This is a genomic window from Kribbella sp. NPDC004138 (assembly GCF_053603655.1).
On the sequence record NZ_JBSGFZ010000019.1, the window covers coordinates 1 to 57,671 of the forward strand.

The 57,671-nt window shown below is 70.5% G+C and carries 46 protein-coding genes (1 of these 46 running past the window's edge); 18 read left to right on the forward strand and 28 right to left on the reverse strand.

The annotated features are described in order from the left end of the window. Both ACWEOO_RS25495 and ligD read left to right on the forward strand, forming a co-directional pair. A partial coding sequence (locus ACWEOO_RS25495) for a sensor histidine kinase (RefSeq protein WP_452145140.1) occupies positions 1 to 420 on the forward strand: 420 nt, incomplete at its 5' end. 113 nt (positions 421 to 533) lie between these two features. Continuing rightward, entirely contained in the window at positions 534 to 1,454 is a 921-nt protein-coding gene (ligD, locus tag ACWEOO_RS25500; protein WP_452145141.1) for a non-homologous end-joining DNA ligase, read from the forward strand. A gap of 22 nt (positions 1,455 to 1,476) precedes the next feature. On the opposite strand, the gene ACWEOO_RS25505 is transcribed toward ligD, so the two are convergent. The 6 genes from ACWEOO_RS25505 to ACWEOO_RS25530 all read right to left on the reverse strand — a co-directional run bounded on the left by ACWEOO_RS25505 (position 1,477) and on the right by ACWEOO_RS25530 (position 7,920). Then, positions 1,477 to 1,848, reverse strand: a complete 372-nt coding sequence (locus tag ACWEOO_RS25505; protein ID WP_452145142.1) for a DUF2961 domain-containing protein — start codon at positions 1,846 to 1,848, stop codon at positions 1,477 to 1,479. Beyond that, positions 1,845 to 3,008 (reverse strand): Gfo/Idh/MocA family protein, encoded by a 1,164-nt coding sequence (locus ACWEOO_RS25510; RefSeq protein WP_452145143.1) that lies wholly within the window; start codon positions 3,006 to 3,008, stop codon positions 1,845 to 1,847. Before ACWEOO_RS25510 ends, ACWEOO_RS25505 begins: the two co-directional genes overlap by 4 nt. Next, positions 3,005 to 4,057: a Gfo/Idh/MocA family protein gene (locus tag ACWEOO_RS25515; RefSeq protein WP_452145144.1), complete on the reverse strand. Its 1,053-nt coding sequence runs from the start codon at positions 4,055 to 4,057 to the stop codon at positions 3,005 to 3,007. Before ACWEOO_RS25515 ends, ACWEOO_RS25510 begins: the two co-directional genes overlap by 4 nt. Positions 4,058 to 4,390: 333 nt before the next feature. Next, positions 4,391 to 6,019 (reverse strand): extracellular solute-binding protein, encoded by a 1,629-nt coding sequence (locus ACWEOO_RS25520; RefSeq protein WP_452145145.1) that lies wholly within the window; start codon positions 6,017 to 6,019, stop codon positions 4,391 to 4,393. A gap of 30 nt (positions 6,020 to 6,049) precedes the next feature. After that, the gene (locus ACWEOO_RS25525) at positions 6,050 to 6,958 is read right to left on the reverse strand and encodes a carbohydrate ABC transporter permease (RefSeq protein ID WP_452145146.1); all 909 of its coding nucleotides are present in this window, start codon (positions 6,956 to 6,958) and stop codon (positions 6,050 to 6,052) included. Continuing rightward, positions 6,955 to 7,920, reverse strand: coding sequence for an ABC transporter permease (locus ACWEOO_RS25530; RefSeq protein WP_452145147.1), 966 nt, complete (start codon positions 7,918 to 7,920; stop codon positions 6,955 to 6,957). The genes ACWEOO_RS25525 and ACWEOO_RS25530 overlap by 4 nt, the downstream gene beginning before the upstream one ends. A gap of 186 nt (positions 7,921 to 8,106) precedes the next feature. Here ACWEOO_RS25530 and ACWEOO_RS25535 point away from each other — a divergent pair, with 186 nt between their 5' ends. Further along, positions 8,107 to 9,117, forward strand: coding sequence for a LacI family DNA-binding transcriptional regulator (locus ACWEOO_RS25535; protein ID WP_452145148.1), 1,011 nt, complete (start codon positions 8,107 to 8,109; stop codon positions 9,115 to 9,117). Here ACWEOO_RS25535 and ACWEOO_RS25540 read toward each other — a convergent pair. After that, on the reverse strand, positions 9,074 to 10,261 hold the full coding sequence (locus tag ACWEOO_RS25540) for a PucR family transcriptional regulator (protein WP_452145149.1): 1,188 nt from the start codon (positions 10,259 to 10,261) through the stop codon (positions 9,074 to 9,076). The two genes, ACWEOO_RS25535 and ACWEOO_RS25540, sit on opposite strands and share 44 nt — an antisense overlap. Before the next feature lie 115 nt (positions 10,262 to 10,376). Here ACWEOO_RS25540 and ACWEOO_RS25545 point away from each other — a divergent pair, with 115 nt between their 5' ends. Continuing rightward, positions 10,377 to 11,303, forward strand: coding sequence for a proline dehydrogenase family protein (locus ACWEOO_RS25545; protein ID WP_452145150.1), 927 nt, complete (start codon positions 10,377 to 10,379; stop codon positions 11,301 to 11,303). A gap of 1 nt (position 11,304) precedes the next feature. Here the strand turns inward: ACWEOO_RS25545 and ACWEOO_RS25550 are convergent, their stop codons facing one another. From ACWEOO_RS25550 to ACWEOO_RS25560, 3 genes are read right to left on the reverse strand one after another with little or no spacing between them, the layout of a single operon-like run. Next, on the reverse strand, positions 11,305 to 14,154 hold the full coding sequence (locus ACWEOO_RS25550; protein WP_452145151.1) for a TIM-barrel domain-containing protein: 2,850 nt from the start codon (positions 14,152 to 14,154) through the stop codon (positions 11,305 to 11,307). Next, positions 14,151 to 17,444 carry a TIM-barrel domain-containing protein gene (locus ACWEOO_RS25555; protein WP_452145152.1) on the reverse strand — a complete coding sequence of 1,098 codons (3,294 nt, stop codon included), beginning with the start codon at positions 17,442 to 17,444 and terminating at the stop codon, positions 14,151 to 14,153. The genes ACWEOO_RS25550 and ACWEOO_RS25555 overlap by 4 nt, the downstream gene beginning before the upstream one ends. 49 nt (positions 17,445 to 17,493) lie before the next feature. After that, a complete protein-coding gene (locus ACWEOO_RS25560) occupies positions 17,494 to 18,675 on the reverse strand; it encodes an ROK family protein (RefSeq protein ID WP_452145153.1) in 1,182 nt (393 codons plus the stop codon). Between the two features lie 158 nt (positions 18,676 to 18,833). Between ACWEOO_RS25560 and ACWEOO_RS25565 the strand changes: the two genes are divergently transcribed. The 6 genes from ACWEOO_RS25565 to ACWEOO_RS25590 are packed head-to-tail and all read left to right on the forward strand — an operon-like array spanning position 18,834 to position 26,280. Next, a complete protein-coding gene (locus ACWEOO_RS25565) occupies positions 18,834 to 20,033 on the forward strand; it encodes an ROK family protein (protein ID WP_452145154.1) in 1,200 nt (399 codons plus the stop codon). Further along, complete coding sequence (locus ACWEOO_RS25570) at positions 20,030 to 20,980, forward strand: carbohydrate ABC transporter permease (RefSeq protein WP_452145155.1); 951 nt, start codon at positions 20,030 to 20,032, stop codon at positions 20,978 to 20,980. The genes ACWEOO_RS25565 and ACWEOO_RS25570 overlap by 4 nt, the downstream gene beginning before the upstream one ends. Beyond that, positions 20,973 to 21,776 carry a carbohydrate ABC transporter permease gene (locus tag ACWEOO_RS25575; protein ID WP_452145156.1) on the forward strand — a complete coding sequence of 268 codons (804 nt, stop codon included), beginning with the start codon at positions 20,973 to 20,975 and terminating at the stop codon, positions 21,774 to 21,776. The genes ACWEOO_RS25570 and ACWEOO_RS25575 overlap by 8 nt, the downstream gene beginning before the upstream one ends. A gap of 13 nt (positions 21,777 to 21,789) precedes the next feature. After that, positions 21,790 to 23,049: an ABC transporter substrate-binding protein gene (locus tag ACWEOO_RS25580; RefSeq protein WP_452145157.1), complete on the forward strand. Its 1,260-nt coding sequence runs from the start codon at positions 21,790 to 21,792 to the stop codon at positions 23,047 to 23,049. Beyond that, positions 23,046 to 24,146, forward strand: coding sequence for a glycoside hydrolase family 15 protein (locus ACWEOO_RS25585; RefSeq protein ID WP_452145158.1), 1,101 nt, complete (start codon positions 23,046 to 23,048; stop codon positions 24,144 to 24,146). The genes ACWEOO_RS25580 and ACWEOO_RS25585 overlap by 4 nt, the downstream gene beginning before the upstream one ends. A gap of 1 nt (position 24,147) precedes the next feature. Further along, positions 24,148 to 26,280, forward strand: a complete 2,133-nt coding sequence (locus tag ACWEOO_RS25590) for a glycoside hydrolase family 31 protein (protein WP_452145159.1) — start codon at positions 24,148 to 24,150, stop codon at positions 26,278 to 26,280. Between the two features lie 52 nt (positions 26,281 to 26,332). On the opposite strand, the gene aqpZ is transcribed toward ACWEOO_RS25590, so the two are convergent. Next, the gene (gene aqpZ, locus ACWEOO_RS25595) at positions 26,333 to 27,097 is read right to left on the reverse strand and encodes an aquaporin Z (RefSeq protein WP_452145160.1); all 765 of its coding nucleotides are present in this window, start codon (positions 27,095 to 27,097) and stop codon (positions 26,333 to 26,335) included. 131 nt (positions 27,098 to 27,228) lie between these two features. Here aqpZ and ACWEOO_RS25600 point away from each other — a divergent pair, with 131 nt between their 5' ends. Continuing rightward, positions 27,229 to 28,203 carry an L-threonylcarbamoyladenylate synthase gene (locus tag ACWEOO_RS25600; RefSeq protein ID WP_452145161.1) on the forward strand — a complete coding sequence of 325 codons (975 nt, stop codon included), beginning with the start codon at positions 27,229 to 27,231 and terminating at the stop codon, positions 28,201 to 28,203. Here ACWEOO_RS25600 and ACWEOO_RS25605 read toward each other — a convergent pair whose 3' ends face one another. After that, the gene (locus ACWEOO_RS25605; RefSeq protein WP_452145162.1) at positions 28,204 to 28,872 is read right to left on the reverse strand and encodes a hypothetical protein; all 669 of its coding nucleotides are present in this window, start codon (positions 28,870 to 28,872) and stop codon (positions 28,204 to 28,206) included. It lies immediately after the preceding gene. A gap of 103 nt (positions 28,873 to 28,975) precedes the next feature. Here ACWEOO_RS25605 and ACWEOO_RS25610 point away from each other — a divergent pair, with 103 nt between their 5' ends. Continuing rightward, a complete protein-coding gene (locus ACWEOO_RS25610) occupies positions 28,976 to 29,770 on the forward strand; it encodes an inositol monophosphatase family protein (RefSeq protein WP_452145163.1) in 795 nt (264 codons plus the stop codon). A gap of 19 nt (positions 29,771 to 29,789) precedes the next feature. Here the strand turns inward: ACWEOO_RS25610 and ACWEOO_RS25615 are convergent, their stop codons facing one another. Then, positions 29,790 to 30,410: a hypothetical protein gene (locus ACWEOO_RS25615; RefSeq protein ID WP_452145164.1), complete on the reverse strand. Its 621-nt coding sequence runs from the start codon at positions 30,408 to 30,410 to the stop codon at positions 29,790 to 29,792. 228 nt (positions 30,411 to 30,638) lie between these two features. Between ACWEOO_RS25615 and ACWEOO_RS25620 the strand changes: the two genes are divergently transcribed. Both ACWEOO_RS25620 and ACWEOO_RS25625 read left to right on the forward strand, forming a co-directional pair. After that, positions 30,639 to 31,514, forward strand: coding sequence for a universal stress protein (locus ACWEOO_RS25620; protein WP_452145165.1), 876 nt, complete (start codon positions 30,639 to 30,641; stop codon positions 31,512 to 31,514). Positions 31,515 to 31,551: 37 nt separating this feature from the next. Beyond that, positions 31,552 to 32,064: a pyridoxamine 5'-phosphate oxidase family protein gene (locus ACWEOO_RS25625; protein WP_452145166.1), complete on the forward strand. Its 513-nt coding sequence runs from the start codon at positions 31,552 to 31,554 to the stop codon at positions 32,062 to 32,064. Positions 32,065 to 32,070: 6 nt separating this feature from the next. Here the strand turns inward: ACWEOO_RS25625 and ACWEOO_RS25630 are convergent, their stop codons facing one another. Together ACWEOO_RS25630 and ACWEOO_RS25635 are read right to left on the reverse strand one after the other, a co-directional pair. Then, the gene (locus ACWEOO_RS25630; RefSeq protein ID WP_452145167.1) at positions 32,071 to 32,544 is read right to left on the reverse strand and encodes a GyrI-like domain-containing protein; all 474 of its coding nucleotides are present in this window, start codon (positions 32,542 to 32,544) and stop codon (positions 32,071 to 32,073) included. Between the two features lie 93 nt (positions 32,545 to 32,637). Beyond that, positions 32,638 to 33,858 (reverse strand): low temperature requirement protein A, encoded by a 1,221-nt coding sequence (locus ACWEOO_RS25635; protein WP_359923118.1) that lies wholly within the window; start codon positions 33,856 to 33,858, stop codon positions 32,638 to 32,640. Between the two features lie 136 nt (positions 33,859 to 33,994). Here ACWEOO_RS25635 and ACWEOO_RS25640 point away from each other — a divergent pair, with 136 nt between their 5' ends. Both ACWEOO_RS25640 and ACWEOO_RS25645 read left to right on the forward strand, forming a co-directional pair. Further along, entirely contained in the window at positions 33,995 to 34,495 is a 501-nt protein-coding gene (locus ACWEOO_RS25640) for a nitroreductase family deazaflavin-dependent oxidoreductase (RefSeq protein WP_452145168.1), read from the forward strand. A gap of 10 nt (positions 34,496 to 34,505) precedes the next feature. Continuing rightward, positions 34,506 to 36,239 (forward strand): phosphatidylglycerol lysyltransferase domain-containing protein, encoded by a 1,734-nt coding sequence (locus ACWEOO_RS25645; RefSeq protein ID WP_452145169.1) that lies wholly within the window; start codon positions 34,506 to 34,508, stop codon positions 36,237 to 36,239. On the opposite strand, the gene ACWEOO_RS25650 is transcribed toward ACWEOO_RS25645, so the two are convergent. The 3 genes from ACWEOO_RS25650 to ACWEOO_RS25660 form a co-directional block, all read right to left on the reverse strand. Beyond that, positions 36,230 to 38,539 (reverse strand): heavy metal translocating P-type ATPase, encoded by a 2,310-nt coding sequence (locus ACWEOO_RS25650; protein ID WP_452145170.1) that lies wholly within the window; start codon positions 38,537 to 38,539, stop codon positions 36,230 to 36,232. The genes ACWEOO_RS25645 and ACWEOO_RS25650 overlap by 10 nt on opposite strands. 106 nt (positions 38,540 to 38,645) lie before the next feature. After that, a complete protein-coding gene (locus ACWEOO_RS25655) occupies positions 38,646 to 39,995 on the reverse strand; it encodes a beta-N-acetylglucosaminidase domain-containing protein (RefSeq protein ID WP_452145171.1) in 1,350 nt (449 codons plus the stop codon). A gap of 9 nt (positions 39,996 to 40,004) precedes the next feature. Then, positions 40,005 to 41,024: a DUF5937 family protein gene (locus tag ACWEOO_RS25660; protein ID WP_452145172.1), complete on the reverse strand. Its 1,020-nt coding sequence runs from the start codon at positions 41,022 to 41,024 to the stop codon at positions 40,005 to 40,007. A gap of 56 nt (positions 41,025 to 41,080) precedes the next feature. On the opposite strand from ACWEOO_RS25660, the gene ACWEOO_RS25665 reads away from it, so the two are divergent. Continuing rightward, a complete protein-coding gene (locus tag ACWEOO_RS25665; protein ID WP_363709328.1) occupies positions 41,081 to 42,337 on the forward strand; it encodes an MFS transporter in 1,257 nt (418 codons plus the stop codon). Between the two features lie 3 nt (positions 42,338 to 42,340). On the opposite strand, the gene ACWEOO_RS25670 is transcribed toward ACWEOO_RS25665, so the two are convergent. Continuing rightward, entirely contained in the window at positions 42,341 to 43,690 is a 1,350-nt protein-coding gene (locus ACWEOO_RS25670; RefSeq protein ID WP_452145173.1) for a protein kinase domain-containing protein, read from the reverse strand. Positions 43,691 to 44,231: 541 nt separating this feature from the next. Between ACWEOO_RS25670 and ACWEOO_RS25675 the strand changes: the two genes are divergently transcribed. Further along, on the forward strand, positions 44,232 to 44,609 hold the full coding sequence (locus ACWEOO_RS25675; RefSeq protein ID WP_452145174.1) for an NmrA family NAD(P)-binding protein: 378 nt from the start codon (positions 44,232 to 44,234) through the stop codon (positions 44,607 to 44,609). On the opposite strand, the gene ACWEOO_RS25680 is transcribed toward ACWEOO_RS25675, so the two are convergent. From ACWEOO_RS25680 to ACWEOO_RS25720, 9 genes are all read right to left on the reverse strand, one after another. Further along, positions 44,499 to 46,121: a PucR family transcriptional regulator gene (locus ACWEOO_RS25680; protein ID WP_452145175.1), complete on the reverse strand. Its 1,623-nt coding sequence runs from the start codon at positions 46,119 to 46,121 to the stop codon at positions 44,499 to 44,501. The genes ACWEOO_RS25675 and ACWEOO_RS25680 overlap by 111 nt on opposite strands. A 94-nt stretch (positions 46,122 to 46,215) precedes the next feature. Beyond that, positions 46,216 to 47,322, reverse strand: a complete 1,107-nt coding sequence (gene menC, locus ACWEOO_RS25685; RefSeq protein ID WP_452145176.1) for an o-succinylbenzoate synthase — start codon at positions 47,320 to 47,322, stop codon at positions 46,216 to 46,218. After that, positions 47,319 to 48,194, reverse strand: coding sequence for a GNAT family N-acetyltransferase (locus ACWEOO_RS25690; protein WP_452145177.1), 876 nt, complete (start codon positions 48,192 to 48,194; stop codon positions 47,319 to 47,321). Before ACWEOO_RS25690 ends, menC begins: the two co-directional genes overlap by 4 nt. Further along, on the reverse strand, positions 48,191 to 49,303 hold the full coding sequence (locus tag ACWEOO_RS25695) for a M20 family metallopeptidase (RefSeq protein ID WP_452145178.1): 1,113 nt from the start codon (positions 49,301 to 49,303) through the stop codon (positions 48,191 to 48,193). Before ACWEOO_RS25695 ends, ACWEOO_RS25690 begins: the two co-directional genes overlap by 4 nt. Then, the gene (locus tag ACWEOO_RS25700; protein WP_452145179.1) at positions 49,303 to 52,578 is read right to left on the reverse strand and encodes a serine hydrolase; all 3,276 of its coding nucleotides are present in this window, start codon (positions 52,576 to 52,578) and stop codon (positions 49,303 to 49,305) included. Before ACWEOO_RS25700 ends, ACWEOO_RS25695 begins: the two co-directional genes overlap by 1 nt. Continuing rightward, entirely contained in the window at positions 52,575 to 53,327 is a 753-nt protein-coding gene (locus ACWEOO_RS25705) for an ABC transporter ATP-binding protein (RefSeq protein ID WP_452145180.1), read from the reverse strand. The genes ACWEOO_RS25700 and ACWEOO_RS25705 overlap by 4 nt, the downstream gene beginning before the upstream one ends. Beyond that, on the reverse strand, positions 53,324 to 55,231 hold the full coding sequence (locus tag ACWEOO_RS25710) for a dipeptide/oligopeptide/nickel ABC transporter permease/ATP-binding protein (RefSeq protein WP_452145181.1): 1,908 nt from the start codon (positions 55,229 to 55,231) through the stop codon (positions 53,324 to 53,326). Before ACWEOO_RS25710 ends, ACWEOO_RS25705 begins: the two co-directional genes overlap by 4 nt. After that, positions 55,232 to 56,230, reverse strand: a complete 999-nt coding sequence (locus ACWEOO_RS25715) for an ABC transporter permease (RefSeq protein WP_452145182.1) — start codon at positions 56,228 to 56,230, stop codon at positions 55,232 to 55,234. 4 nt (positions 56,231 to 56,234) lie between these two features. Beyond that, positions 56,235 to 57,671: the 3' portion of an ABC transporter substrate-binding protein gene (locus ACWEOO_RS25720; protein WP_452145183.1), read on the reverse strand. 102 nt of this gene lie beyond the right edge of the window; only the last 1,437 of its 1,539 coding nucleotides appear in the window; the start codon falls outside the window, past its right edge; it ends in the stop codon at positions 56,235 to 56,237.

Sequence of the window (57,671 nt, forward strand, 5' to 3'; positions counted from 1 at the left end):
GTAGGCAACGGCGGCGGCGCCCGCCTTGAGCGTGGGCTGCCAGTCCGCGCTCGTCGGGATCAAGCGGACAGCGAACTGGTGCTCGCGGTCGGAAGCCGCAACGGCTGGGCGTGGATCGCGGTCCGCGACGAGGGCCCGGGGATCGCGGCCGACGACGCCGACCGCGTGTTCGACCGGTTCTACCGCGCCGGCCAGCAGCAGTCGCCCGCGACGGTGCCGTCGACCGGCCAGCGGCGGGCCGGTCTCGGGCTCGCGATCGTCCGCCAGATCGCGGAGTCCCACGGCGGCACCGTCACGCTGCACTCCGAGCTCGGCGTCGGCAGCACCTTCGTCATCTGGCTCCCCGAACGGTCCCTCACCAACACCACCCGCCGCTCCCCCACGCCGCCGGCCGACGACCCGCTCGGCCCCCGCCGCTGAACCTCGGCGCCCCACGCTCGGCCGAACCTACGACGCATGCGAAACCGGGCGCTGGGCACCAGAAGCTGGTGGCGCACCGTGAACGCTCTGTTTCCGGACCGTGGATCCCGCCGATGCTCGCGACGCTGACCGGCGAGCGGTTCTCCGACGCCGAGTGGATCTACGAGCGGAAACTCGACGGCGTCCGGTGCCTCGTCCATCGGACGGGCGGCAGGGTGTCGTTGTACTCGCGGAACCGGCACGAGCTGAACAACAGCTACCCGGAGCTGGTGGACGCTCTCGCGGCGCAGAAGGGCGATTTCGTCCTCGACGGCGAGATCGTCGCGTTCGCGGGCCACGCCACGAGTTTCGCGCGGCTGCAGCGACGGATGCAGGTCGGCAACCCGGACAAGGCTCGCCACAGCACCGTCGCGGTGTACCTCTACCTCTTCGACGTCCTCCGTCACGACGGCCGCGACCTGACCGGGGTCGAGCTCCGGCAGCGCAAGGCCGCGCTTCGGGAGCTTGTTTCGTACACCGACCCGCTCCGCTACACCGCGCATCGCAACCGCGACGGCGTCGCCTACTGGGAACACGCGTGCCGCCAAGGCTGGGAAGGCGTGATCGCCAAACGGGCGGACTCGACGTACACCTCCGGCCGGTCCAAGGACTGGCTGAAGTTCAAGTGCGTCAGCGCGCAGGAGTTCGTGATCGGCGGCTTCACCGATCCCCAGGGCACCCGGTCCGGGTTCGGGGCGCTGCTCGTCGGCTACTACGAGGGCGACGAGCTCCGGTACGCCGGGAAGGTCGGCACCGGCTACGACCGGCGCACGCTCGACGAGCTCGCCCGCAAGCTCCGCACCTTGGAGCAGGACGAGCCGCCCTTTGCCGACGGCAAGCTTCCCCGGCGGCGGGTGCACTGGGTGAAACCCCAGTTGGTCGGCCAGATCGCCTTCTCCGAATGGACCCGCGACGGCATGCTCCGGCACCCCCGGTTCCAGGGCCTCCGCCTCGACAAGTCCGCCCCCGACGTCATCCGCGAGCGTCCGCAATGAGGGCCGACCGCCAGAGCGTCGCCTAGCGGGGGTGGCGGGAGCGGGGTTCGGGCAGTGGCGGGAACGGGTTGTGGGGTGGGAGTTGGTACCAGTACGCCGTGGTGGCGATGTCGTCCTGGCGTTCGAACAGGCCGTGGTCCCAGGCGCCGATCTGCTGGACGGTGACCTTGAGGCGGTCGGTGAAGTGGATCGGGTCCGGCAGGTGCCAGCGGTACAGGCCGTGCATCGGCAGGGCCTCGGTCGAGAACGGCGACGCCTTCGTCCGATCGCGCGCCGAGTGGAACGGGTACCCGCAGTACGGCGCGCTGAAGGTGACGATCTCCGGTTCCGGGTCGGTGCGCAGCGCGTCCTGGAAGGCCCACGCGCCGCCCGCGTAGTCCTCCAGCCGGATCACGGCAGGAACGACTCGGTGACCTGGGGTTTCGGGAGGTTGCCGTGGAGTGCGCGGTAGAACGGGTGGGCCGGGGTGAGGTCGGTCCGGTGGATCGGCCCGCCGGTGATCGACGACGCGTAGAGGGCCGTGACGAACTCCATCGTCGGCCGGGTGCTCGCCAGCGTGGTCTCGTGGGTGCGACCGCTCAGCAGGTCGTCGACCAGCCGGGTGATCTGGGCGTCGTGATTGCTCGGCACGTCTTCGCCGGCCAACGCGGCCCAGGGGTCGGCCGCGGCCCCGGACTCCGCCGTACCGACGAGCAGGCCGTCTGCTTGCCGGACACCGGGATCGAGGCCGAGCGTGGCTGCCTTGGCCGCGTCAGGTGCCGGATGGAACGTCCAGTCCCGGCCGGAGTAGCCGTAGACGTGGTTCACCTCGAGCGTTCCACCGGACGTGTCGATCCGGATCCGGCTCAGCTCCCGGGGCGACAGCAGGCTGTTCACCACGGTCGCGACCGCGCCGCTCTCGAAGGTCACCAAGGCCGTCGAGACGTCCTCGAACTCGACCGGACGCTCCAGCCGGACCGCGGACGCGGTGATCGTCCGCCACGGTCCGAGCAGATGCAGCAGCAGGTCGATCTGGTGGATGCCGTGACCGAGCGTTGGCCCTCCGCCCTCGCCGACCCAGGTGCCGCGCCAGTCCGGATCGAAGTAGCTGCGCGGCCGGAACCACAGCGTCTCGCAGACCGCGACCAACGGACGACCGAGCGCGTCGCGGCCGAGCAGGTCCGCGGCACGGACGGCCCCGGACCCGTGCCGGTGCTGGAACACCACCCAGACCGCTCCCTCGCTCGCTTCCTCGGCCCGCGCGACCTCGTCCAGCTCGGCCAGGCTCAGCACCGGCGGCTTCTCCAGGAGCACCGACCTGCCGGCCGCCAGGACCTCGATCGCGATCTCGGCGTGGCTGCCGGGCGGCGTCGTCACCGAGACCAGGTCGGGATCCTCCGCCGCCAGCAGCTCCGTCACACTCGCGTACGGCGTCGCGCCGTACTTCTCCGCCGCCGCCCGCGCCTTGGCCTCGACGACGTCGGCGACCCCGACCAGATCGGCCCGGCCCGTCTTCGCGTACGCCTCGGCGTGCCGGTGGCTGATGTTGCCGCAGCCGACGATCGCGACCTTCATCGGGCCGCTCCGCGGACGGTCGCGTTCTGCTGCGCCGTCAGGGCCAGCCGCATCGTCTCGAACGTGTGCTCCTGCGGCGCGGCCGTCGTGGTCCGGTCCCGTACGTCGCGCAGCAGGTCCGGGAAGTAGGTCAGCTCGACGTCCGAGCAGTCGATGTAGTGCGTGCCCTTGTTGTCCACCAGGAACAGGTGGTTGCCGCCCGGGCGGCCTTCCAGGTCGACGTACTTGCGCATCTCGATGTAGCCCTCGGTGCCGAGGACCGTCAGCCGGCCGTCGCCCCAGGTCGGCAGGCCGTCCGGGGTGTACCAGTCGACGCGGATGTAGCCCTGGGCGTTGTCGCTGCGCAGCAGGATCTCGCCGAAGTCCTGCAGCCCCGGCTCGTCGGGGTTGGCGAAGTTCCCGACCGAGCTGGTCACCACCTCGCCGGTCCGCGCACCGGTGAACCAGAGGAACTGGTCGATCTGGTGCGAGGCGATGTCGGTCAGGATGCCGCCGTAGCGGGCCTTGTCGTAGAACCAGTCCGGGCGGCCGCCGCCACCGGCCAGATGGCCGCGGTCGCCGATCCGGTGCGGGCCGACGCCGAGCGTCTGCACCACGGTGCCGATCCGGCCCTCGCGGACCAGCTCGCCGGCCTTGACGACGCACGCGACCTCGAACCGCTCGGAGAACGTCACCGACCAGAACCGGCCGCTCTGGGCGACGGCCTTCTCGACCTCTTCGAGCTGCTCGAGGGTGACGCACCCGGGCTTGTCCGCGACCACGTCCTTGCCGGCCCGCAACGCCGCGACCGCGATCGGCCCGCGCCGGTCCGGTACGGCGGCGGTCACGATCAGGTCGATCCCGTCCGCGGCGATCAGCTCGTCCGGGTCGTCGACGAACGGTACGTCGGGGTACCGCTCGCGGACCGAGACCGCGACCGCCGCCGACGGGTCGTCGGTGGCCATCCCGGCGAACGTCGCACCGGCTTTGATCAGGCCGGCGACCTGGCCGAAGATGTGCGCGTGGTCGAGTCCGACGGCGGCGAAGCGGATGGGTTGGCTGGAGTTCAAGGGTGTTCCTTCCGATGTCGGCCGACGACGCCCAGGTCGTGGTCCGACCAGGTGTCCCAGTTCGGCAGGGCAGGTAGCTGGAGCTGGACGGAGTGCGTCCCGCTGGTGAGGGTCATGGTCTGTGTGGTGCCGACGCCGTCGGCGGCGTCAGGCGGACGTCCTGATGGGCCGGCAGACGGCCGGCCGTGTTGGCTTCGCGGAGTTCTGCGTCCGCTGTGAGGATCCCTCGCTGCAGCAACTGCATCGCTTCCGAGGTTACCTCGCCGGCCTTCCACAGGTCGCGGACAGTCTCAACTAGTGAGTGCCCCAGCGGGACCGCAACAGATCGGCTGCTCAGCGCGAGGCCTTCAGAGCTTGGGCGAGTTCCTCGGCGATCTTGTCGCCGCCGTCGCTCTTCCACTTCTTCACTGCCGTGGCCCACGCCGACACGGGCTTACGGCCTTGCACGATGTCGTCGGTGACCTGGTTGATCGCGTCGTTGAGCTGCTTGTTCTTGCGGTTGCTGGTTTCGGAGTACACGCCGGCAGCCGGGTTGGCGAGCGCCGTCGGACACACCGACTTCATCGCGTTGAACTGGTTCTCGGCGCTGCCTTCCTTGCCGGGCAGGAAGATCGTCCAGGGCGCGTCGGCCTGGTACATCAGGCCGAGCTGGGTCTCGCTGAAGCCCTTCGCGTTGAGCACCGGGCTGCCGTTCTGCATCGTGTGGTGCACCCCGGCCAGACCGAACTTGCGGAACAGGTACTCCTGCGTGCCGAACGGCGCCGCCAGGAAGTTCAGGTAGGCCAGCAACGTCTCGACCCGGCCCTCGGCCTTCTTGCTGATCGCCGTGACGCCGATCGCCGGCGCGCCGAGCCAGGTCTTGCCCTGCCCGGAGCCGTCGTGCTTCGGCGGCGCGATGATCGCGATCTCGGCCTTCGGGTCGGTCATCATCTGCAGGTACGTCGGCCAGCCGCTGAACGTGTCCTGGACGAGCGGGCTGGAGCCGTTCGAGAACCGGGTCTTCAGGTCCAGGTTCTGCCCGGCGTACGCGTCCGGGTGGATATAGCCCGACTTCCAGAGCTTCTGCAGGATGCCGAAGACCTCCTCGTGCGCAGGGTGCTCGAGGTTGCTGACCAGCTTGTCGCCGTCCTTGCTCCAGGTGTTCGGGATCTCGAACATGTTCCGGACGAATTGCGTCGGCGCGGAAGCCAGCGCGAAACGGTTCAGCTTCTTGTTCGTCAGGCCCTTGCAGAGCTCGACGAACTCGTCGGCGCTCTTCACCCCGGCCTGCAGTCCCTCGGTGGCCAGGATGTCGCCGCGGCTGTACATCACCTGGGAGCTGATCGCGCCACGCGGGATCGGGACGCCGTAGATCTTGCCGTCGAAGATGCCCGAGTTCCACGCCACCTCGGGCAGGTTCGCCAGGAACGGGTACTTCTTGATGTTGTCCCCGGACAGGTGCGGCGTCAGGTCGACCGCCTTCGCGGCCAGCATCTGCGGCGTCTGCGCGATCGCGCCGACCACGAACAGGTCGCCCAACTGGTTGCCGGCGACCGCGGTGGCGAACTTCTTGTCGTAGTCCACCGACGGGGTCAGGTTCACCTGCACCGACGACCCCACCCGCTTGTTGAACTCCTGCCAGAACGTGTTCTGCTCGAGCTTCGGCGGGATCGGCGTGTTCGTGTACGTCGTCACGGTGATCGGCTTGCCGTCGCCCGGCGCCGCGTTGATCGCCTGCACCGGATCAGCCGGGTACTTGGTGAACGCGTCCGGGATGTTGTACTCGGCGCCGGCCAGGTCAGGCTTGACCCCGGTGTACCGCTCGTACGCCGGCCGGATCTTGGACCGCGCCGCCTCGTCGTTCCCCGCGCCCGACGCCCCGCGGCCGTCGTTCGAGCAGCCGACCGCACCGGCCAGGCCCAGCGCCGCCCCGCCGGCGAGGACCGCCCGGCGCCCCAGCGGCCGTGCATCGTAGACACTCATGGGTGTTACCTACTTTCCAGGTCTTGTGGGTCAGCCCTTGACGGCGCCGGTGAGGACGCCCTTGGCGAAGTGCCGCTGGATGAACGGATAGACGCAGAGGACCGGGACGATCGAGATCATCAGGATCGCCATCTGGATCGAGGTCTGCGGCGGAACCGCCTCGCCCGCCAGCCCGAGGTCCTGACCGCCGAGCTCGACGCCGTTCACGACGTACGTCCGCAGCACCAGCTGCAGCGGCCACTTGCTGCTGTCGTTGAGGTAGAGCAACGCGTTGAAGAAGCTGTTCCAGTAGCCGACGCCGTAGAACAGGCCGACGACGGCGACGACCGCCTTGGACAGCGGCAGGCCGATGTGCCGGAACAGTTTCCATTCGGAGGCGCCGTCGATCCGGGCCGCGTCGATGATCTCGGCGGGCAGCCCGACGAAGAACGCCCGGACGACGATGACGTTGAAGGCACTGACGCTGACCGGCACGATCACCGCCCACAGGCTGTCGAGCAGCCCGAACTGCTGGACGACGAGGTAGGACGGGATCAGTCCCGGGTTGAACAGCAGGCTGATCAGCACGAGCAGCAGCAGCGGCCTGTTGCCGATCGTGCCGCGGCGGCTCAGCGCCCATCCGAGCGTGCAGGTCAGCACCAGCGCGAGCGCCGTGCCGACCGCCGTGACGAAGCCGCTGATCAGCAGCGCCTGGGTGACCGTCCCGCCCGACAGGATCGAGCGGTACGCCGTGAAGTCCAGCCCGTGCGTCGGGAACAGGACGAATCCGCCGGCCTTGGTCACCTCCTCGGCAGGCGCGAGGCTGGTCGAGATCACGCCGATGAACGGGAACACGACGACCCCGCAGATGACCGTGAGGAAGACCGCCTTGACGATGCGCTCGGTCAGCCCTGGCATCGGCATCCCGCCGACCATCGTCGGAGCTGGTTTGGCCTTCATCCGCGGTAGACCCCTTCCTCGCCGAAGCGGTGGGCGATCTTGTTGGCGGACAGCACCAGAGCGAGGGCGACGGCGCTCTTCACCAGGCCGACCGCGGCCGCCACTCCCCAGTTCCCGCCGAGAATGCCGTTGTTGTAGACGTAGGTGTCGAGCACTTCACTGGCATCGACGCCGACGGCCTGCTGCTGCAGGACGATCTGCTCGAAACCGACCGTCAGCGAGTCGCCGAGCTTGAGGATCAGCAGCAGGATGATGATCGGCTTCAGCCCGGGCAGCGTGACGTGCCAGGTCTGCCGCCAACGTCCCGCGCCGTCGACCGCCGAGGCCTCGTAGAGCGCGCGGTCGATCTGGGACAGCACGGCGAGGAACAGGATCGTCGCCCAGCCGGTGTCCTTCCACAGCACCTGCGAGGTCAGCAGCGCCCGGAACGCCTCGACGTTCCCGATCACGTGGATCGGGTCGTACCCGTGCCCGCGCAGCCAGTTGTTGATCATCCCGGTCCCGCCCAGCACCTGCTGGAACACCGCGACCACGATCACCCAGGACATGAAGTGCGGCAGGTAGATGATCGTCTGCACGAGCTGCCGGAGTTTGTTCGACAGCAGGCTGTGCAGAACGAGCGCCACGACGATCGGCGCCGGAAACACGATCACGGTCTGGATAGCGGTCAGAATCAAGGTGTTCCGGACCGCATTGAGGAATTCCGGATCACCATTGAAAATGACGGAGAAATTCTCGAATCCGGACCACAGACTCTTCGCCGTTCCCAAAAACGGTTGATAGTCCTGGAAGGCGATGACGTTGCCCCAGAGCGGGTAGTACTGGAACGCCAGCAGGACGAGAAGGCCCGGTATCGCCAGCAAAAGCACGGGATAGTCGCGTCTCAGCCGGGACAGCAGGGATCGCTTGCGCTCCTGGCTACGAACCCCGGAATCCGCGTCCACGCACACTGGATCACGCACCCGAGAAGCAGTGTCAGCTTCGGCCACAGGCACTCCTTCAGTACTCGGATAAAAAAGTGATCGATCCACTTCTGAGCCGGTAGCTAACCGCAGCCCACTTTTGGTGTCAAGGCCTCGCCGCGCTATTCGGACGAGCGCTGGTGATAAGCTGCCCGGCCTGAGACGGCCTGGCACGAGGAGGGGAACGTGGCGGACGCGGCGTCCAAACGGCCGGCGACCATCCACCAGGTGGCCAGCCTGGCCGGGGTGTCGCACACGACGGTGTCGCGGTACCTCCAGGACAAGGACAGCCTGAAGCCGAAGACCAGGATCAAGGTCGAGTACGCGGTCAAGGCTCTCGACTACCGCCCCAACCTGGTCGCCCGGTCGATGCGGACCCGGCACACCAACCGGCTCGCGATCGTGCTCGCGTCGGGCGCCCACTTCCCCGGCCGGCTGCTCGCCGCGGCCTCGCGGACGGCGCACGAGGCGGGGTACCAGGTCGAGATCGTCAGCGTCGAGGGCGGATCACAGGAACGGTCGGCGCGCATCGACGAGCTGGCGCGCTCCGGCCAGGTCGAGGGCATCCTGGCCCTGTCCCCGATCAGCCTCAAGGGCAAGAAGTCGAACCGGGTGCCGATCGTGGTCAGCGGCTCGTACGACGACAAGCTGCACGGGCTGGCCGAGCTCGCCGACGCCACCGAGGTCCGCGACATCGTCGAGTACCTGGTCTCGCTCGGGCACCGGACCTTCCTGCACGTCGCCGGCGCCCAGAACTTCGCCTCGGCCCGCAACCGCAAGAGCGTCTACCTGGAGACGATCGAAGAGCTCGGGCTGCGCTCGGTCGGCGCGGTCGACGGCGACTGGTCGGCACAGTCCGGCTTCGACGCGATCACCAGCCTGCCGGACGACTGCGGCGTGACCGCCGTCGTGGCCGCCAACGACGTCGTCGCGATGGGCGTGATCCGCGGCGCCCTCTCGCGCGGCTGGAGCGTGCCCGGCGACCTCAGCGTCTTCGGATGGGACGACGAGGAGATCGGCCGGTTCGCCACCCCGTCGCTGTCGACCGTGGCCGTCGATCGCGAGGCGCAGGGCCGCGCGGCGGTCCACCGGTTGGTCGCCGAGATCCGCGGCGAGCCGATCCCGGAACCCACCACCCGGACCATCAACCACCTCATCTATCGCGAGTCGACGGCCCCTCCACCGGCGCGTCCGTGAGCAGCGGCGCCATCGTGAGGGCAAGATGCAGGACCAGCCGATCTTCACCACGCCGCAGGTCGAAGCCGGTCACGGCTTCGATCCGCCGCAACCGGTAGTACGCCGTCTGACGGTGGATCGCCAGCTCAGCAGCCAGCTCCTGCACGTTCCCGGCCTTGTCGAGAAACACCTGAGCCGTACGCACCAGCTCGCCGCCCTCCGCGATGAGTCGTCGCGCCCGCGGATCCAGTACGGCGTCCACCAGCGCGGCATGCGGACCGCACGAAACCAGCCGCCGCACACCGAGCTCCGACCAGCGCGCCACCACACCTGACCCCGGACCCGCGGCCAGGACCTGCGCGGAACGGCGTGCCTGTTCATGGCTGGTCCGCACCTGGGCCAGCCCGCGCTGCGGATCCCCCACACCTACCAGCAACCGGCTCGCGGCCTGCTCTCCCAGCCGCTGGGCATGCAGCTGCCGGAGCCGGTCGATCGCCTGGTCGATCCGCGACGACCGGTCGACGCCGAGGTCGAGCAGCAACGTCGTGAATCCCTCGCCGGACAGCGCGATCACGTGCCGTGGCAGCGACCAGAGATTCAGCGGGATCACCTCCCGCGGTTCGCCCGGCGGCTGCTCCGCGTGCACGACCACGACCGTCGCCGTACGCCGAATCAGCCCGCGGCCGTCGAGCTCGTCCGCTGCCCGCCGCGACACCTCGTCGTCGGGCGCCAGCAGGTTCGTCAGCAGCAACGAGGCGTCGCGACCGCCACGGGCCCGCTGAGCGAGCACGGCACCCGCTTCCCGCGCGACCGCCGCAGCTGCCTCGAGCTGCTGCGCCGTACCGAGTCCGGCCTCGGGGTCGAGGAGCCAGAAGTACCCGTAGGTCACACCGTTCCACCGCACCGGCAGGCACAGCCGGGGCAGGATACCGAGGCTCGGCTCGGCCGGCGTCCGGACCGGGCCGGTCGCGCCGGCGATACCGAACTGCTCGAACCAGCTCCGGACCTCGGCGGTCGACCGGCGCCGCAGGATCGAACCGACCCGGACCGCGTCGATCTCGTTGGGCTGCGTGTTGTACGCGACCAGGTTGAAGTCGCGATCTTCGAGGACCGCCGGGGTCCCGAACACGTCGGAGATCGCACCGACCAGCTCGTCGAGGTCCATGGCGGCAGTTTAGACAGCTGTATGAAGATTTGCTCCAGCTTCCTGCCAACTGGATGAGGCTTCGGACGGGCCAGGCTCCTTACAGTGCCGTCATCTGACCTCGAAGGAGCCACCCATGCTCGGTACCGCTCTGCTCGCCGCCTCCCGGAGCCGCCGCGTCCGGGCAATGGTCACCAAGTCCCGTGTCACCCGCCGGGTCGTGACCCGCTTCATCGCCGGCGACGACGCCGGCGCGGCCGTCGAGGCCACCCGCCGGCTGACCACGGGCGGTTTCGCCGTCACCCTCGACCGCTTGGGTGAGGACACCGTCGACCGTGCGCAGGCCGAGGCTGCCCGCGACGGTTACCTCCAGCTCATCACGCTCCTCGCGGATCACGGTCTCGCGGCCGGTTCCGAGGCGTCGCTCAAGCTGTCGGCGATGGGCCAGGCGCTGCCCGGCGGCGGCGAGGAGCTGGCCGCCGACAACGCGTACGCGATCTGCGCGGCCGCGGCCCGCGCCGGTATGACGGTCACCCTCGACATGGAGGACCACACCACGGTCGACTCGACCCTCGGCATCCTCGGCGACCTCCGCAAGGACCACCCATGGGTCGGTGTCGCGCTGCAGGCCATGCTGTACCGCACCGAGGCCGACTGCCGCGACCTGGCCGGAGCGGGGTCGCGGATCCGGCTGGTCAAGGGCGCGTACGCCGAGCCGAAGACCGTCGCCCACGCCGCGAAGAGCGATGTCGACGCCGCGTACGAACGCTGCCTCGGCATCCTGATGGGCGGGCTCGGCTACCCGATGGTCGCCAGCCACGACCCGCGGATGATCGCCGCCGCCCTGCGCCTGGCGGACCAGCACGGCAAGGGATCGGACGACTTCGAGTTCCAGATGCTCTACGGCATCCGGACGAGCACCCAGGAGCAGCTGCGCTCCCAGGGCTCGCGGATGCGGATCTACGTCCCGTACGGCGACGACTGGTACGGCTACTTCATGCGCCGGCTCGCGGAACGGCCCGCCAACGTCGGGTTCCTCCTCCGTTCACTGGTGACGAAGTAGGTCAGAAGCCTCCGTTCGTCGTACCGCCGCTGCCGGTGGCCGGTGTGGTGAACGAGATGTTCGGATCCGGACCCCACTGGTCGGCCGTTGCGGGGTAGTTCGCCTCCTGGCGTTTGATGCATTTCCACTCGACGGTGGTGCTCGGCGGAAGGTTGCTGATCGTTCCGGTCCAGGTCGGGTAGGCGGTCGGCGACAGCTTCACCGCACTCGCCACCGACCAGGCGCCGAGCTGCGGCGCGCTGCCGACGACGTACACCGACTGGCCGGACGTCGTCGTACCGTTCGCGCAGCTGAACGTCTTCGAGACGACCGCCTGCCCGAGCGTGAAGGCGAAGGTCTTCGCCGAACCGACGGAGAGCGACGCCGACTTGGCGACGACCAAGTTGCCGCCGGCGTTGTACCAGCCGCTGGTCGCGGCGTCGAACGCCGCCTTGTTCGCGTACTGCGTCAGGGCGCTGCCGTTCAGCGTCACCGCGGACGCCTGGGTGTCGGCGACCAGTTCGACGACGTTCGGCCGGGCGGACGGCGCTCCGGTATAGGTGCCGGAGGAGGCCGCGATCCCGACGGTCGCCGTGCTGCCCGAGAGCTGCTGGGTCAGGTCGGTCGTCCGCTTGGATCCGGCCTGGTACCCGACCGTCGTCCCGTCGTCCTCGGCCAGCGTGAACGACGACGCCGTACTGTCCGCATAGACCCGCGCGACCAGCTCGTTGCGCGTGGACCCGTCGGCGCGTTTGCCCAGGACGTTCATCGTCTGGTCGTCGACGGTCATCTTCGGGATGATCGCGCCGGCCCGCGCATACGCCGGGAGCTGGAACTTCCCGTTCCGCCAGAGCGGGACGTTCGTCAGTGTCTGACCGGTGCTGACGGTCTTGGTGTTGGTGTAGTAGTCGAACCAGGTGCCGGCCGGCAGGTAGACGTCGCGCTGCCGTTGGTTGGCGCCGGCAACGACCCCGACGAGCAGGTCCCTGCCGATCAGCTTCTCGTGGCCGATCTCCCGCACGTTCGGGTCGTTCTGGTACTGGTAGACCAGCGGCGGCATCAGCGGGTCGCCGGTCGTGTAGGCCTTGTGCGCGAGCGAGTAGTAGTACGGCGTGAGCTCGTACCGCTGCCGCAGGTTCGCCAGGTTGCTCGGCACGTCGCCGATCGAGTCCGGTGAGGTCTCGGCGCAGTTGCAGAGGTTCTCGGTGTGCGGGCGGATCGGTACGTCGAACCACGCCGAGTTCGCGAACCACTGGGTGTAGAGCTCGTTCAGGTCGGAGTTGAGCATCTCCCGGCGGAACCCGCCGATGTCGGAGCCGAAGTAATCGATCCCCGACATCGACATCTGCATCTGGACGTTCTGCTGGGACGCGAGCGCGGTCAGCTTCGAGCCGATGTCGCCCGACCACATCGCGGCGCCGGTGCGCTGCATCCCGCCGGCGGCCGAGCGGGCCAGCATGAACGGGCGTTGCTGGTTCCCGTTGTCGGCGTACCCCTTGGCGATGCCGCGGGCCCATTCCAGGTTGTAGAGGTTGTGGTAGTCGGCGTGAGCGTGCTTGCCGGCGAGCAGGCCGGCGGTCCAGTCGTTGGCGTCGTACATCTCCGGCTCACCGAGGTCGAGCCAGTGGCCGACCACGCCGTCGTTGACGAGCGGCTGGCGCTGTGTGTTGTGCCAGTAGGTGCTCGCGGCCGGCTGGGTCCAGTCGATCATGCCGCCGCGGCCCCACCAGTCGTTGCCGGTCAGGTACGCCGGACTGCAGGTCGAGCATCCTGCGCGGATCAGGTAGCCCGCGCTCGCCAGCGAGGAGTGCTCCGGCAGGTTCTTCCCGACGTACGACTCCTCGATCGTCATCACGCCGACGCCGTTGGTGTTCTGGTACGCCGCGAGCTTGGTCGCCGGGTTCGGGAAGTTGACCGGATCCCACTCGAGCGTGCCCATCCGGGTGTTGTCCGAGCCGGCCGTGACACCGCCGAACCAGTTCACGTCGAGCATCACGCCGTCGGTGGGGAACTTGTTCGCGCGGAGTCCGGCGAGCGTGGTGTCGATCTCGTTCCAGTTGTCGTAGCCGTACTCCGACATCCACAGCCCGAACGCCTTCTTCGGCGGCACCGGCGGGTGGCCGGTCAGCTCGAGGTAGTCCTTGCGCAGATCGGGGAGGTCCGGCCCGGACATCACGTACCACCGGAGCTGGTCGCCCCAGGTGTCCATCGTCCACGGGTCGCCGGTCAGGTCCCACTGCTGCTTGTAGACCTGGTCGACGAACAGGCCGTAGTTCGCGTTGTTCGCACCGACCGCGAACAGCACCGGGATCTGCGCGTTGCCGACCGGGCCGTTGTCGGTGTCGTAGACCATCGCGTTGCCGTAGTTCCCGCCTGGCGTGCGTTGCCGACCGACCCAGTCGCCGTCGGCGCTGCCGCCCAGGAAGAACTGCTCGCCCAGGCCGTACGCGTTCTGCATCGAGGACTTGGTGAAGCTCAGTCCTTTCCACGCCTGACTCAGGTTGCGCGGACAGGTCGTGTTGAGTAGCAGCTGCGGTGTCCGCGTGGTGTCGTACACCGTGGCACACAAGGTGGTCTGGTTGACGTCGACCCTGATCCCCGGAGTGGTCAGCACCCCGCCCGCCTGCGTAAGACTGGCCGGCCCGGGATAGTTCGTCTTCGCGATCTGGGTGGTCGTGAATACCGGTGAACCGGTCCCGGGCCCGCTACCGGCGCCCATCTCGAAGTGCACAAGGTCGTCGTCGAGAAACTCCACCACCAGGTAGTTGCCGCCCGCAGCGAACTGCACCCGCTGCACAGCAGCCTGAGCTGTCTGAGCAGGCAGGACGACAAGCAGTGGGAGGAGGAGGATGAAGGCTGCGATGCGTTTCATGGGCGTGCCACCGTGATGTTGTCGAGGTTGATGCCGCCGGTGCTGTAGAGGGCTTTCACCGCGTGTTTGCCTGTGGTGAGGGTGGTGGTGAGGGTTGCGGTGGACCAGGTGTCCCAGTTGCCGGTGGTCGGTAGGTTGAGGGTGCCTACGGTGACTCCGTCGACCTGGATGGTGCGGGTCGCCGTGGTGGCGGCGCCGTTGGAGTAGCGGAACTTCAGGACGTGCGATCCGGTGACGTCGGCCTGGGTGTCCACCGAGACTGCGTCACCAGAGGTCTCGAAACCGTCCACGAACCCGGTCCCGGTGTACCCGGCGTGGTCGGTGTTGGTCGTCGTGCCGGTGTTCGTGCCGAACTCCGCCTCGTACGCCGCCTTGTCGACACCGTTGAGCACCACAGACCGGGCCGACGCGCTCGACGTCGTCTTGACCAGCGTCAACTGCTGCACCGGATCCCAGTACCAGCCCTCACTCGCCGCCTGCAGCGCGGCCAGGGTCGCGTGCGCGGTCATCGTGACCCCGTCCTTCGTCACGCTCGCCGGCTTCGACGACGCCACCTGCAGCGTGCTCTTCGTGCTCAGCGGCGGCACGCTGACGGTGACCTGGTGACCCGCGAAGTTCTCGGTGGACGTGATCGTCCGGGTCTGGTTCGCCGAGTCCTCGAAGTACCCGTAGCTCGTCGTCCCGGACGGATACACCCGGAACGCCAGGTTCGTGTAGGTGTCGACGCTGTTGCCGATCGTGCCGCCGAGCTCGTAGTTCGCGTTCAGGTTCAGCGGGACGATCGCCCCGGCCTTGGCGTACACCGGGATCGTGCCGGTGTCCGCGTTGTACACCTTCGTCCCGGCGCCCTGCGCCCGGCCACCGTTCCAGAAGTCGTACCACTCCCCTGCCGGCAGATACACGCTCTTGCTGGTCGCGCCCTGCGTCGTGATCGGTGCCACCAGCAACTGCCGCCCGAACATGTACTGCTGGTCCTGCGCGGCGGCCGTGGTGTCGGTCGGGAACGCCACACTCATCGCCTGCATCATCGGCAGCCCCGTCGTCGAGGAGTTCTTCGCCTCGGTGTACAGGTACGGGATCAGGTTCATCCGGGTGTTGGCGAACTTCCGGAACTTCGGGACCACGCTGGTGTCACCGGTGCGCGCCTGCACGTTCCACGGCGTCCGCGCCTCCGACGGGCTCGGGTTCGACTTCTCCGAGTGGTACTGCATGATCGGCGCGAACGTCGCCTGCGCCGCCGACCGCAGGTACAGCTCGCTGCTCGGGAACGACCCGGTGAACCCAGCCAGGTCCCAGGACCAGAACGGGACACCGGACTGCCCGGCGCTCTGACCGGCCCGCACAGCCTGCTGGAACGCGTCGAACGTCGACGCCTGGTCGCCTGCCCAGAAGATCGAGTTCGCCTGCGCGCCCGCCGTACCGCCGCGGCTGAACAGCGTGCCCTGGCTGCCGGTCTTCGACTCGACCAGATCCTTGTAGGCCCGCGTGTACTCGTTCGGATAGGCGTTGTGCAGCTCGTCGCCCTTGCGGCCGCTCGCGCTCGTCACGTTCCGCCCGAACACGGCTTCACTGCCGTCGGTCTTCAGCCCGTCGATGCCGATGTCGTCGAACAAGTAGGCGCGCTTGCTCATCCACCAGTTGCTCGCGGCGGTGCTCGTGAAGTCCGGCACCGTGCTGTTGCCGAACCACTGCCCGGCCGGGATCCGGTACGGCCCGCCGGCGCCGTCCCCGAGCACGTAGCCCTGGGACACCGCGTAGTCGCGGTCGTTGACGTGCTGTTGCGGCGGCGTGGAGGGGTTCGTGTCGAAGTCCTGCTTGAGCACCGGGATCTGCCAGAGCACCATCTTGACGCCCTGGTTGTGCGCAGCGGTGACCATCGCCTTCGGGTCGGTCCACTCGCCACCGGCCGGGAACGTCAGGTCGGAGTAGGTCAGCGCCTGACTGCCGGGCTTCGGCGTGTACGTCGCCCCGTGCCACAGGTAGAAGGTCGCCTCGTCACTCCACTGCTCGAGCACCATCGCGGTGTGCGGGATGCTGTTCGACGTCATGTTGGCCAGCTCGGCGCTCACCTCCGCCTGCGTGTTCCACTCGTTCGCGGAACCCCACAGACCGAACGCCCACTTCGGCGGCAGCTTCGGCCGGGCCGTGGTCGCGGTGTACTGGTCGAGGATCTGCGCCCGGGTGCCGGTGAAGAAGTAGTAGTCCGCGGTCGAGTTCGCCGCGCCGCCGGTGTCGATCGTGAAGCCGGCCATGTCGCTCAGATACGTGCCCAGGTTGAAGATCGAGTACCGCGTGCTCGGCACGTAGATGCCGTAGCCCGCCGAGTTGGTGAAGAACGGCACGCTCAGGTACGTCCGGTGGGTCGGGCCCTGGTCCTGGTACTGGTTGTAGACGTAGTTGTGGACGTCCTTGCCGCGCTGGTCGAGGGCGTCGTACCGCTCGCCGAGCCCTTCGAACCGCTCCCCCGCCGGGCTCAGCCAGTGGTCCTCGACCTTGGTGACGCTGTTGCCGCCGTCGCTCGCCCAGCCCGTGTTGCGGAACGTCGCCGGGTCGTACTGCCGCGCGATCAGCGTCGTGCCGTCCCCCTTGTAGACGGCGACGCGGTACGGCGTCATCTGGATCTTGACCACCACGTTCGTCGTGGCCAGCTGCAGTGTCGACGCGTTGTCGGTCACGGTGTACGACGTACTGCCGGAGATGTTCAGGCCCGTGCCCTTGGGAGCCACCTGGACGTGGAACCGGTCGACGGCGGGAAACGCGAAGCGGATCTTGGGCGTGAAGCTGCCGGCCGTGTCCGTGGTCGTCACGTCCACGCTGGTCCCGTTGTTCACGAACCCGGTGACGTTGCCGGCGCCGCTGAACGACGTGACCGCGAACGAGAACGGACCACTCGTCTTCTGGTTGGCTCCGTCGACGTCGGCGTTCACCGTATAGGTGATCTGGTCGCCGCGGTTGAAGGTCCCGAGGTTGAGCTTCCAGTAGGTGTTGTTCCCACTGTTGTAGTCGAAGGCCGCGCCGATCGGGGTCTGGTTCACGCCGTTCTTCGTCCACGTCACCCAGACGGTCTGGCCGGTCGAGATCGGCCACGTGGTCGCCTTGATCTCGACGGCCTGGCCCGCCATCGGATCGCGGGGTGTGCGCTCGGTCGGTTGACTGTTGTAGAGCTCATCGGCGCCGTACGGCGCGTGGAAGACGCCCGTCAGCGTCCCCGCCCAGGCGGGTGCGGGCGTGAATTGGAAGAGCACCGCCGCGAGCACCAGGAGCCCGGCGATCCATCTGTACTTGGACATGACGGCATGACTCATCGACTGCCCCACTTCGTCGAAGGTGGTGAGTTGACTAACCCGCGGAGCGGGTGGTCAGGGAAGGGCGGCCGGCCTCGTCCGGTCGCAGGTTCGGCTGGAAGAGCTCGCCCAGGAACAGGCCCGCGGCACCGCGGGCCCAGGCCTCGTCGTCCCAGTCGTCGACGACGATCTCCAGCTCCCGCTGGAGTCCGTCGAACACGGCCGTGCGCAAGGCGTCGTCGAAGCCGGGCAGGATCAGCTCACCGGCCCGGGTGCCCTCGCCGGCGAGGACGATCAGCTTCGGATTCAGCAGATTGACCAGATTGCCGACGGCCGTCCCCAGGATCCGGCCGACCTCGTCGAACACCGCACGCGCGGCCGGGTCGCCGCCGCGCGCGACGGCGGCCGCGTCCTCGAGCGTCGCCCGGCCGGTACGACTCAGGATCGCGGGCCCGCCGATCACCGCCTCCAGACAGCCGCGGCCGCCACAGGCACAGTCGGGGCCGTCGGCGACTTTCAGGTGACCGAACTCCCCCGCGCCGCCGGCAGCCCCCCGGTAGAGCCGGCCGTCCAGCACCATGCCGAGCCCGATACCGCGGCCGATACTGACCACGGCCAGGTCGGCCACTCCGCGACCCGCGCCGAACCACTGCTCGTTCGCGACCAGGGTGTTGACGTCGTTGTCCACCACCACCGGCAGCCCGAGCCGCTTCTCCAGCAGACCGGCGAGATCCACGTCCCGCCAGTCCGCGTACGTCGCATGGCGCACCACGCCACTGGCCCGGTCGATCACACCGGCCAGCCCGACGCCGACGCCGTACAGCGGGCCGTCCTTCGGGCGCAGCTTGCGCACCACCTGGGCGATGACCCGGACGACGGTGCGCACGTCGTCGGCCGGGACCGCGGCGACGGCCCGGTCGACGATGCCGGCGTTCAGGTCGGTGCGGACCGCGATCACCTGGGTCTCGGTGACCTTGATCCCGATCACGAACCCGGCATCCGCCTTCAGCGCCAGCAGCACCGGCTTGCGCCCGCCGCCGGAGACCGCCGTCTCGCGTTCCTCGACGACGCCCCGGGCGATCAGGTCCGCGACGATCTCGGACACGGTCGGCAGGCTGAGGCCGGTGCGCCGGGCCAGGTCGGTGCGCGAGACCAGGCCGGCCCGCAGCTCGGCGAGCACGAGCGAGGAGTTGATCTCGCGGATCAACTCCTTGCTTCCCACGCGCACCGGCTGCATTGACACCACTTCCTAAGGTCACCGAAGCAAGTGCCCCGGAACGTATCCCCCACGATCACGGGCGGTCAAGGCCTCGAGCCCTTGACAGTTCTGAGCAGTCCTGCTTAGTTTCTGACTAAATTTAGTACCGAATTTAGTACCGAAGGAAGTAGGCGAGAGTGACCGGTCAGAGTCCCCGCGGCGACCTGGTGCCGTCCGGCATCGTGGCGATGCTCGGCACCCGCGGGCCCACATCGCGGACCGCGATCGCGCGCAACCTGGGGCTCAGCCCGGCCACCGTCACCCAGGTGACCAAGGACCTGATCGCCCGCGGCGTCGTCGAGGAGCTCGAGTCGGTGCCGTCCAACGGCGGCCGGCCGGCGCGCCTGCTCGGGCTGGTCAGCCGGACCGGGGTCGCGCTCGGCGCGAAGGTCACCGCCGACCACGTCGCCGTGGTCACGGTCGAGCTCGACGGAAGCGTGCGGTCGTCCGGATCGCACGACTTCGACCCGGGCGCCGCCGACGCCCTGGACCGGCTCGGCCGGATCCTGACCCACGAGGTCGCCGGCCTCGACGACCAGCTGTTCGGTGTCGGCGTCGGTGTCCCCGGCTCCGTCGACTCGCAGGCGTCCGGGATCGTCGACGCGCCGACGCTCGGCTGGCGGGCCGCGCAGGTCGGGCCGATCCTGCGGCAGGCGGTCGGTACGCCGGTGCTCGTGGACAACGACGTGAACACGCTCGCCGCGGCCGAGCGGCTGTACGGCATCGGCCGCGAGCACTCGTCGTACCTGGTCGTCACGATCGGGCGCGGTATCGGGTGCGGGATGGTCGTCGACGGCGGGATCTACCGCGGCGCGAACGGCGGCGCCGGCGAGATCGGGCACATCCCGGTGTGGGACTCCGCGACCGAGCAGCCGCCGTGCACCTGCGGCTCGACCGGCTGCCTGGAGGCCTACATCGGCGCCGACGGCCTCGTCCGGACGGCGCGCAGCCGCGGCGCTCTCGGCCCGCGCGGCACCCTCGCCGGACTGTTGCGCGCGGCGACCGCCGGGGACGAAGCGGCGCAGGCGGTGTACGCCGGGGCGGGCGACCTGCTCGGCCGCGCACTGGCCGGCGTGATCCACACCGTCGACCCGGAGGTCGTCGTCCTGCTGGGTGAAGGGGTGGACGGATGGGAGTTCTGGCAGCCCGGCTTCGAGCCGTCGTTCCGGCGATCGTTGCTGCCGGCCCGCAAGGGCGTGCCCGTGCTGGTCGAGCCGTGGACGGAGGACCAGTGGGCGCGCGGCGCGGCCTCGCTCGTGCTGGCCTCGCCGTTCGACTCGGCGGACAACGGCGGCGAGCAGAGCCGTCTGGTGCGCGCACGGCTGGGAGCGTCATGAGTACGCCGACACTCACCGAGCGCCGGCGGGACCGGAAGACGCACACACCGCCGCGACCCGCGCCGGCCAAGCGTGGCGGCGGCTGGAAGAAGCTCGGCTGGGTGCTGTTCTTCCTGCTGCCGAGCGCGATCCCGCTGCTGGCGTTCACGCTCGTGCCGATGGTGTCGAGCCTCTGGGTCAGCCTGCACAAGTGGAACCTGATCTCGCCGATGCAGTGGGTCGGGCTGGACAACTACTCGAACCTGCTGACCGACCCGATGACGCGCCGCGTCTTCCTGCACACGCTGATCTACGTCGCCGGCTACCTGCCGCTCGTGTACGCCGGTGGGCTCGGCCTGGCGCTCGTCCTGAACCAGCGGCTGAGGGGCCGCGCGTTCCTGCGGGCGACGTACTTCCTGCCCGTGGTGACGAGCTGGGTCGTGGTCGCGCTGGTGTGGAAGTGGCTGCTCAACCCCGCGAACGGCCTCGTCAACGAGGTGCTCGGCTTCTTCGGCGTACCGGGCCCGGGCTGGTGGACCGATCCGCAGTGGGCGCTGCCCGCGGTGATCCTGTCGTCGGCCTGGAAGGACCTCGGGTTCGTGATGGTGATCCTGCTCGCCGGACTGCAGGCCATCCCGTCCGACGTCTACGAGGCCGCGCTGGTGGACGGCGCGAGCGGGTGGCAGCGGTTCTGGCGGATCACGCTGCCGCTGCTGTCCCCGTCGACGTTCTTCGTCGTGGTCATCTCGCTGATCAACGGCTTCCAGGTGTTCGACCAGGTGTACGTGATGACCGGTGGCGGTCCGTCCGGCAGCAGCCAGGTCGTGGTCGGGCACATCTACGACCTCACGTTCCGGTACGGACGCGCCGGTGAGGCGTCCGCACTGTCCTGGATCCTGTTCGCGGTGATCCTGGTGATCACAGTGGTCCAGATCCGCGGCCAGCGGAAGTGGGTGCACTATGCGTAGGCTCTGGCTGTACGCCGCGGTCGTGGCCGGCGCGGCGATCATGCTCTTCCCGTTCCTGTGGACCGTGATCACGTCGATCACCCCGGAAGGCTCGCTGGCCGAGGGCCCGAAGCTGATCGTTCACAACCCGACCCTGGACGCGTACCGCACGCTGCTCGACGCGATGCCGATCTGGCGGATCCTGGTGAACTCGCTGCTGATCGCGATCGCCTCGACCGTGCTCCAGCTGATCACCGGCTCGATGGCGGCCTACGGGTTCGCGCGCCTGAACTTCCCGTTGAAGAACGTGATCTTCGGCTGCTACCTGGCCACGCTGATGGTCCCGTTGCAGGTGCTCGTCGTACCGCTGTTCATCGAGATGAAGACGCTGAACCTGCAGGACACGTACTTCGCCCTGCTGGCGCCCACGATCGCGTCCGCGTTCGGCGTGTTCCTGCTCCGGCAGGCGGTCACCGCCGTACCGGCCGAACTCGACGAGGCGGCCACCATCGACGGCGCCGGGCACCTGCGGATCTTCACCACGATCGTGCTGCCGCTGATCCGGCCCGCACTCGCGACGGTCGCCGTGTTCGCCTTCATGGGCAGCTGGAACAGCTTCCTCTGGCCGCTGGTGGTGATCCGGTCGCCGGAGTTCATGACCCTGCCGCTCGGCCTGTCCACGTTGCAGGGCCAGTTCACCACCCAGTGGGACGTCGTGATGGCGGGATCCGTCGTCTCGATCGTGCCGATCGCCATCGTCTACCTGCTCGCGCAGCGCCACATCATCGCCGGTGTCGCACACACCGGTATCAAGTGAGAGGAAACACCCCATGCGCCTCCTGAAGTTCGCGGCCGTCTCTGCATTGAGCCTGACCGCCGCGCTCGCGCTGACCGCCTGCGGGCAGGGATCCGCGACCAAGCAGGCCGACGCGCCGGCCGGCAAGTCGGTCGTGCGCTACATGAACTTCTCGTCGAACGACGGTCACGAGAAGGACCTGACCGCGATCGTCACCGCCTTCCAGGCCGCCAACCCGGACATCACGGTCCAGGTCGAGACCGTGCCGTACGCCGACTACTTCACCAAGCTCCAAACCGCCGTTGCCGGCGGCACCGCGGCCGACGCCTTCGAGCTCAACTACGAGAACTTCGTGACGTACGCGTCGAACGGCTCGCTGGCCGAACTGCAGAACGTCGACTCGTCGGTCTACAAGAAGTCGCTGTACGACGCGTTCAACTCCGGCGGCAAGCAATACGGCGTACCGGAGTCGTTCTCGAACGTCGTGCTGTTCTACAACAAGACCCTGTTCAAGCAGGCCGGCGTCGCCGAGCCCACGGCCGACTGGACCTGGAAGGACGAGCAGGCCGCGGCCGCCAAGCTGACGAACAAGGCGACCAAGGCCTGGGGCGACTACCAGCCGGTGTCGTACAACGAGTTCTACAAGGTGCTCGCGCAGAACGGCGGAGAGTTCCTGAACGCGGACCGGACCGAAGCCACCTTCAACTCGCCGCAGGGTGTCGAGGCGGCGAACTTCCTGGTCGGCAAGGTGGGCAAGACGATGCCGACCGAGGCCGACGGCGCCGGGACGCCGGACTTCGACTCGAAGCTGTTCAAGTCCGGGAAGCTCGCGATGTGGCACACCGGGATCTGGATGTTCTCGGCGCTGGACGGCGCGAAGTTCGACTGGGACGTCGTCGTCGAGCCCGGTAACACCAAGAAGGCGTCGGCGATGTTCGCGAACGGCCTGGTGGTGAACGCCGCCTCGAAGAACGCGGCCGCCACGCAGAAGTGGATCACCTACCTGTCCTCGTCGGACGAGACCACGAAGACCCGGCTCGCGTCGTCCTGGGAGCTGCCGCCGGTCGCCGACGAGAGCAAGCTCAAGACCTACCTCGACCAGCCGAAGCCGGCCAACCGGGAGGCCGTCTTCACGGCGCTCGAGGAGCCGGTCCTGCCGCCGGTCGTCGAGCGTCAGCAGGAGATGCAGGACGCGGTCACCCAGGAACTGAGCTCCGCGGCCGCCGGCCGGAAGACGGTCGAGAAGGCACTGGCCGACGCCCAGTCCAAGGTGAACGGCCTGCTGAAGAAGTGATCGCGTCGGAAGTGGACCTGACCAGACTGCGTGCGCTGGCCGAGTACAGCCACGCAGTCATCACCAAGCACCAGGACGCCGGTGGGGCGTATCCGGCGGCGCCCACCTTCTCGGCGTACAAGGGCTACGCCTGGTTGCGGGACGGATCGTTCACCGCGGAAGGGATCTCGCGGTACGGCGATGTCGCGTCGGCCGATCGGTTCCACGACTGGGTGGATCGCGTAATGCGGAACCGTCGCGCGCAGGTGGACGACCTGCGCGCGGCGACCGCCCGCGGTGCCACTCCCCCGGATTCGGCGATGCTGCCGACCCGCTTCACGTTCGACGGCGCGGACGGGTCGGACCCGTGGTGGGACTTCCAGACCGACGGCTACGGGACGTGGCTGTGGTCCGTCGTCACGCACGCGGCCCGGCACGGACTGGACCTCGAGCGGTGGCGTGGCGGGATCGACGTCGCCGTCGACTACCTGGTCACGTTCTGGGACCGGCCCTGTTACGACTGGTGGGAGGAGCACGTCGAGCAGCGGCACGTGTCGACGCTCGGCGCGATCCACGGCGGGCTGGTCGCGATCGCGCCGTACACCCAGGTCGCCGTCCTGGACGTTGCCGAGCGCATCCGGTCCCTGGTCGTTGCCGAGGGCATGCACGGCGGGCATCTGACCAAGTGGCTGGGGACCGCGGCCGTCGACGGGTCGCTGTCTTCCTGCGTCGTACCGTTCGGGCTCGTGTCGGGTGACGCCGGTACGGCGACGCTCGGGGCGGTCGCACGGGACCTCGACGCCGACGGCGGCGTCCACCGGTTCACCGCCGACGTGTTCTACGGCGGCGGGCAATGGATCCTGCTGTCCGCGTTGCTCGGCTGGAACCTCGCGGCTGCCGGCGACACTGCCGGGGCGTGGCGGCTGCTGCGCTGGATCGCCGACCAGGCGACACCCGACGGCGACCTTCCCGAGCAGGTCGCGCACCATCTCCTGCACCCCGGGTCGCGGGACGAGTGGATCGCCCGCTGGGGCACCGTCGCCACGCCGCTGTTGTGGTCGCACGGCATGTACCTGATCCTCGCCGACGAGCTCGGCATCCTCTCCGAGAAGGCCTGACATGATCACCCATCGCCCGCACGGCATCGAGCACCCGTACGCCAGCTCCCCGGACCAGCGCGTCCCGGTCGTCCCGCTGGCCGGCGAACAGGTACGCCTCGGCGTCGTCGCCTCCCCCGGCGTCACCTCGGTCGTCTGCGAATGGGGCACGACAACACTCGAACTGACGCCGACGCAGGCGACTGCAGCCGACGCGGCGGCGCTGGCGGGCGGCGAAGGCCACCTGAGCGAGGCCCAGGCGAAGTCACTGGGATCCGACGACAGCTGGTCGGTCGTCACCCCGCCGATCACCGAACCGGTCCGCTACCGCTTCCATGCGGGCACCGAGACGAGTGAGTGGTTCGACGTGGCGCCGGCTGCGTGGGTGGCTGAAGGTGGAGAAGTGCGCGGTGGGGGTGATCGGGTCCGTGATGTGGACTGGCTGGTGTCGGCCGAGGGCGTCCATCGCGCGCGGTTCAGGCTGCCTTTGCAGCCAACCGATCACCTGGTCGGTTTCGGCGAGCGCTACGACCACCTGGACCAGCGCGGGCAGCAGTTGGACGCGGTCGTGTTCGAGCAGTACAAGGCGCAGGGCGTACACGGCCGCACCTACCTGCCGATGCCGTTCGCGCACGTGGTCAACGGCGGCTGGGGCTTCCACGTCCGCACGTCGCGCCGGACCTGGTTCTCGTCCGACGACACCGGCCTCACCGTGGAGGTCGCCCTCGGCAACGAACCGGTCGTCGACCTCGGCATCTACGAGGGCGACCCGACCGAGGTGCTGTCGGCGTTCCTGGACGAGGCCGGCCGGGCCGAAGAGCTGCCCGACTGGGTCTTCCGGTTGTGGGCCTCCGGCAACGAATGGAACACCCAGGAGCTGGTGATGGCCCGGATCGACGCGCACCGCGACCTGGACATCCCGGTCGGGACCGTGGTGATCGAGGCGTGGAGCGACGAGGAAGGCATCACGATCTGGCGCGACGCGCAGTACGACGTGACACCGGACGGCAGCGCGCACAAGGCCGCGGACTTCAGCTACCCGGCCGACGGCGCGTGGCCGGACCCGCGGGCGATGATCGACGAGCTGCACCGCCGGGACATCAAGGTCATCCTGTGGCAGATCCCGTTGCAGAAGAGCGAGTTCGACACCGGTCAGGTCGCCGCCGACGCCGCCGCCATGATGCGTGAGGGCCACGCAGTGCTGGAGGCGGACGGTACGGCGTACCACAACCGCGGCTGGTGGTTCCCGAAGGCGCTGATGCCCGACCTGTCCGTGCAGCGCACCCGGGACTGGTGGACCGAGAAGCGCCGGTACCTCGTCGAGGACTTCGACGTCGACGGCTTCAAGACCGACGGCGGCGAGCACGCGTGGGGTCACGACCTGCGGTACGCCGACGGGCGGCGCGGGGACGACGGCAACAACCTGTTCCCGGTGCACTACGCCCGCGCGTTCGGCGACCTGCTCCGGTCGGCCGGCAAGGCGCCGGTGACGTTCTCCCGCGCGGGGTTCACCGGGTCGCAGGCGCACGGCATCTTCTGGGCCGGCGACGAGGACTCGACCTGGGAGGCGTTCCGGTCGTCGATCACCGCGGGCCTGACGGCGGCGTCGTGCGGCATCGTCTACTGGGGCTGGGACCTGGCCGGCTTCTCCGGACCGGTGCCGGACGCCGAGCTGTACCTGCGCGCCACTGCCGCGTCGACGTTCCTGCCGATCATGCAGTACCACTCGGAGTTCAACCACCACCAACTCCCGCTGCGCGACCGGACGCCGTGGTTCGTCGCCGAGACCACGGGCGACGACCGCGTCGTCCCGGTCTTCCGCGCGTACGCCGTACTCCGGGAGAAGCTCGTCCCGTACTTGGCGGCGCAGGCCGCGCGAGCCGTCGCCACCGACCGACCGCTGCTCCGGCCGCTGTTCTTCGACCACGCCGACGACCCGGAGATCTGGAACCACCCGTACCAGTACCAGCTCGGTGACGACCTGCTGGTCAGCCCCGTCCTCGAGCCCGGCGTCACCACCTGGACGACGTACCTGCCCGACGGCACCTGGTACGACGCCTGGACCGACGAGCCCGTCGAGAGCGGACTGATCACCCGCGACGTGCCGATCGACATCATCCCGGTCTACAGCCGCAGGCCCGGCGTACTGCGCTGATCGGCCGCGGCGTCCGGCGGCCCGAAACCCAGGCCGCCGGACGCCGCGCTCCTCACGGATTGTTGGCGACCCCCGCGTCGACCTCGGCCTCTGCCCCACGCGCCCCGGTGATGGCGGCGTAGCTGATCCCGGCGATCGCGGCGCCGGCGATCGGGGCCAGGATGAAGAGCCAGACCTGGCCGAGCGCGTCGCCCCCGGCGAACCAGGCGACGCCGAGCGATCGCGCCGGGTTCACCGAGGTGTTCGTGACCGGGATGCCGACTAGGTGGATGAGCGTCAGGGCGAGACCGATCGCGATCGGGGCGAAGCCCTTGGGCGCCCGGTCGTCGGTGGCGCCGAGGATCACGTACAGGAAGAAGGCGGTCAGCACGACCTCCACGATCAGGCAGGCCAGCAGGGAGTAGCCGCCCGGCGACCGGTCACCGTAGCCGTTGCTCGCGAAGCCGCTCCCGGAGGCGCTGAAGCCGTCCTTGCCGCTGGCAACCGCCAGCAGGACGGCGCCGGCCGCACTGGCGGCCACGATCTGGGTCACGATGTACGTAGGGACCCATTTCCACTCGATCCGCCGCGCGACCGCGAGGCCGATCGTGACCGCCGGGTTGAAGTGACCGCCGGACACGTGGCCGACGGCGAACGCCATGGTCAGCACGGTCAGGCCGAAGGCCAGCGCCACGCCGAGGTAGCCGATGCCGACCGGGACCTTGTCCGGGCTGAGCACGACGCCCGCCAGCACGGCGGCGCCGCAGCCGCCGAACACCAGCCAGAACGTCCCCAGGAATTCCGCACCGATCCGAGCCGCAGGACTGGGTGATTCCACGACAGCCTCCTTGTTGGACCCCCCGTGGGATTGGAGCACTCTTCTTGTCACGGTAAGCCATCGGGTCGTGACATCGGGTGAAATCGGCGTCGATTGAGTCCGGAGTAGCCGGCAGTGGGAGGATTGCGGGCGTGTTCGCAGGAAGTGCTGAGATCGAGAACGCGGCCGAGGTGCTGCGCGCCGGGGGTCTGGTCGCGGTCCCGACCGAGACCGTGTACGGGCTGGGCGCGAACGCCGAGGACCCGGCGGCGCTCGCCCGGATCTTCGAGGCCAAGGGCCGCCCGCCGTCGCATCCGCTGATCGTCCACATCGGCGGCGCGGAGCAGCTCGGTGACTGGGTCGAGGAGGTGCCGGAGACCGCGCGCCGGCTGGCCGAACACTTCTGGCCCGGGCCGCTGACGCTCGTCCTGCGCCGCGGCCGCCGGGTTCCGCTCGAGGCGACCGGCGGTCTGGAGACCGTCGCGCTGCGCGTCCCGGCGCACCCCGTGGCGCTCGCGCTGCTCGCGGCCTTCGGCGGCGGCATCGCGGCCCCGTCGGCCAACCGGTTCGGCTCGGTCAGCCCGACCACGGCGGACCACGTGCGCGCCGAGCTCGGCGACGCCGTCGACTTCGTGCTCGACGGCGGCCCCTGCCAGGTCGGCCTCGAGTCCACGATCGTCGACGTCACCGGCGACACGCCGAACGTCCTGCGCCCCGGCGGAGTCACCCGGGAGGACCTGGAAGCCGTGCTGGGCCTCCGGCTCGCGGTGCCCGCGACGAGCCACATCCGGGTGCCGGGTCAGCACCCCTCGCACTACGCGCCGAACGCGAAGGTCGTCCTCGTCGAGCCGGCGGACGTCATCGCCGAGTCCGAGTCGGCGCAGGACCGCGGGCACCGGGTCGGCGTCTTCCTGCCGCCGTCCCTGGCGGGCACTCCGGTGAAGGCGCACGCGGTCGTCGCGGTCCCGGAGTCGCCGGCGGTGTACGCGCGCGAGCTGTACGGCTTCCTCCGGGAGCTCGACCAGCGCGGCTGCGACCTGATCATCGCCTCGCTCCCGGAGGAGAAGGAGCTGGGCCTCGCGATCGCCAACCGTCTCCGCCGCGCCGCCGGCCCCCGTGACGTCTGACTACTTCCTGTTGCCGGAGGCACCACCGAGTACCGCACTCACCAACGTGACGAGCAGGATCGCCGCCGTCGCGATCACGGCGGCCAGCCCTCGATCGGGCTCGGCGACGGGCACCGACGGCCAGTCGACGCGAGCCACGAGGTCGTACTGCCGGTTCGCGAAATAGCCCAGCCCGCCAAAGACGGCGGCCGCGCACCAACTGAAGAACCAGACCTCGAGGCCCTGCCGTGCGCCTTGGGACGGCACCATGCGCGCAGCGGCGTACCCGCCGGAGAACGCACCGATGGCCAACGACACCACGAGAAGTGCCCACAGGCCGACGAACAGCCAGTCTCTCGACCAGTCGGCGAGTTTGTCCCAGCCGATCACCGTGCCGACGGCAGCTACCAGGGCCATCAGCAGGACCGAGGTGCCGCTGGCGACGAGCCAGCCGAAGAACGCGACACCGAACGACGCACCCGGCTGCACCCGCTCGGCCGCCGGTTCACCGGCCCCTCGTTCACCGGCCCGCCGTTCACTGATCCGTTGTTCACCGGCCACACGTTCACCGGCCGGTTCATCCGCAGCGTCCGCGTCCGGCTCGTCCTCCGTGCTCGCGCCGGGCCAGAGCAGTTCGTCCAGCCCGACCTCGACGACCCGGTCGGACTCTTTGTCCCGCCGACGGAACATGGCGACTCCCTGACCAGCACAGCCGTCCGCGACGGCGCGCCCACTACCCCGGTACCCCGACGTACCACCGAACCGACCTCGGGCCAGCGGCTAGGGTCGGCGCATGGCGATGAGTGATGCGGAGGTGGCGATCGAGGCAGCCGATGCGGGCGCGGCGGTCGTCGCGGGCTCGTACGGTCGTGAACACCTGAGGTTCGCGAAGTCGGCGACCGACTTCGCGACCCAGACCGACCTCGACGCGGAGCGGGCCATCACCGCGGTGCTCTCGGCCCGGCGGCCCGATGACGCGCGCGAGGGTGAAGAGTTCGGTCGCTCCGGACCGGCGGCCACCGCCCGTCGCTGGCTGATCGATCCGCTGTGCGGGACGCTGAACTTCGCGGCGACGACGCCGCTGATGGTCGTGAACGTGGCCTTGCTCGACGGCGAGCGCACGATCGCCGCGGCGGCTGCCGACCCGGTCGCGCAGGAGACCTTCTGGACCGACGGCATGTCGGCGCAGGTCCGGCACGCGGGCACCGACCACCCGCTGGTGCCTTCCGTGGCGACCGGACTGGTCGAGATCAACGCCGACCGGCCCACCGGCGCCGCCTCCGTCAGCGGCCAACTCGTCGCCGATGTCGCGTTCCGGGCGCAGTTCTCGCCGCGTGTCCTGTCGTCGACCCTCGGGGTCGCCTGGGTCGCTGCCGGCCGGCGCGCGGCGTACGTCACCGACGGCGAACTCCGCAACGACCTGCACTTCGCCGCCGGCCTCGCCCTCGCCGAAGCCGCCGGCTGCATCATCACCGACCTGCGCGGCGCCCCGCTCGGCACCGAAGACGGCGCCGTGATCAGCGCCTCCGCCGAAGTCCACACAGAGATCCTCGGCTTCCTCGCACCCCATCTCGAACGCCTCCGCTGACCTGTTGGCTCTGTTGGCTCTATTGGCTCTTGAGGAACCGTTCGGGGTCGCCGGCCGCGCTGGCGGCGGAAGCGAGCCAGGCTTCCAGGCCTTCGGGATCCCGTCGGCCGAGTTCGTCCAAGCAGTGCTGGCGCTCCAGGACGATCCGCAGCCGGTGCGCGTCACTCGTCGCCCGCCGCAGCGCGTCGTAACTGTCGCGCCACTGCCGGCACAACTCCGCGGTACTGCGTTCCGGCAGTCCGGCGCGGCCGATCCGCGGTCCCCCGCGGTACCACCGCACCGCGGGCGGTGAGCTCGCTCCGAGGAGCAGGACCAGCCAGAGCACGCTGTACCCGAGAACGTCGGTGAGGCCGAGGATCAACGTACTCGCGCCGGCGATGACGGCCACGGTGACGGCAACCTGCCATCTCGTCCAGCGGGAGAGCCAGTCGGTGTCGCTGCCGTACATCGCCGCGGCCGTCGCACCGGACACCGGAACGAGCGCCAGCGCGAGCAACAGGATGTCCGACGGCAGCAACAGCGCCGCCGCGGCGCCGCAGATCACGATGAACGCCCCGCAGAACCCCCACCAGACGGCTCGGTAGAGCGCCAGTTGCGCACCCGCCGTCCCCTCGGAATCGGAGCACGAACCAGACCCCATGGCGGAGCCTCCCCCCGTCGGACGCCAGGGCGGCCGACTACGTCATAGCTCCACGATCAGCCGCAAGGCCTCGCCCGGCTAGGGTCCGAAGTCCCGATTTCGCGCACGGCAGCGGCAGCAGGCCCAACGGCACGACCGATGAGGCCCATCGGCCCTTGAACGCGGACCGCGCGGCGCTGTCGACTGGTCGTGGCCACGCGGCTCAGCGCGCGCCTGCGAGGGGGGCACATGACCACACGACTCGCTCCGGTCGTCACCGGGTACGACGGTTCGCCCGCGGGCCTGGCCGCGCTCGACTGGGCGACCACCGAAGCGGTCCGGCTGCACGCTCCGCTGCGGATCGCGGAGGTCTTCCAGCTGGTCATCGCGACCCGGCCCTCGCTGGGCAAGACCGTCCCGCTCGCGACGCTGCGGGCGTTGCGGGAGCGAGGTCTCAACGCCATCGCCGAGGGGATCCGGCTCCGGCATCCCGCTCTGCAGGTCGAGGCGGTTCTCCTGGACGGCGTGGCCGCGAAACAACTGGTCGAGGAGGCCGCAGCGGCCCGGCTGATGGTTCTCGGCTCCCGCGGCCTGGGCGGCTGGACCGGCCTGATGCTCGGCTCGGTGGCGATGCAGGTGACGATGCACGCGCCCTGCCCGGTCGTCGTCGTACCGCCCGATCAGCGGCCGCGGGTCGCCGACCAGCCGACCGTGGTCGTCGGCGTCGACGGATCGCAGACCTCGGCCCGGGCGATCGGCTTCGCCTTCGAGCACGCCGACGCGCTCGGCGCCCGGGTGGTCGCCGTCCATGCCTGGACCAGCCCGTATCTCACCTACGTCGACGGCGAGTCGATGCTGCAGTTCGACGAGGAGGACGTCAAGGAATCCAGCCGGCTGCTCGTCGCCGAGTCGGTCGCCGGGGCCGTCCTGGACTATCCGGACGTGCCGTGGCAGACGCGGCTGATCAACGGCCAGGCGGCCCGCGCCATCCTGCGCGCCGGCGACTCCGCCGATCTGATCGTCGTCGGATCCCGCGGGCGCGGAGGTTTCGCCGGACTCCTGGTCGGCTCCGTCAGCCAGCACGTCCTCCACCACGCCCCCTGTCCCGTCGCCGTCATCCGCTGAGCGGGCGCGACCCTTCAACAGCTCGAAAGGCAGGCCGATGGTCGAGACAGACAACCGAGTGAAGCAGCCCCGGACGCCCGGACCGACCGGCGCGGAGGTCTGGAAGCAGCTCGAGAAGCGGTCGTTCGCCGTGCTCAGCTACGTCACGCCGACCGGGGAGCCCAGGTCGAGTGGCGTCGTGTACGTCGCCGCCCCCGGCCGGCTGTACGCGGCCGTCGCACCCGACAGCTGGAAGGCGAGGCACATCCCGGTCACCGGCCAGGTGGCGGTGACCGTGCCGGTGCGGCGCGGCGGTCTGCTCTCGCTGATCTGGCCGATCCCGCCGGCCACCATCAGTTTCCATGCCAGGGCGGTCGTCCATCCGCGGGGCTCGCTCGACATCGACTCGCTGTCGTCACAGCTGGCCACGCTGGTACCGGCCGAGCGGCTGGCCGACACCCGGATCGTCGAGATCTTCCCGGAAGGCTTCTTCCTCACCTACGGCATCAGCACCCCGCTGCTCAAGATGCGCAACCCCGCCGCGGCGCGCGCCCACGTGCGCGTCAGCTGACCCCGGTCAGTGCGCGAGGCTGCCGACCGGTACGAGGCGGAAGGGCTGGACGACCTCGGTGGTCTGTCCGGCCCGGTCGCCGCCCGCTCCGCGGTAGACCTCCCACGCGTCGCCGGTGCGGATCGCGTGCTCTGCCTTCAGCCACTCGTCGATCGCCTGATAGGCGTCCGCCACGTCCGCGTACGACCCGATGTGCCGGGCCACCACGACCTTCCCACCGGGCAGGCTGGACGGCCGGACCTCCCCGTCGCCCTTGATCCTCGTACCGACCGGGAACCCCGCCTCGAGCAGGTAGCTGCCGTCGGGGAGGAGGTGGTCGCGGGAGAACGGGAACCCGCACGCCGCGACGCCGTGCCGGTACAGGTAGTCGGCGACCGTGGCGAAGGCGGCGTCGAACCAGTCGACAACATCACGGCGCCCCAGAGTCGCCCGCAGTACGGCGGTCGGCTGCTCACGAACTGTCCGGAACTCGGCCTGCATGGTCCCTCCCCAGGTTTGTTCGTCCCCTCCACCATGGCCCCTGCACCGCACATCTGTCAGGGCCCTTGGTCCCGGACTCGGGCACTTTCTCCGCTATGACGCCTGGTCGCCGGTGTGGTGCAGCTGGGCGCGGTCCCGGGCGTAGTAGACGGACTCGACGACGACCAGGGCGGCCAGCACCGCGGCCACGACACCGAGTTGCCCCAGGGCGGGCACCTTGCCGACGAGCAGCGCCGCGACGATCAGCGTCACCGCCGCGGCCAGCCGGGTCGTGCCGACGACGTGCACCGTGCGCCACTTGAAGCCGACGTGACCGAGCAGGTAGATCACGACGCCGAAGTAGAGCGCGTACAGACCGGGGCCCTTCAAGGGGTCAGACAGGTCGTGGTGCTCGGCGTCGGCGACGTACTCCAGGACCTTCTTCAGGCCGAGCGCGAGCAGCACGATGCCGGTCACCATCGGGAAATGCCAGAAGGTGTAGGCGTCGCGGGCCATCACCGACCGGGTCTCCTCGGGCTCCGCCGCCAGCGCGTGCTCGCCGTAGTGCACGGTCGCGTCGAAGTAGATCCACCACAGCGCGGCCGAGACCCCCAGGCCGAGCAGCGACGCGATCAGGACCGGCCAGGAGATCGGCAGATCGGTGACGCCGACCCCGATCGCCACGATCGACTCGCCGAGCGCGATGATCACGATCAGTCCGTGCCGCTCGGCGAAGTGCGAGGCGGACCTGAACCGCCAGCCGCGCGCGTCGATCAGGTACGTCCCGCCATAGTCGACCGCGAGCGCGCCCGCCCAGAGCGCGGTCTGGGTCCAGCCGTGGAACTGCGACGCGACCAGCAGCAGCGCGGTGCCGCCGAGCATCGACGGCGTGAACCGCGCCAGCGTACGGCGCAGGGCGCGATCCCCGTCGGCAATCATCCAGAACAGCACCAGGTGCAGCGCCCGGAAGGCGAAGTACGCCCAGGCGATGACCACCGGTCCGGGCAGCCCGCCGGGCAGGTCGTGGAACGCCTCCGGGATCGCCAGCGCGATGACGAACATCGCCGCCATCGCGAGCAACAGGACACCGCGGAACGCTCCGACGTCCGCCTTCACGATGTTGCACAGCCAGGCGTACCCGATCCAGCTCCACCAGAGCAGCCCGACGAGCAGCAGTCCGCGGACGACGCCGTGCCACGTCAAGTCGTGCGCCATCAGCGCCGTGATCTGCGTCAGCGCGAACACGAACACCAGGTCGAAGAACAACTCCAACGTGGTGACCGGCTGATCGCGCGCCGCCTCCGTGACCCGAAGCGGATGCCTGAACGTCGCCATACGCCGCATCCTGCCATGCACCGGCGTCTCCCCCGGCCAGGTCCGGGCCGTCTGCCGACACCGCTCAGGACCTTCGCCCGTTCGTCCGGCGCACCGCCCGGCACACGATCGAAGTACGCACAGCGGCGGAGGACTCATGAAGCAGGCTGACACCACATCCGCGGGGATGCTGCACCGGCTCGACCGGTGGATGTACCGGGGCGGCCGTCCGAACCGGCTCGCGCGGGTGCTGAACCGGATCGGGGCGGTCCAGTACGCGTACAGGATCGCCGCGCCCAGGCAGGCGGTCACGCTGGAGGTGGTCGGGCGGCGTACGGGCAAGGCGATCTCGTTCCCGCTGGTGCTCACGCCGTACGACGGTCAGCGGTACCTGGTCTCGATGCTGGGCGAGCACACCAACTGGGTGCGGAACGTCCGCGCCGCCGACGGCCGGGCCGTCCTTCGCTCCGGTCACCGCGAGGCCGTACGGCTCGTGGAGGTGGCACCGTCCGCCCGGGCAGCGATCCTGCAGAAGTACCTGGAGCTGGCCCCCGGCGCGAGGGCGCACCTGCCGGTGGACCGCACCGCTCCGCTCGCCGAATTCGAGCGCATCGCCGCGGACTATCCCGTCTTCCGCATCACGCCCGCCCCGGCGTGAACCGACTGACATGCACAGGCGGCGAGACCGACGGACCGCGGACACACCGCGTGACCAGGCACGGTGGGCGCCGTGGATCGCCGTCCTGGTGGGCCTGCTCGGTGTCGTGAGCGTGCTCGACGCCATCAGCCCGCCGTTGCGGCCACGGTTGGAGGCGTTGACCGACGTACTGCCGGTCCTGGTACCACAGGCGGCGGGCGCGGCCGTGCCGCTCGGGGTGGTCCTGGTTCTGTTGTCGCGAGGTCTCGCGCGGCGTAAGCGGCGTGCCTGGGTGGGGGCATTGGCGGCGACGACCGGCCTGCTGGTCCTCAACGGACTGGCCCGATCGATCGGGGAGTCGATTGCGGCCGTGGTGGTCATCGTGCTGCTGGTGATCACCCGCTCGGCGTTCACTGGTCGTCCGGACCCGGGCAGCCGGCGTACCGTCGCGCTCACCTTCCTGGCGTCGCTCCTGCTGGCGACGCTCGTGGGCGCCGCCGCACTCCTGGCCGACCCGGACGCTCTGACGCAGCGTCTCCCGATGCGGAAGCTCCTGAGCGAGGTCTGGCTCGGTTTCGTCGGTGTCAGCGGACCGGCACAGTTCGAATCGGCGCAAGCTCGTCAGCGACTCGAGACCACCCTGCTCCTGCTGGGGGTCGTCGTAGCACTGACGACAGTGCTCGTGGCGCTGCGAACCGCTCGCGCGCCTCGGCATCAGATCGACGCCGAGGCCGAGCACCTGCGGTCCTTGCTGGCCGGAAGCCGTAACGACTCCCTGAGCTACTTCGCGCTGCGCGACGACAAGTCCCTCATCTTCTCGCCTTCCGGACGGGCGGCGGTGGCGTACCGCGTCGTCGCGGGCGTCTCGCTGGCCGGCGGCGATCCGATCGGCGACCGGGGAGGATGGTCCGAAGCGATCGACGCCTGGCTGACCGAAGCTCGCCGTTATGCCTGGACACCAGGAGTCGTCGGGGCCAGCGAGAGCGGTGTGTCGAGCTACGGCGATCATGGGCTGGCGGCGGTCCAGCTCGGCGACGAGGCAGTCCTCGACACGGCGACCTTCAGCCTGGCATCCCGGCCGATGCGGTCCGTCCGGCAGGCAGTACGGCGGGCCGAACGACGGGGGCACGTGGCACAGATCCGCCGGTTGCGCCAGATCGACGGCAAGGAGCTCGACGAGCTGTCCCGGCAGGTGGCCGGCTGGCGTGCGGGCCAGGCGGAGCGCGGGTTCTCGATGGCGCTCGGGCGGTTCGGGGATCCCCGGGACAGCGACGCGGTGGTGGTCAGTTGCCGCGACGCCGGTGCGGAGCTCGTCGCGATCCTGAGTCTGGTGCCCTGGAACGACGACGGGCTCTCGCTCGATCTGATGGTCCGCTCGCCGAACGCCGGCAACGGGGTGATCGAGTTCATGGTCAACGAACTCGTCCGAGCCGGTCCGGAGCTGGGGGTCACGCGGATCTCCCTCAACTTCGCGGTCTTCCGCGAGGTGTTCGAGCGCGGCGGCCTGACCGGAGCAGGTCTCGCGTCACGGGTTCGGTATCGCGTCCTGCTCGGGCTGAGCCGGTTCTGGCAGATCGAGTCGCTGTACCGGGCCAACGCCAAGTACCGGCCGGCCTGGAACCCGCGCTTCGTCTGCTACCCACGCACCCGCGACCTCCCCCGGATCGCGTCGGCCACCCTGCAGGCGGAGTCGTTCGTCCGCTGGCCGCACCGCCACAGGCCCCACCTTGCCGTCGCCGGCCGGGCCGCGGCGGGTCACGGGTGACTGGCGTCGCCGGATGTGCTGGTGGTGTCGAGGGTGAAGTAGGCCTCTTCCTCCTGCGCGAAGTGCAGCGTGAGGACCGCGTCGAGTCCGTAGAGAGTGGCGCGGAGGTCGTCGAGCTGGTCCGGTTGGATCCTGCGCGACTCGTCGAGATGACGACCGATGCGACGAACCAGTCGTTCGATCTCCGCGTGCTCGCGGCTCATCGTGAAGGTACCTTCCGGGCTGCCCAGGACCTCGGCCAGCGCCGGGTAGAGGGTGTGTTCCTCGGCGTACTCGTGGGGCAGCAGCCGTTCGACGAGGAGTGCGTAGGTTCGGGCGACGATCGCGTCGGTGCGTGGACCGGTGCCACCCGCGACGGCGTCGGCTGCTTCTCTGACCGCGGCGCGAACCTGGATCAGATCCTCGTGCTCCTTGGCGAAGCGGTGCAGCAACGCGTCGGCCTCGGTGTGAGGTTTCCGTGTCCGGCCGCCCAGCGCCCGCAGCGCGTTCAGGATGACGACCAGATCGATCCCCTCCTGGACGACCGCGCCCGCCACAGGTCCGAGCCGGCCACCGGCCGCGGCGAGCATCGCGAGCAGGGAGAGCACGGTCCCGGCCGCGGCGCTCTGCACGGCGAGTCGCCGGGTACGGCGTGCGACCTCGACGGCGTCGGCGAGCCGGTCGATGCGGTCGTCGAGGATGACCGCGTCGGCGGCCTGCGCCGCGGCGGTGGAGCCTCGGGAGCCGAGGGCGATGCCGACGTCGGCAGCGGCGAGGGCCGGCGCGTCGTTGATGCCGTCACCGACCATCGCGGTGATTCCGTGGGCCCGGGTCGCCCGTACCTGCTCGATCTTGCCGGCCGGGGTCGCGTCGGCGTGAACCTCGTCGACGCCCAGCATGCCGGCGACCTCGACGGCGTTGTCGACATGATCACCGGTGAGCAGCATGACGCGCTGGATTCCCGCTGCACGCAGCCGGCGCATGGTGCGGGCGGCGTCGGTCCGGATCCGATCGCGGACGAAGATCGCCGCGAGCGGCTCGGCGCCCCGGCAGACCCAGATGACGCTCGCCAGGTCGAGCCGGCCGCGCCGGGCGGCCCCACGGGCCCAACTCGGCATCACGAGTCCGGGAGGCAGCTTCCCCACCTGGACCACCTGGCCGTCGATGACTCCGGCAGCGCCACGCCCGGGCTCCTCGGTCACCGATTCGGCGCGCAGTGGTGTCACACCGGCGCGCTCGGCGGCCCGCAGTACCGCACCGGCGAGCACGTGCGGTGAGTACTGCTCGATACCGGCCGCGGACGCCAATGCCTCTGCGCGGGTCGCCCCGGGCGCCCAGACCACGTCGACGACCTCGGGGCGGCCGGCGGTCACCGTACCGGTCTTGTCCATGACGAGCGTGCTCACCCGGCCGAGCAGTTCGAGCGCCGCACCACCCTTGACCACGACGCCTGCCCTGGAGGCACGAGACATCCCACCGGTGACGGCGATCGGCACCGCGAGCAGCAGCGGGCACGGAGTGGCGGTGACGAGTACGGCGACGGCCCGTCCGGGGTCGCCGCTGATCGTCCACGCGAGCGCCGCGATCAGCAACGCGGCCGGCAGGAAGAAGACGGCGATCCGGTCGGCCAGCCGCGCGACCGGCGCGCTGCTCGCCGCGGCCTCCTGGGCGAGTTCGACCACGCCGGCATACGTACTGTCCGCCGCACTGGCCGTCGCCCGGAGCTCGACCACGGCGCCGGCGTTGACCACCCCGCTGCGCACCCGGTCCGACGCCGGCCGGCTCACCGGAACGGCTTCGCCGGTCAGCGCCGACTCGTCGAACGTCCCGTCCCCGAGCAACGCGCCGTCGACCGGCACCACCTCGCCGGGCAGCACCACGACCTGGTCCCCCTGCCGCACCTGGCCGATCACGACCGTGACGACGTCGTTGCCTTGTCGTACGTGTGCCTGGCTCGGAGCCCGTTGCAGCAACGCGGACAGATCACGACCGGCCCGGCGCTGCGCGGCGTTCTCCAGCACACGTCCGGTCGCGACCATCGCCGCGATGATCGCGCCCGCGAGAAACTCCCCGACCGCGAGCGTGCCGCCCAGTGCGAGCAGCGCCAGCAGATCCGCGCCGTACCGGCCGGCCCGCAGGTCCGCGATGACCCACACGGCCGCGGGTATCAACGCCACCAGATCCGCGGCGGCCCACAAGCTGTCGGCGCGGACCGGTCCGCCGAACCGCGCGGCTCCACCGGCAGCCAGCAGCGCGGTGACCAGCACCAGCAAGACAGTCTCTCCCGACACCTTCACCCGTCCGACGCTGACCGTAGCCATGCCCCGACGATTCCTCCGGCGAAGCCGGCCCGCCAGGGCACCATGGCTCTGCCCGTAGGTCCTTCCGGCCCAGTCGGCTCAGGGCGTCAAGAAGCGGTCGTGCCGATCAAAAGGTCGGTGTGCCGCCGCCGGCCAGAGCGAGGGCGTGGTCGGCGAGCGCGTACGGCGCTCCGGCGGCGATGGACATCCGGGGCCAGTCCCGGAGGCCGGCGCGCAGTGCGGCGATGTCCTCGTTCTGCACCGGTTCACCGGCGCGGGCCGCGGCGATCGCGCGGACGGCGGCGGCCGAGATCGGCAGCACCGTGCGCAGCGCGTCGAGCCACGGCCGGAGCTCGGCGGCGATCGGGCCGTCGAGTGCCGCAGCCGCGATCGCTGCCTGGGCAATCGTCTCGTCGAGCGCCGACAAGGCCGCCGGGTCCGGACCCGCCAGCACACGGCGGCACCCGTCGGCCACCCGGCCGGGCCGTTCGGCCAGGATGCTCGGTCCGGCGAGCTCGGCCAGCACCCTCAGGGACTTGCCCTGACCAGTCTCGTCCAGCGCCCGCGCGAACGATGCGTCCGCGTCGTACCCGTGCGGATCGCGCGCCCAGTCCAGCGCCGTACACAGTGCAGGCAGTCCGGCGAGCGGTTGCAGCGCAGCGTTCGCGCCGTACCCGGCGAGGACGTCGGCCAGCCCGGGATCCCGGCCCTGCAATGGGGCCAGCGGGAGACGTCGGGGCGTCATGGTGTTCGCGAACACGCCGTCGACAGAGTCCCAGTCGTTGACCGGGTAGTTGTCCCACAGCCAGATCGGGCGCTGGAGTTGCTCCGCCACCGCGCGAACCTGCGCGGCCGTGATCGTCGGTGAGATCACCGCGGAACCGGTCCAGCACGCGACCAGATCACTGTGCAGCAACTCCCCGAGCCGCTGCCGGTAGCGCGACGACTCGACGCCCCAGTAGTGCGTCGGGCACACCAACAGCTCGGCCCCCAGGCCGGCGAGCCGATCGTGCACGGCATTGACCACGCCGGCCTGGGCAGCCGCCATCGGATGCGGATCATCGGCGTACGCCGACCGGGTGGCCGGATCCAGCTCCGCGTCGAGGTCGTCGAAGGCGATGATGATCCGGCCGAACCCCCTCCGCACCATCTCGGTCAACCGGTCGATCAGTACGGCGAGCTCGTCCGCGTCGGAGAGCTGCATGGCGCGTTCGCGGCGCAGCGGCGCGCCCGGCGAGACCCGCCAGGTGGCCGTCATCCCGAGGTCGTTGGTCAGGGCAACCAGTTCGTCCAGGTGGTTGCCGTCCGCACCGTACGGCTGCCGCCAGTCCGGCCCCGTGCGTTCGTCGGCGGACGGGCCGTAGACATAGGCCGTGGCGCCGTGCCGGTGTGCGCGGCGGACGACCTCGGCGCGGTCGGCAGGACTCCACAGAGGACCGTAGAAACACTCCAGGACGGCCCGGTCGGTGATCGGCACGGCTCGTGTCTACGGGCGCGGCGCCACGGTTGTCAATATTGGACTAGACGAGTTTACGGCACCTTGCGGTCCGGCGCCGCGGACAAGGCGGTCGCCGAGGTCCGAGCGCCGGTACAGCACCGAGCGGCCGTGGCGGGCGGACAGCAGCAGACCGGCCGCGCGCAGCGCCCGCAGGTGCTGGTTGACCGCAGTCGGCGTCACGCCCAGCCGTACGGCGAGCTCGGTCGACGAGGTCGGCGTCTCGAGCAGGCTCATCAGCCGCGCGCGGACCCGGCCGATCAGGCCGACCAGGGCGTTCGGCGGCGTGGTCGTCTCGGTCTGCCACAGGGTGCCGAGACCCCGCGCCGGGTACATGATGTGCGGCGGCTCGTCGGCGGAGATCGGCACCGACGCCCGCCTGCTGAACAGCGAGGGGACGAGCGTGAGCCCACGCCCCGCGGTCGAACAGCGGTACGACAGGTCGCTGCGCAGCCGCACGGTCACCACGCTCTCCTCGAGACGGACGTGCGGGTCGATGTCGGCGAACATCGCCGCGAGGCCGGACTGCGCCGTCACTCGCCCGCGGTACACGACGTCGGCCTCCAGCACGGTCCGCATCCGTTGCCAGTACGGCTCGAAGCAGGCCGCCCAGTACTCCCGCAGCGCCGACAGCACCCGGGCGAGAACGCGGTCCGGCCGGCCTCGCAGCACGGGCGGCAGCCCTGCCGGATGGATCTCCGCCAGGTCTGTGCGGACGACGGCGCCGGGCGTGCCGGCGAGGGCGGCGAACTCGTCCTCGATCCTGCCCAGCGGGGTGTACGGCCGCGGTGTGAGGAAGTCCGGCGTCCACAGCGCGTCGTTCGTCAGCGCGCGCAGCAGGTCCAGCCGCAGCGCGGCCCGCGCCGGCTCGGTGGTCCGCAGCCAGGGCAGCTGCAACGGGAACCGGCCCGGGTCACGCAGGGTTCGCAGCGACAGCACCAGCTCGTTCAGCGGCGAGATCGCGAAGCGCACCTCACCGAGATCGTTGCCGACGAGCTCGTACTCGATCATGAAGCACTACGCTACATCGGTGGCGTCCCCGACGCGGCGGATGCGACAACTGACGGGTGCCTGAGCTCCTCCGCGATCCCGTCGAACGGGCCCTCGCCTGCGCCGTCGCCGCCCTCTCGCTGTCCCGCGGCATGTTCTTCGCCGTCAGCGCCCTCTACTTCACCCGTGGTGTCGGACTCTCCCCGGCCACGGTCGGCATCGGGCTCACCGTCGCCGGCGGAGTCGGCGTCCTGGCGTCGTACGCCGGTGGCCGGCTGAGCGACCGGATCGGCGCCGATCGGCTGCAGCAGTGGGCTCTCGCCGCGAACGGCGCCGCCCTGCTGGGTTACGCCTTGGCCAGCGACGTCGTCAGCTTCGTCTTGGTGGCGGCCTGCGTCTCCGCGTCCCGCGGTCTGCAGAGCACCGCGCAGATGACGTTGCTCGCCCGGTGGTACGTCGGCCCGGAGCGGGTTGCTGTCCGCGCCCGGCTGCGCGTTGTGATGAATGTCGGTATCGGCATCGGGACGCTGCTCGCGGGCCTGGCGCTGGTGGTCGACACGGCCACGGCCTATCGCCTCACGGTGATGCTCGTCGGCGCGCTCACGATGCTCGGCACGCTTCCGCTGATCGGCTTGCGCCGCAGGGTTTCCGGGCTGGCCGAGCGGATGGATTCCGCGGCCGGCCCGGAAGCGCCGCGGGGTCCTTCGCCGCTGCGCGATCGGACGTACGTGACGTCGACGGTGCTCAACGCCGTACTCGCCATGCACTTCGGGCTGACGAGCATCGGCATACCGCTGTGGGTGGCGGACCATACCGAAGCCCCGACCGTCGTCGTCTCGGCGCTGCTGGTGGTCAACACCGCCTACGTCGCACTGTTCCAGGTGCGCGCGTCGCGGGGCACCCAGGACCTGCGCACGGCGGGGCGATCGGTCCGCCGGGCCGGGTTGCTGCTGCTCGTCGCCTGCGTGTTGTTCGCCGTCGCGGGTCATCTCGGTGCCGCCGCCGCGACCGCGGTGCTACTGCTGGCCGCCCTCGCCTCCTCGGCAGCCGAGACCCGCGGCGAAGCCGGCAGTTGGGGCATGGCGTTCGAACTCGCCGATCCGGCCCGCGCCGGCGCCTATCAGGGCCTCAGCCAGACCGGACTCGCACTCGCGCTGATGCTCGGCCCGGCGGTCGTCACCACGACCGGCGTCGACCATGGCACACCGGGCTGGCTGGTCCTCGGCGCGATCTTCGCCCTCACCGGCACAGCGACCGCAGTCCTCGCGAACCACGCCGCCAAGCATCGGTCCCTGCTGGTGGACCAGCCCGCGTCGGCGACCAGGGTCTCGTGAGCGCTACGGCGTAGGGGTGGCCGACGGGGGCGGCGTGCTCGTCGCCTTCGGAGTCGGCGAGGGGCTCGGCGGGGTCGAGGTGGGAGTCGACGACGGCGTGGGCGACGAAGACGACTTCGTCGGGGTCGGCGACGCCGAGGGGGTCGGGCTCGGCGAGGAGGACGGTGTCGGGCTCGAGGCAGTGGGAGTCGGGGTGGGACTCGGGGTGTCCGACGGCGTAGCGGTTGGAGTGGTCCGCGTCGTCCTTCCGGCCTCGGAAGCCCGGGTACTTGCCGTCGTCGGGTCGCTGGTCGTCGCCGAGGCCGTCGGGGTGGCAGCCGGCGTGCTCGGCCGCGGCCCGACGTCAACGGTCGGTGGCAGGTCGTTCCCGGTGTTGCGCAGGACGACGCCCGCCGCGATCGCGCCGGCGAGGACCAGCACGGCAGCGGCCGCGATGAGCAGGGGCTTCCGGCGGCCGGAAGGCTCGACAAACGGCTCGGCCACCGGCGGGGCGACAGATTCGGGAGGTGGTCCCACGGGCGGCTCGGCGACGAGCGGGACGGTGGGGAACGACTCGGCCGCGAGTGACATGACGGTGAGCTGTTCGGCCGTCGGACGGTCCTCGGGCGCCTTGGCCAGCATCCGCAGCAGTACGCCGTCGTACGGGCCGGCGAGCTCCGGGCGCAGCTGAGCCGGCGGGACCGGCGGCGTGTCGACGTGCTGGTAGAGCACCGCGGTCGGGTGGTCGCCGACGAACGGCGGGCGACCGGTGACCAGCTGGTACAGCACGCAGCCCAGCGCGTACACGTCCGACTCCGGTCCGCCCTGCAGTCCCCTGGCGCGCTCGGGGGCGAGGTAGTGCGGGCTGCCGAGGATCTCGCCGGTGACCGTCAGTTCCTGGGTCTCGGCTCCCGGCAGGTGGGCGATCCCGAAGTCCGCGACCTTCACGGTGCCGTCGGCCGCGACCAGCAGGTTGCTCGGCTTGATGTCGCGGTGGACGACGTTCTGCGCGTGCGCCGCCGCGAGGCCCACGGCGGCCTGCTCGACGATCGTGATCGCGCGCTCCCAGGACAGCGAACCACTCTCGGCCAGCTCGGCCGCGACCGACCGGCCCTCGACGAGCTCCATCACCAGGTAGAAGGTGTCGTCGTGCTGCCCGAAGTCGTAGACGGCCACGATGTGCGGATCGGTCAGCCGCGCGGCGGCCCGCGCCTCCCGCTGGAACCGCTCCACCGCCGAGGTGTTCTCGACCGACCGGAGCATCAGCTTGACCGCGACCGCACGCCCCAGCGTCTCGTCCGTCGCCCGGTAGACCTCCCCCATACCGCCCCGCCCCAAGGACGCGCCCAACCGGTACCGCTCCGCGATCAGCATCCGACTCCCGTACCCATGCCACTCCACCAGCAACCGCCCACAACCGCCCGAACCACCAAACCTCCAGAGTATCCCCCGCTCCAACGCGCACTCAGCCTGAATCGGTGGACGAGTCGGCAATACAGGCGGCGGACACGCCTCCCCCGCCGGAGATCTTTTCAGGGGGTTCACCTCTGAAGGTGTCGGTTCACCTCCTGCACACCGTGGGCGAAGGGGCGAGTTGGCAGGTGAACCTCCCACAACGCGAGCCGGGCGATCGGGGGTGTTGGGCATTCCGGTCCCGCGGTGGCCGCGCACCCGGGTCGGCTCCGAAAGTTCGTCAGGGCCAGGCCGCGCGGACGACCCGGTGTGTCTGCGGCGTGTCGGCGTCCCTGCGTGCAAGCTCGACAGGTAGTGCACCGCGGGACGGCGTACGCCTAGCGCTGAGGTGCACTGGGTAAGGTCCGGCAGGTCCTGTCCAGAGTGCACATCCACCCCGCCCGGACACCCGCCCCGGCGTACCCCCATCGCGGAACCGCCGCTACGACTTAGCCTGGCTGGAGTGGGGGCGCGCGGCGTGGACGGGGACAGCGCGGCACTGGGGGCGACCGGACGTCAGGGAGGCGCGGTCGCGCGGCATCTGCCGGCCGCGGGCCGGCCGGTGCTCGCGCTCACCCGCGACCCGGAGTCGCTCGCGACCAGAGCGTTGCGATCCGCGGGCGCGAGCGTCGCCCGATGCGAAATGGACGACGCGGAATCACTACACCGCGTGTTCGCCGGAGCGCACGGCGTCTACAGCGTGCAGAACCCGATGATCGCCGGGGGCGAGTTATTCCGGGCGCGGGCGGTGCGGGACAAGGACGCGGAGCTGGAGTTGGAGGCCGAAGCGGGTGTTGGGGTCGTCCAGGTCGAGGTCGCCGACCTCGACGGCTCGGCGTAGGCGGTAGCGGAAGGTGTTCGCGGGCACGTGCAACGCGTCGGAGGCGATCGCGACGTCTCCGAACGCGTCCAGCCAGGCCTGCAGGGTCTCGACGAGGTTGCTCCGGTGCCGCTCGTCGTAGCGGATCAGTCGTTCCAGCGCCTCGCCCGGACGGTCACCGCGGGCCGCGGCCAGATCGCGCAGCTCGAGCACGAGCGATTCGACTTGTACGTCGGCCAGCCGGGCGATCCGCGGCGCGCCGCGCCGCTCCCGGAGCACCCGCAGGGCGCGGTCCGCACCCGCGCGCGCCTGAACGATGCCGGCCAGGTCGCGGCCGGCGGGCCCGAGCCCGACGATCGGGCACATCCGGTCGCCGACCCGGTGCAGGAAGTCGGTCGCGATGCGGACGACGCTGTCCTCGGTCGCCGGGACCAGGCCGTAGATCACGCCACCGACGAGCGCAGCCGCGGACCGCGGCTGCACCGCGCCCAGATGGACGGCGAGCGCGTCGCCGACCCGTTCGAGTTCCTGCGCGACGATCGCGCCGTCGGCGGCGGACTCGCGGAGCGCTACCGCGAGGACGACCAGCGACCGGCCGGCCAGCCCCAGCCGTTCGAGAGCGTCGCGCGCACCCGCACCGCCTTCGAGGGCCGAGCTGAGCAGATCCGCCCGGAGACGCCGCTGTACGTCGGCCCCCGCACGCACCCGCAACAGGTGCAGGGCAACGAGCTTCACGGCCTCCGTCAGGGCCTCGGTCCGCTCCTCGCTGAGCGGCTCGGGCACCGCCGCCCAGATCGAGCCGAGGAACTGGTCACCGGCGCGGACCGCGATCGCCACCCGGAGCATCGTCAGCCCGGAGCGGCGGTCCGGCAGCGGCTCGATGTACACCGGCCCGTCGCTGCGGTGCAGCTCGCGGAACACACCCCGCTCGGACAGCATCCGGGAGAACCGTTCCGGAACCTGCCGGCCGAGGATGGTCTCGACGCGGGACGCGTCGGCCTCGTCCTGGCGGCCGGAGAAGGCCAGCACGCGGGAGTTACGGTCCTCGATCGTGATCGGTGCGTCGAGCAGCGCGGCGACGGCGTTGGCGACCGCGAACAGGTCGCCGGACGGGAGCCCGCCGAGCGACTCGGGCTCCGCGACGCCGACATCGCCCTCGGCCAGCAACGAGCGGAGCATCGCGGCGAGGTGCGCCCACGGGACACCGCGGCTGAGGCCCAGCAGCGCGACGTTCGCCGCGTCCGCGGCCGCCCTGACCGCAGGCGTCAACGGCACCGGCGCCCGCAGGACGAGTGCCGCGGCCGCACCACGCCGAAGACTCCCCAGCAGCTCGGCGATCCGCTCCGGATCGTCCAGGCCGACGCCGAGGATCAGTGCGTACGGCGGCAGCGGCGGAGCGTCGACCGGGTCATGGATGACCACGCCGCCGATGCCGGCGGCGGGCTCGGTGTCGCCGTGCACCAGGTCGAGCAGGGTCGCCCCGAGATCGTCGACGATCCGGGACAGACTGGCCCGTGGGCGGCTCGAGCTCATCGCGGAGAGCACCTCCCGAAGGTAGGCGCGGACACACTCAGAGTACTTCGTCCGGGCGGACAAGATCCAGCACGAAACCTGTCCGCCCGGACAACTACACCGTCAGCCACTCGACGCCGGTGGTGACCTCGTCCAGCAACTCGGGCACGGGCGACACCCCCGATCCCGGCCCCGTCGGTACGGCGAGCTGTCCGTCCGCCAGCACGAACGGCTCGGTGATGTCCGTGCGGTAGTAGCGATCGGACGCCGACGTGTCGCCCGGCAGGACGAACCCGGGCAGCGCGGCCAGCGCGACGTTCGCGGCCCGGCCGATGCCGGTCTCCAGCATCCCGCCGCACCACACCGGCACGCCGTGCGCGACGCACACGTCGTGGATCCGGCGGGCCTCCAGGTAGCCGCCGACGCGGCCGGGCTTGATGTTCACCACCTGGCAGGCACCCAGCCGGATCGCCGCGGCGGCCGATCGCGCGGACGTGATCGATTCGTCCAGACAGACCGGCGTCTCGATCAGCCGCGCCAGTTCGGCGTGGCCCAGCACGTCCTCCTCGTCCAGCGGCTGCTCGATCAGCAGGAGCCCGAACGGGTCCAGCCGGGCCAGGTGCCGCGCATCGGCCAGCGTGTACGCCGTGTTCGCGTCGACCTGCAGCAGGACGTCGTCGCCGTACCGCTCGCGCACCGCCCGGACCGGCTCGACGTCCCACCCCGGTTCGATCTTGAGCTTGATCCGCAGGTAGCCCTCGTCCAGGTAGTTGCCGACCGCATCGAGCAGGGCCGGGAGGCTGTCCATGATCCCGACCGATACCCCGCACGGCACCCGGTCGTGCACCGCGCCGAGCTCGCGCGCGAACGAGCGCCCTTCGGCCCGCAGTTCGGCATCGAGCACGGCGGTCTCGAGCGCGGCCTTCGCCATCCGGTGCCCGCGGTACGGCGTCAGCACCGTGGCGACCGCGTGCGCATCGATCGGGCCGGCCGCCGCCAGCGCGGGCACCAGGAACCGCCGCAGTACGTCGGCAGCGCCGTCGACGTACTCCGACGAGTACAGCGGATCGCTCATCGCCGCGCACTCGCCCCAGCCCTCGGACTCGTCGGTGACGACCCGCAGCAGCAGGACGTCACGGGTGGTCTGGGTGCCGAACGACGTACGGAACGGAGCGACGAGCGGCATCGAGACGTGCCGCAGTTCAACACCGGTCAGCTTCACTGTTCTCTCCTCACCACGTACCAACCTGCTCGGTCGAAGCCGGTGATCCGCCCGCCGTCCGCCAGCAGTACGCCGAGCGTGTCGCGCACCGCGGTCCGCCACTGCCGGGCGAGCGCCGGCTCGCGCACCCGCAGGGCCTCGACGTCGGACGGCACCGCGACCAGGCACGTGGCCTCACCCGCCGGACCCACGACCGGCGCGCCGGCCGCAGAGATGCCGAGGGCAACGACCGCCGCGCTGGTGCCGACGGCGACAGGTGTGCCGTCGCAGGCTGCCATGACCGCCGGATCGGCCAGACGCCAACGGACCAGCAGCCGGTCGGAGTCGTCGCCGCCGTTGATCGCGTCGGTCATCGCGCCGTAGAAGTTCGGCAGGTACTCGTCGGCCTGGGCGCCGAGCTTCACCAGGTTGAAGTAGGCGTTGCGCCTGATCAGCGGGTCGAACGTCCAGGCCACCTCCGAGACGCCGCGCCGCAGCGCCCAGGCCCGCTGGTGCAGCTTGAGCGCGAAGCCCACACCACGCCCGATGCCGTCCCGGGACACCCCGGCGATGTGACTGTGCAGGGCGTCCTCGGCGGGGGCGTGGAAGAAGCCGACGCAGGCGCCGACCAGCCGGCCGCCGGCGAACGCGCCGCCGACGTAATTCCCGGCCTTGGTCAACGCGCGCAACAGCTCGACGGTGACCTGGGGGTTGGTGCCGTTGCCCCAGATCGCGCCGTACAGCCGCACGACGCCCTCCAGCTCGGTCAGGTCCCAGATCTCGCGGACCACCACTCCCGCGCTCAGCGCCGCCGCCTCCGCGGCGGCCGTCGCGCGGTCCTGGACCGGGTCGGCCAGGACCCGCAGCCCGCCCTGGTCTTCAGCTCTTGTCATCGTCGCCCCGTGCCAGTAGTCGTCAGGTGCCGGATCGGATCGGTCAGCAGGTCCGCGACGAGCGCGCGCAGGAGCTCGGTCCGTGCCGCGAGCGGTTCGATCAGGACGTGCTCGTCGTCGGCGTGTGCACCGCCGCCGACCGCGCCGAGTCCGTCGAGCGTCGGTGTCCCGGCGCCGGCCGTGAAGTTGCCGTCCGACGCGCCGCCGACCGCGGCCGTTGCCGGTGCCGGCATCCCGAGCCGGGCCGCGACGGCGCGGATCCGTTCGAGAAGTACGGCGGACGACTCCAGCGGCGGCCTGTTCGGCCCGCCACCGATCTCGATGGCGGCGCCCGGGAGCATCGGTCGTAGCGCACGCATCGCTGCGTCGACGCGATCCTGCTCGGCGGTCGTCCGGGCTCGTACGTCCACCGCGAACGATCCGCCGGCCGGGACCGTGTTGGTCGTCGTACCGGCGCGGGAGCTTGTCGGCGTGACCGACGTGCCGAGTTCCGGTGCGCCGAGTGCGTGCACGGCGAGTGCCTGGTGCGCGAGCTCCAGGGTCGCGTTGATCCCGCGCTCCGGTTCGAGTCCCGCGTGGGCAGCGCGGCCGGTGATGCGTACGTCGTACAGCGACACGCCCTTGCGCTCGGTCTTGAGCGCGCCGCCGTCAGCGGAGGCCTCGAGCACCAAGGCGGCCTCCGCGACCCGGGCCTCGTCCTCGATCAGCGATCGCGACGACGGCGAGCCGAGCTCCTCGTCGCCGGTGACGAGCAGCGTGACGCCGTCCTGTCCGGCGGCGGCGTGGAAGGCCATCGCGAGTCCGGCCTTCATGTCGAAGCAGCCCGGCCCGCGCAGGACGCCGCCCTCGACCGAGTACGGGCGAGTCGCCAGTGACCCCAGCGGCCACACCGTGTCGTGATGGCCGAGCAGGAGGACACGCGGCCGCTCGCCGAGCCGCCAGCGCAGATGGGTGCGGCCGTCCAGCACGATCCGCTCGGGCTCGGCCCCGAGCCGGGCCGTACCGATCCGCGCCACCATCGCGGCGGAGCGGGCGACCGCGGACAGGTCGGCCGACGGCGACTCGCACTCAACCAGGGCCTGGATGTCCGCCAGGAGGTCGGTCGGCATCACTTCACCCGCGGCGTCGCCCGCACCCCGAAGTGGACGTACTGTTCGCCGGTCGGCAGCTCGTAGAAGGTCACCGGCGCCCAGGTCTCGGCCTCCGGCGGCTTGACCAGGAACTGCTTCGGCCCGAACGCCACCATCGGGTATTCCTCCACCGGGTCGGGCACGAGCTCGGCGAGCGGACCGGTCAGGATCGTCCGCAGCAGCGGCCCGTCGGCCGTCGCCTCGACCTCCATCCGGACCGACGCGCGCTCGTAGGCTCCGACGTACGGCGTGACGTCCACCTCGACCGGCTCCGCGGGCGGAGTCACCGGCGCCGGCATCGCCAGACCGGCCAGCTCGGCGAAGATCTCGCGGTACAGGTCTTCATACAGATCGCGGGTGTTGCCGCCGTTCGTCAGCAACGTGACGGCAAGTCCTTGCGACGGCAGGACCCGCAGGAACGCGGCCTGGCCGAGCGTGTTGCCGTCGTGGCCGTACAACCGCTGGCCGTCCCAGCCGAAACGGATCCAGCCCAGTCCCCACGAGTCGCCGAGAACGTGCTTGTCCGGCAGGTCGGCCTGGTGCTCGGTCATCGCGGTCGCAGTGGCTTCGGCGAGCAGCCGCTGCCCGTCGGGCGTCGTACCGCCGGCCAGATGCAAGCGAGCGAATGCCAGGACGTCGGACACCGTCGACGTGACGAGTCCCGCGGGTCCGACCGACCGCGGCAGTCCCCAGACCCGGACGGGCTGCTGCTTCCCGTCCCGCTCCTCATGACCGACCGCCGCTGCGAACACCAGAGCTTCCTCCGGCAGCGTCGTCGTGTGAGTCAGGCCGAGCGGTGTGAACAGACGCTCGCGCATCGCCTGGTCCCAGGTCTTGCCGGTGACCTTCTCGATCACACGGCCGAGCAGCGAGTAGCCCGAGTTGCAGTACGACCAGGTCGCGCCGAGCGGATGGTTCTGCGCCGCGTCGGCCAGCAGATCGACGTACTTCTCCAGGCAGTCGTCACCGCGGCCGGTGTCGGTGAAGATGTCGCCGTCGATCCCGCTGGTGTGGGTGAGCAGGTGCCGTAGCGTGACGGCCTTGGTCACGTCCGGGTCCTTCAGCCGCAGCTCCGGCAGCACCTCCACGAGCGGAGCGTCGAGGTCGAGCAGTCCCTCGTCGACCAGCTGCATCGCGACGGTCGCGGTCCAGACCTTGGTGATCGAACCGATCTGGAACACCGACTCGCCCGTCACCGGAGTGCCCGTGTTCAGGTTGAGTACGCCGTACGACGCCTCGACCTGCTCGTCCGCGCGAAGGATGCCGAGCTGCGCGCCCGGCACGTGGTGCCGTTCCGCCAGCCGGGCCAGCCGCTTCTGCCAGTGCGCAACGTCGATGCGCGGGCGGCCCGAGCGGACGGCGTGCTGCTCGACCCACTCGACGATCCGGCGGTTGTAGTCGAGCCGCTGCGACGGCGGGCCGGTCAGGATGAACGCGTGTGACGCCTCCGGGTACAGGACCAACCGTGTCGGTACGCCGAGCTCACGCAGCGCGGTGTGCCACTGCTGCGCCTGCCCGACCGGGCACCTGAGATCATCCGCGCCGTGCAGGATCAGCGTCGGGGTGCGGACGGCCGCCACGCTCGCGATCGGCGACATCGCGGCGTACCGCTCGGGTTGCGTCCAAGGCAGGCCGCCGAGTTCGTGGGCGCTGAGGAAGTGCCCGTCGTCAGAGGTCCCGGCCATGCTGACCAGGTCGCTGACCACCCCGCCGGCCACCGCGGCGGCGAACCGGTCGTCGTGCGCGGTCAGCCAGCACGTCATGAAACCCCCGTAGCTGTAGCCCGCGACAGCCAACCGGTCCGGGTCCGCCAGCCCGTCCGCGACCAGCTGGTCCAGCGGCTCGAGAAAGTCCTTGCTGTCGGCAACACCCCAGGCGCCCACCGCTCCGTCGAAGAAGGCCTCGCCGTATCCGTCGCTGCCGCGCGGGTTGACGAGCAGCACGGTCCACCCGCGCGCCGCAAGCTCCTGGTGGTACAGGTGCACCTCGTCGGCGGCCCCGTTCCACGCGTTGTGCGGGCCACCGTGGATGTCGAGCAGCACCGGCGTGGGACCGGAGCGGTCCGGATCACGCACCAGCCAGGCTTGTACCTGCGTCCCGTCCGAGATCGTGAAGGTCCGCTCCTCGCGGGGGAACAGCTGTACGCCGTTCAGGGCGGATCCGTGCTCGGTCAGCACGGTCGAGGCGCCGGTGGACAGGTCGACGACCGCGATCTCGCCGTACGACGTGCTGCCGGCGAGCGTGATCGCGGCGTTGCCAGCGGCAACGGACAGGCCGCCGACCACACGGTCGTCACCGGCCAGGACCGGACGTGCGCCGGTACCGTCGAGGGCGACGGACCACAAGCTCGTGCAGCCGCGGTCGCGGACGCAGAAGTAGATCCGGCCGTCATGCTCCTGCGGCCGCCCGCCCGGGTACGCGGTCGCACCCGGCATCACGTTGCGATCAAGCGATCCGGACAGCTCGACAATCTCCCCGCCGTCCAGCGGAACGAGCAGCAACCGCAGGTGGCCCTTCGGTTCTCCCGGCCAGCCGATGACGAGCAACGCGCTGCCGTCCGCGGTGTAGTCGACGGTCGCCGCGAGACCGCCCGTGAGCGCGACTGCGCGTGGCTCGGCCTTCGGGTCGTCGACAGCGAGCAGGTGTACGGCGGTCCGGGACCGCAGATCGCTGTCGTCGCCGACGCGCCGGGTGAAGGCGAGCGTCGTACCGTCGGGCGACCACACGGGTTGTCCCGCGCTCTCCGAGTCGTCCGTGAGCCGGCGTACGTCGCGCGTCGCGACATCGAGAACGTGCAGTTGGCTGCGCACGGCTCCGTACCGGCCGGCGCCATCGGCCTGGTAATCGACGCGATCCGCGACCAGCGGACCGCTCGTGCCGTCGTCGACCGGCGCGCTGAACGCCACTCGCCGGCCATCCGGGCTCCACACCGGCACACCCGCGCCGAGGGACAGATCGGTCAGCGTCTCCGCTTCGCCGCCGTCGGCGGTGAGTACGGCGAGCTGTCCGTCCCGTACGAACGCGACGCACGTGCCGTCCGGTGACCAGGCGGGTGCGACGTCCTTCGGGCCCGCGGTCAGGCGCCGGGCTGGACCGCCGTCGGTCGCCGCGAGCCACAGCTGGTCGACGTTGCGGTCGAGGTCGGCGTCCAGAGTCCTCACTACGTAAGCGATCCGCGTACCGTCCGGGGACAGCGCCGGCTGGGACGGGACCACGAGATCGGTCAGGTCGTCGATACGCATCCGTCGGGTCATGAGGTACTCCTGTCGGTCGGGGCCGTGGGCCCGGGGACGGCGGCGAGCAGCTCGCGGGTGTAGTCGTCGCGAGGCTCGGCCAGGACGCGGTCGGTCGGTCCCTGCTCGACGATCCGGCCGCGGTACATCACCGCGAGCCGCGTCGACACGTAGCGGACAACCGCGAGGTTGTGCGAGATGAAGAGGATGGACAGACCGAGCTCGCGCTGGAGCTCGCGCACCAGGTTGAGCACGGCGCCCTGGATCGAGACGTCCAGGGCGGAGGTGATCTCGTCGGCGATCACCACCCGCGGCCGGCCGGCCAGGGCCCGCGCCAGCGCCACCCGCTGGCGCTGACCACCGGACAACTGCGACGGGTAGGACGCGGCTTGGGCGGGGTCGAGGTGCACGAGCCCGAGCAGCCGCTCGACCTCGGCCCGGCGTTCGGCGCGCGCCCCGCCCGGCGGGACGACCTCCGCGACGCTCTCACCGATCCGCATCCGTGGATCCAGCGAGGAGTACGGATCCTGGAACACCATCTGCAACGGGCGCTGCCGGCCCCGCGTTGGCACCGGCCGGCCGTCCAGCAGGATCTGTCCGCCGTCCAGGGGCGCGAGTCCCACCGCGGCCCGGGCCAAGGTGGACTTGCCGGATCCCGACTCGCCGACCAGACCGACGATCTGACCGGCCGGAACTGTCAGGCTGACACCGTCGACGGCCGTGGTCCGGCCGTAGCTGACCCGCACGTCGTCGAAGCGCAACTCGCTCACGGAGCCTCCACCAGCTCGTCGCGGGACGATTCGACCGCGATCGTCTCGCCCGCATGCCAGCAGGCGACCCGGCGTCCCGCGCCGTCGGTCGACAGCGGCGGATCCTCGGCCCGGCAACGCTCGTCGGCCAGCGGGCAGCGGGCAGCGAACGCACAGCCCGGCGGAAACTCCGCGGGCGCGACCGGCCGGCCGGGAATCACGGCCAGCGGCTGATCGAGGTCGGTGTCCAGATCGGGGACGGCGGCCACCAGAGCACGCGTGTACGGATGCCGCGCCCCGCTCGTCAGTTCGTGCGCGGGCAGGTCCTCCACGATCCGGCCGGCGTACATCACGAGCACGCGGTCGCACACCTCGCGGACGACGGTGACGTCGTGACTGATCAGGACCAGCGCGACGTCGTCGGCCTGCCGGATCGCGTCGAGCAGCTCGAGGATCTGCCGTTGCACGGTGACGTCCAGCGCCGTGGTCGGCTCGTCGGCGACGATCAGCGCGGGCGTACTCATCAGCCCCAGACCGATCATCGCGCGCTGCCGCATCCCGCCGGAGAACTCGTGCGGGTACTGCCGGATCCGTTGCTCGGCTGCGGGGATCCGCACCGCCCGCAGCCGGTCCGCCGCGCGGGCCAGCGCCGCGCGTCGGCCCAGCCCCTGGTGGTAGCGGGCCACCTCGGCCAGTTGGCCGCCGATCCGTTGCGTCGGGTTGAACGACGTCATCGGGTCCTGGAACACCATCGCCAACGAGGTCCCCAGCAACCGCTGCCGCGCTTTGGTGTCGGGGCCGCGCAGGTCGGTCCCGAGGAACTCGACCCGCTCGGCGTCGACCTGCCCCGGGGCGTCGATCAGCCGCGAGACCGCCAGCGCGGTGAGGGACTTGCCGGAGCCCGACTCCCCCACCACGCCGAGCGCCTCACCCCGTCGTACGGCGAAGGACACCCCACGCACCGGGCGGATCTCGCCGGCCGGAGTTGGGAAACGCACCGAGAGGTCGCGGACGTCCAGCACAACGTCCGGGACCGGTTCGTCCTGTGCAGCTCGGGCCTCGGGTACGGCCCGTGGGATCGCACCGCGGACGGCGCCGAGGCGGGTGACGCCGAGGCCCTTGGCCACGGTCTCGCCGAACAGGTTGAACGCCAGCCCGGCGAGCAGTACGGCGGCACCGGGCGCCAGCGCGGCCGCCGGGTTCACGTAGATCGCGCCGATCCCGTCGTACAGCAGCCGGCCCCAGTCGTACGCCGGCGGCTGCACGCCGAGGCCCAGGAACGACAGGCCCGCGAAGGCCAGCAGCGCGCCGCCCGCGCCGAGCGTGGCGTTGACGACCAGCGGTTCGGCGATGTTCGGCAGCACGTGCCGGAACAGGATGCGGATCCGGCCGACCCCGGCGATCCGGGCGGCGGCGATGAAGTCGCGCGCGGCGAGACCGGCGACCAGCGTCTGCGTCAGCCGGGCGAACACCGGCGCCCCGGCCAGCCCGATCGCCAGCACGGCTCCGGTCGCGCCGACGCCGAAGATCACGGCGAAGAACAGCGCGAGCAGCAGTCCCGGGAAGGCGACCGCGACGTTGACGGCGCCGGTCACGAGCCGGCCGAGCCGGCGCCCCAGCAGGAAGGGCGCGGTGCCGAGCAGCAGGCCCACCGCGATCGCGATCGCGGTGGCGGCGAGCGCGAGCTCGACGGACAGCCGCCCCGCCACCAGGACGCGGTAGAAGATGTCCCGGCCGAGGTTGTCGGTCCCGGTCCAGTGCTCGGCCGACGGTCCGGCCAGGATGTTGCCGGTGTCGACCGCGCTCGCCCGGCCCGACCAGATCACCGGCCCGAGAACGGCCAGGAGCAGCACCGCGACCACCAGGGCCGTCGCGGTGAGTCCGAGCGGGGTCCGGAGTACGCCGATCCATCGTCGCCGCTGCATTCAGTCCTCCCGGATGATCGAGCGCGGGTCGAGCAGGGCGAGGGCGACGTCGACGACGGTGTTCGCGGCCAGCACGCCGACGCCGTACACGAGGACGATGCCCTGGACGACGGGATAGTCCTTGTCGAGGATCGACTGCACAATCGTCATCCCCAGGCCCGGCCAGCTGAAGACGTTCTCGATCAGCACGGTCCCGGCGACCATCGAGCTGAGGATCAGCGCACCGAGGGTGAGCGCGGCCGTCGCCGCGTTCGGCAGTGCGTGCCGCAGATAGACCACGCGGGCCGGCAGCCGTTTCGCGCGGGCGGTGCGGATGAAGTCGGCGTCGAGCACGCTGACCAGCTCGACGCGCAGGATCCGCGCCAGGATCGCCGCCGGGCCGAGCGCGAGACACAGCACCGGAAGAACGTAGGCGGCCGGCGACTGGTTGCCCGCGACCGGCAGCCAGCTCAGGCTGACACCGAAGACGAAGACCAGGCCGACCCCGATCAGGAAGTCCGGGATGATGCCGAGGATCACGCTGCCGGCGGTGAACGCGAGCTCGGTCCGCCGGCCCCGGCCGCCGCGGGTCAGCACGCCGACCACGACACCGACCGGGAGCGCGATCGTCACCGCGAGGACGAACGCGAGGACGGCCAGAGCCAGCGTCGCCGGGAGCCGCTGGGCGATCACGTCGGACACCGGCAGCTGCGACACGAGCGAGCTGCCCAGATCGCCGCTGAACAGCCGCTCGAGGTAGGCGCCGTACTGCCGCCACAGCGGGTCGTCGAGGCCGAGCGCCGCCCGCTTGGCCGCCACCAGCTCGGCCGGTGCGGTCGGTCCGAGCGCGGCCCGGACCGGGTCACCCGGGATCAGGTGGATCATCAGGAACGAGGCCGTCACCACCACCCACAGCGAGACGAGCAGGCGGCCCACCCGCCGTACCCCGAAGCGCACCCAGTCGTGCGCCCACAACCCTTGCCGTACGGCGATCCCGGGCGCCGGATCCGTGGTCGTCATGTGATCAGTTCGCCAGCATCCGGATGCTGGTCGGGACGAGCCCTGGTGCCGCGAACCGCGCCTTGGCGCCGAACATCTGGACCGCGCTGTTCGCGAACGGCACCAGATCGGCGGCGGCCACGATCGCGGACTCCGCCTCCAGCCAGGTCGGGCAACTCGCCTTGCCGGACATCGCACCCGCCTTCTGGACCGTGGCCTCGTAGGTCTTGTTCTGGATGGCGGCGAAGTTGGTTCCGTTCGGTGCGGCGGGGCCGGACAGGAACGGCACCACCTGGTCCGGACTGCTGACGCCCAGCGGCACCCAGACGATGTCCCAGTCGCCGGAGCTGAACAACGTCTCGTTCAGCGCTGTGCCGTTCATGCCCTTCGCGGTGACCTTCACCCCGATGGCCTGCCACTGCTGGACGGCGAGCTCGGCCGCCGCGGCGACCCCGCTCCCCCGGCTGTTGTCGTACAAGAACGTCAGCGGCCGCACATTCGTCTTCTGTACGGCGGTTCTCGCCGCCGCGACGTCGCGCGCCGGCAAGCTCCGCGCGAGCGCGTCGCCGACGCAGGCGGCCGGCTCGATCGTCGCGAGCGTGGTCGGCGGCGTGCCCTTCCCGGAGGTGAGCACCTTGCGGAGCTCGGGCAGGTCGAGAGCCTGGGTGAGCGCCATCCGGACGGCCGCGTCACTGGTCGCCCGGCCCTTGGCGTGGTTGTACCACTGCTCGCCCACCAACGCCGTCGTCTTGGTGGCGAACAGACCCGCCTTCTCGAGCCGCAGGGCGTCCGGCCCGATGATCACGGCGGCGTTGAGGCCACCGGACAGCAGCAGGTTCGCCGCTGTGGTCTCGTTCTGGACGACCTTCATCACGACCGTCTTCGGCATGCCCTGCGTCGCGGTCGTCGCGCCGTTCGGTCCCCAGGTGTAGCCGTCGCGACGCTGGTACGTGTAATGGTCGCCGGGTGCAGCCTCGGTCAGCTCGTACGGCCCTGTGCCCGAGGTCTTGTTCGCCAGCGACTTGCGGTCGGTCAGACCCGACGGGCACACGATCGGCAGGCTGGCCAGGCCGTTCAGGACGAACGGGGCCGGCGTGGCGAGGGTGATCGTGACGGTCCTCGTCGCATCGTCGGCCTTCCCGGTCGCGCCGACCGGGAGGAAGGTACCGAGGAACGGACTCTTGTTCTTCGGGTCGCCGACGTACTTCAGGTTGGCGACCACGCTCGACGCGGTCAGCGGCGTACCGTCGGAACACTTGATGCCGTCGGCAAGGGTCAGCGTGACGGTCTTCCCGTCCACCGCCCACTTGGTCGCCAGACCGGACCGGATGTCGCCGTTGCCGGAGTCGACCGACAGCAACGGGTCGTAGGCCAGCTGGGTCACCGTGAACAGCGCGCCCGCGGCCGACGACTGCGGATCGAGGTTGCCCGGATCGGTCGGCAGCGCCATCGTGAACGTGCC

Bases quoted from the DNA above. Each gene is read 5' to 3' on its own strand.
- ACWEOO_RS25640 (WP_452145168.1), top strand. From the start codon at position 33,995: ATGAAGCAGGCTGACACCACATCCGCGGGGATGCTGCACCGGCTCGAC.
- ACWEOO_RS25650 (WP_452145170.1), bottom strand. From the start codon at position 38,539: ATGGCTACGGTCAGCGTCGGACGGGTGAAGGTGTCGGGAGAGACTGTC.
- ACWEOO_RS25635 (WP_359923118.1), bottom strand. From the start codon at position 33,858: ATGGCGACGTTCAGGCATCCGCTTCGGGTCACGGAGGCGGCGCGCGAT.
- ACWEOO_RS25560 (WP_452145153.1), bottom strand. From the start codon at position 18,675: ATGCAGCCGGTGCGCGTGGGAAGCAAGGAGTTGATCCGCGAGATCAAC.
- ligD (WP_452145141.1), top strand. From the start codon at position 534: ATGCTCGCGACGCTGACCGGCGAGCGGTTCTCCGACGCCGAGTGGATC.
- ACWEOO_RS25615 (WP_452145164.1), bottom strand. From the start codon at position 30,410: ATGGGGTCTGGTTCGTGCTCCGATTCCGAGGGGACGGCGGGTGCGCAA.
- ACWEOO_RS25645 (WP_452145169.1), top strand. From the start codon at position 34,506: ATGCACAGGCGGCGAGACCGACGGACCGCGGACACACCGCGTGACCAG.
- ACWEOO_RS25555 (WP_452145152.1), bottom strand. From the start codon at position 17,444: ATGTCCAAGTACAGATGGATCGCCGGGCTCCTGGTGCTCGCGGCGGTG.
- ACWEOO_RS25550 (WP_452145151.1), bottom strand. From the start codon at position 14,154: ATGAAACGCATCGCAGCCTTCATCCTCCTCCTCCCACTGCTTGTCGTC.
- ACWEOO_RS25680 (WP_452145175.1), bottom strand. From the start codon at position 46,121: ATGAGCTCGAGCCGCCCACGGGCCAGTCTGTCCCGGATCGTCGACGAT.
- ACWEOO_RS25660 (WP_452145172.1), bottom strand. From the start codon at position 41,024: ATGATCGAGTACGAGCTCGTCGGCAACGATCTCGGTGAGGTGCGCTTC.
- ACWEOO_RS25700 (WP_452145179.1), bottom strand. From the start codon at position 52,578: ATGACCCGACGGATGCGTATCGACGACCTGACCGATCTCGTGGTCCCG.
- ACWEOO_RS25625 (WP_452145166.1), top strand. From the start codon at position 31,552: ATGGTCGAGACAGACAACCGAGTGAAGCAGCCCCGGACGCCCGGACCG.
- ACWEOO_RS25510 (WP_452145143.1), bottom strand. From the start codon at position 3,008: ATGAAGGTCGCGATCGTCGGCTGCGGCAACATCAGCCACCGGCACGCC.
- ACWEOO_RS25570 (WP_452145155.1), top strand. From the start codon at position 20,030: ATGAGTACGCCGACACTCACCGAGCGCCGGCGGGACCGGAAGACGCAC.
- ACWEOO_RS25710 (WP_452145181.1), bottom strand. From the start codon at position 55,231: ATGCAGCGGCGACGATGGATCGGCGTACTCCGGACCCCGCTCGGACTC.
- ACWEOO_RS25620 (WP_452145165.1), top strand. From the start codon at position 30,639: ATGACCACACGACTCGCTCCGGTCGTCACCGGGTACGACGGTTCGCCC.
- ACWEOO_RS25520 (WP_452145145.1), bottom strand. From the start codon at position 6,019: ATGAGTGTCTACGATGCACGGCCGCTGGGGCGCCGGGCGGTCCTCGCC.
- ACWEOO_RS25540 (WP_452145149.1), bottom strand. From the start codon at position 10,261: ATGGACCTCGACGAGCTGGTCGGTGCGATCTCCGACGTGTTCGGGACC.
- ACWEOO_RS25575 (WP_452145156.1), top strand. From the start codon at position 20,973: ATGCGTAGGCTCTGGCTGTACGCCGCGGTCGTGGCCGGCGCGGCGATC.
- ACWEOO_RS25610 (WP_452145163.1), top strand. From the start codon at position 28,976: ATGGCGATGAGTGATGCGGAGGTGGCGATCGAGGCAGCCGATGCGGGC.
- ACWEOO_RS25580 (WP_452145157.1), top strand. From the start codon at position 21,790: ATGCGCCTCCTGAAGTTCGCGGCCGTCTCTGCATTGAGCCTGACCGCC.
- ACWEOO_RS25545 (WP_452145150.1), top strand. From the start codon at position 10,377: ATGCTCGGTACCGCTCTGCTCGCCGCCTCCCGGAGCCGCCGCGTCCGG.
- ACWEOO_RS25670 (WP_452145173.1), bottom strand. From the start codon at position 43,690: ATGCTGATCGCGGAGCGGTACCGGTTGGGCGCGTCCTTGGGGCGGGGC.
- ACWEOO_RS25590 (WP_452145159.1), top strand. From the start codon at position 24,148: ATGATCACCCATCGCCCGCACGGCATCGAGCACCCGTACGCCAGCTCC.
- ACWEOO_RS25695 (WP_452145178.1), bottom strand. From the start codon at position 49,303: ATGCCGACCGACCTCCTGGCGGACATCCAGGCCCTGGTTGAGTGCGAG.
- ACWEOO_RS25690 (WP_452145177.1), bottom strand. From the start codon at position 48,194: ATGACAAGAGCTGAAGACCAGGGCGGGCTGCGGGTCCTGGCCGACCCG.
- ACWEOO_RS25605 (WP_452145162.1), bottom strand. From the start codon at position 28,872: ATGTTCCGTCGGCGGGACAAAGAGTCCGACCGGGTCGTCGAGGTCGGG.
- ACWEOO_RS25525 (WP_452145146.1), bottom strand. From the start codon at position 6,958: ATGAAGGCCAAACCAGCTCCGACGATGGTCGGCGGGATGCCGATGCCA.
- ACWEOO_RS25630 (WP_452145167.1), bottom strand. From the start codon at position 32,544: ATGCAGGCCGAGTTCCGGACAGTTCGTGAGCAGCCGACCGCCGTACTG.
- ACWEOO_RS25715 (WP_452145182.1), bottom strand. From the start codon at position 56,230: ATGACGACCACGGATCCGGCGCCCGGGATCGCCGTACGGCAAGGGTTG.